This window comes from Ensifer sp. Root558, from assembly GCF_001427045.1.
Taxonomy (GTDB): domain Bacteria; phylum Pseudomonadota; class Alphaproteobacteria; order Rhizobiales; family Rhizobiaceae; genus Ensifer; species Ensifer adhaerens.
In genome coordinates, this window is sequence record NZ_LMGC01000006.1 from 1 (window position 1) to 56927 (window position 56927).

Below are 56927 nucleotides of genomic sequence, written 5' to 3' on the forward strand. Positions count from 1 at the left end.
CCATCCGCATGTCGAGATCGAACTCTCGCCCGAACGCGCCGCTGCCGGCGACCACAGCCGCATCGCCTTCCGACCGACAAAGTGGAAGATCTTCAGGGAGGAGCAGGCGAATGCGGCCCCAACGCCGGAGCCGCCGGCCGAAGTGGAGACCGCCGAACCGTTTGAACTGGCACGCACCGGCAGCTGACCGGTCGCGCTCCTAGCCCAGTTTCGCCCGTCTCGTCATGCCTAGCGTGCAAGCGCGCCGACAACGACGGGCTGAGAGTCGCCGTGCGGATATCGGTTTGCTTCGCGAAGCGCTAAGCAGGGACGCCCGCTGCCGACAATGGCTGCGGAACCAGGAGAAGCGCATGACGATCGTCGACGACCTGAAACAAGCCCTCGGCGACATCGTGCTCACCGGCACGCAAATCGGCGAACGCCACCGGAGCGACGCCAGCCTGACCGGCCGGGAGCTGCCCAGAGCCGTGATCCGCCCGACAAGCAGTGGCGAGATCGCCACGGCCCTCCGGCTCTGCAACGAGAACGGCCAAACGGTCGTCGTCCAGGGCGGCCTCACCGGACTTGCCGGCGGCGCCAATGCCGGCAACGACGCGGTGGTGATCTCGCTCGAGCGTTACACCGGCATCGAAGAAATCGACCCACAGGCAGGCACCATGACCGTGCGGGCCGGAACGCCGCTCGAAGTGGCGCAACGCGCCGCCGAAGACGCCGGTTTCCTGCTGCCAATCGATCTCGGCGCCCGCGGTTCCTGCCAGATCGGCGGCAACCTCGCCACCAATGCCGGCGGCATCCGGGTGCTTCGCTACGGCGTGACGCGCGACAACGTGCTCGGTCTCGAAGCGGTGCTCGCCGACGGCACGATCATCTCGTCGCTCAACAAGATGATCAAGAACAACACCGGCTACGACCTCCGGCAATTCTTCATCGGCTCCGAAGGAACGCTCGGCGTGATCACCCGCGCGGTCCTGCGCCTGCGGCCCTTGCCCGCCGGCCGGCTGACGGCGCTCTGCGCTCTCGAAAGCTACGACGACGTGGTCGCCTTCCTCACGCGCTGCCAACGCCGCCTGCCCGGCCTCTCGGCCTTCGAGGCGATGTGGGAAAACTACTTCCGCTTCAACGCCGAGGCGGAGAAGCTGAAGTTCTTTGACGAAATCCCGCCCTTCGCGGTGATCGTCGAGCAGGATCTGCTCGGTGATGCCAGCGAGCGTGACGGCTTCGAGGCCTTTCTCGGTGAGGCGCTTGAAGATGGGATCATTGCCGATGCGCTGATCGCCCAGTCGGAGAAAGAAAGCCGTTCGTTCTGGAGCGTGCGCGAAGGCCACGCGATGGACAGCCAGCTGCCGGCGCTCGTCAACCTCGACGTCAGCCTGCCGATCGGCGATATCGGCCGCTTCGCCACGGAATGTGGAGCGGCTCTATTTCAACGGTTCCCGGCCGCCCATGTCTCCTTCTTCGGCCACGTCGCCGACAGCAACCTGCATATCGCCTTTTCGGAGCCTGACAGCGACGCGGACACGCCGCATATCGTCGACGGCATCGTCTACGAAATCGTGCGGCGCTACAAAGGCTCGATCTCGGCCGAACATGGCATCGGCACGCTGAAGCGGGATTTCCTCGACCATTCGCGCAGCCCGGCCGAACTCGAACTCATGCACCGGATCAAACGGGCGCTCGACCCGAACGGCATCCTCAATCCGGGCAAGGTGATCTGAGGCAGCCTCATCGCCACGCAAACGGCTCAAATTCAGAGCCAGGACGCCGGCGTTTTCGGCAGGCGCCCTTCGGGATCGATAACCTTCAGTTCGGAACCCTCGCCCGCGTTCCAGTGCCACAGCGCGACGCAGGTGCCGCCGGGCGACATGAAGGACGGATAGATCAGGCCATCGAAGCCTCGGTCGCTCAACGCCAGTTGCAGGCGGTGCGTCTCCGGCACCAGACCACGATCGAGCGCATCGCGCCATTCGCATCGGTGGATTTCTTCGGTGAGACCAAGGTCGGAAAGGATCTCCGGCGCCGTCAGATCGGCAAGACGGGCAAAGCGGAGTTCAAGCTGGGCGATCAGCGCCGGGTGTTGGACGAAACCCTGATTGTATTCGGCCCAGGCGGTCGAGAGCTCGCGGGCGGCATAGATCGTCGGCGTTCCCACGGGATTCCACCTCCCACCGTACCGCCCTGCCCCTTCGCCCGAGAGCGGCGCATGCGCCCAGCGCGGCACATAGGCGCGCCAGAGGCGCACCGGCGCACCAACCGCCATCAGGCGTAGACACCGGAACGCACGGCTTCGAGATAGGCGAGCACCTTGTCGGCCTTGCCCTCGCCGACGAGATCATAGGCGGTCTTGCCGGCCCAGCCGGGGATCGGCTGGTGCTTGAACCAGATGACGGCGCGGCTGTCGTCGCCCGCCATTTCGCCGGCCATGGCAAGGATACGGACGACGCTGCTCAACGCCGCATCGACCTTTCGGGCACTGGACTTCGCCGTCAGCGTGTTGCGCGCGACACCGATCAGCTTCGCGAGTTCGGCAAGCGTCACGCCAAGGCGATCGGCAACCAGCCGAGCGGACAGGAAAGACGAATGGCTCTCGCCGTAGTGGGCGGTGGAGATGTTGAGACCGACAGCAGCCATGACAGGATCCGCACTTGTTTTGATCATCGTGTTATCAAAGTAAGATCAAAACATGCCCAAATCAAGGACGCCTATCGCCGCCAGGCGGGCTCGCGCTTGTCGAAGAACGCGCCGACACCCTCACGCGCCTCATCGGATTCCCAGCAATCGGCAAGCTGTTCGATGGTCGCGGCAATGGTCTCTTCGGTGATTGGAGCCCCAAGCGAGCGAGCCAGTCGCTTGGCCCGGCCGGTGGCCTCCGGCGCGACCGCCAGATAGGGCTCGATCTCCGTTTCGATCGCCGCATCCAGCGCGTCGGCGGCGACAACGGTGGTGGCGAGCCCCAAGGCGCGCGCCTCCTCCGCACCAAACAGACGGGCGGACATGAACAGCGGCCGCGCCTTACCCTCGCCGATGCGGGCGACGACATAGGGGCTGATGGTCGCCGGGATCAGGCCGAGACGTGTTTCGGTCAGGCCGAACTTGGCGTCGGTCGAGGCAACCGCCGCGTCACAGATGCTCATGAGGCCAACGCCGCCGCCAAAGGCATTGCCATGCAGGCGGCCGATCATGGGCTTCGAGATCTCGTTCAGCCCCTTGAACATCATCGCCAATCGCGTCGCCTCAGCAATGCGAGTCGCCCTGTCTGCATCGAACTGCTCGCGCATCCAGCCGAGGTCGCCGCCGGCGCAGAAGCTGCGGCCCTCGCCCTCAAGGATAACGACGCGGACAGAACGGTCGGCCGAAAGCTGCTCTGCCGCCTCGGTCAGTTCGCCCATCATCCGCGCCGAAAGCGCGTTGTGCTTCTGCGGCAGTGCCAAGGTCAGCCGCGCGACACCGCGTGCATCGGTTTCGATCCGGATCGTTTCGAAGGTCATGATCCCGTCCTTAAGGTCCGCGCGAAAGCGGCGGCCTGTTCGAGCTTCGCTAGGTCGAGCCCCGTCGAAAAACCCTTGGCCATTACGAAGGCGTTGACGGCGAGCGTGTCGACATTGCCGGCAGCACCCGGCGCATAGGGGCAGCCACCGAGACCGCCGGCCGAAGCGTCGAAGACCCTGATGCCGCGGTCGAGCGAAGCGGCAATGTTGTCGAGCGCGCGGCCGGAGGTGTCGTGGAAATGCCCGGCGAGCCTGTTGGCCGGAATGCGCTCCAGCACCGCGGCCAGCATCGCGTCCACCGCCTCTGGCGTGCCGCGGCCGATCGTGTCGCCGAGACTGATCTCGTAGCAGCCGAGATCATCGAGCAGGCCGGCGACGCGGGCAGGGCTCGCTGCGGCGATCGCACCCTCATAAGGGCATTCGACAACGCAACTCACATAGCCGCGCAGCAGAATTCCTTTTTCCCGGCACAGTTCGGCAACCGGTAGGAACCGCTCGATGCTTTCGGCGATCGAACAATTGATGTTCTTTTGCGAGAAGGTTTCGGAAGCCGAGGCGAAGATCGCCACCTCGTCGGCGCCGGCTTCGAGCGCGGCTTCAAGACCGCGCATGTTGGGCGTCAGCACCGCGTAGCGCGTCCCGGGCCGCCTCCGGATGCCGGCCATCACTTCGGCGGCGTCGGCCATCTGCGGCACCCATTTCGGGCTGACGAAGCTCGTCACCTCGATCCGCTCGTAGCCGCAATCCGAGAGCATATCGACGAGACGTATCTTCTCAGTCGTTGGGACGAGCCCGCTTTCATTCTGCAGCCCGTCGCGCGGCGCCATCTCGACGATCGTCACATGCCCAGGCGCCGCTCCGCTCATTCCGCGCTCTCCGGCTGGAGCATCACCAGCACGGCGCCGGCTGTCACCTGCTCGCCTTCGCTGACCTGCACGCTCTCGACCACGCCGGCGCGCGAGGCCGACAAGGTGAGTTCCATCTTCATCGCTTCCATGACGGCAAGCGCCTGGCCCTTCTCGACGGCATCACCGGGGCGGACCCGGATGAGCTTGACGATGCCGGGCATCGGCGCCGAGACCGCGTCGTCGGCGACCTCGCTTGAGTGACCGGCACCAAGCGCGTCCGGCAAGCGAAGTCCGTAGGTCTCACCATTCAGGAACAGCGTGATCTGCTCGCCTTCGCGCAGGAAACGGAACTCCTGCTGCGCGCCGGCGATTTCCGCCCGGGCGCCATCGGCAGAGCGATTGAGGATAACGACCGGCAGCGCCGCCGTCCCGGTGTGGACCGCAAACTGATCCCGGCCACGAGCCGCCAGCGCCACGGTCGTCCGTCCGCCCAGGTGTTCGATCGCGATGTTGCGGTTTGCGTCACCCCAAATCTGCCAATGGCCGAGCGAAGACCAGGGATCGGCCGATCCGTCCGGCTGCAAGGCTCCGGTCGAAATGATGGCCGCAAGCGCGAGGGCCGCATCGTTCGGCACCGGCGACGCCGATAGCCGATCGATCGAACGATCGATCAGGCCGGTATCGGGGTGCCCGGCGCGAAAATCCGGTTCGGCCGCAAGGCGGGCCAGAAAATCGAGATTGGTAACCGTGCCGCCGATGCGGCAGGCCCTGAGCGCAATCTCAAGCCTGGCCAGCGCCGTCGACCGGTTGGACCCGTGCACGATCAGCTTTGCAATCAGCGGGTCATAGAACGGCGTGATCCTGTCTCCCTGCCGGACACCGGCATCGACACGGACGCCCTCCTCCGGAAAGCTCAAGGTCGTGAGTTGCCCGGTCGCCGGCAGGAAGCCGCGCGACGGGTCTTCCGCGTAGATGCGGGCCTCGAAGGCCCAGCCGTCGATGGAGATCTCGCTCTGGCGTTTCGGCAGCGCTTCACCGGCTGCAGCCCGCAGCTGCCACTCGACGAGATCGATGCCGGTGATCGCCTCGGTGACCGGATGCTCGACCTGCAGCCGGGTGTTCATTTCCATGAAATAGAACTGATCCGGCCAGAGCCCGTCGGTCACGTCGGCGATGAACTCGACAGTGCCCGCGCCGACATAGCCGATCGCCTGCGCCGCGCGAACGGCGGCTTCGCCCATGGCGCGCCGCACTTCCGCGGTCATGCCCGGCGCCGGCGCTTCCTCGATCACCTTCTGGTGGCGTCGTTGCAGCGAGCAGTCGCGCTCGTAAAGATGCAGGATGTTGCCGTGCCGGTCACCGAAGACCTGCACCTCGATATGCCGCGGCTTCGTCAGATATTTCTCGATCAGGACCGCGCCGTCGCCGAAGGCCGCTTCCGCCTCGCGGCGCGCCGCCTCCAGCGCAGCCGGAAAGTCGGCGGCGCTGTCGACCCGCCGCATGCCCTTGCCGCCGCCGCCGGCGCGCGCCTTGATCAGCACGGGATAGCCGATGTTCACCGCTTCCCCGGCAAGGAAGTCCGGCTCCTGTGTCTCGCCGTGATAGCCCGGAACCACCGGCACGCCGGATTGCTCCATCAGCGCCTTGGCGGCATCCTTCAGCCCCATGGCGCGAATGGCCGACGCCGACGGTCCGACGAAGGTGATGCCGGCCGCCTCGACGGCTTCGGCAAAGTCGGCATTCTCCGACAGGAAGCCGTAGCCGGGATGAATGGCGTCTGCGCCGACGGAGTGCGCCGCCGCGATGATGCGTTCGGCCACAAGGTAACTGTCGAGCGCCGGCGCCGGGCCGATGCGGATCGCCTCGTCGGCCAGCGCCACATGCAGCGCGCCGACATCGGCATCGGAGTAGACGGCGACCGTGCGGATGCCGAGGCGCTTGGCTGTGCGGATCACCCGGCAGGCGATCTCACCGCGATTGGCAATCAGGAGTTTGGAAAACATCGGCATCTCCTGGCCCTATTGCGCTGCGATCACATCGATTTCGAGCAACCATCCGGCATCGAAGATGCCGGCGATCGCGACCGTCATGGCGGGTGCTAGCGCACCGAGATATTCGGCGCGGGCCGCGCGGTTGGCCATGGCGTGTTGCCGATCGGCAAGCAGCACCGTCACCTTGACGATATCGGCCTTGGTCATGCCCGCCGCGGTCAATTGCGCGTCGATGTTGGCCCAGACCTGGCGCGCCTGCGCCTCGAAACCCTCCGGCAGCGCGTCTTCAGGCGTCAGCGGCACCTGCCCGCTGACGAAGAGCAGACGCTCGAAGTTCTCCAGGCGAACGGCCTGCGAGTAGCCTCCACGCGGCTGCGGTGCGTTCGGGGCATTGATGTTTTCGCGTTTCATGGCGGTGTCCCTACATCCTGAAGAGGCCGAAGCGCGTGTCTTCGATCGGCGCATTGAGCGCCGCCGACAGCGACAGGCCGAGCACGTCGCGCGTCTTGCGCGGATCGACGACGCCGTCGTCCCAAAGTCTGGCCGAGGCATAGAGCGGATGGCTCTGGCGTTCGAAGAGATCAAGGATGGGCTGGCGGAAACGCGCCTCCTCCTCCTCGCTCCAGGGCGTTCCCGCCCGCTTCAGGGCCTCGCTGCGCACGGTCGTCAGGACGCCGGCCGCCTGCTCACCACCCATGACGGAGATGCGGCTGTTCGGCCAGGTCCACAGGAACCGCGGCGAAAACGCCCGACCGCACATGCCGTAGTTGCCAGCGCCGAAGGAACCGCCGACCAGCATCGTCACCTTCGGCACACGTGCCGTCGCCACCGCCGTCACCAGTTTGGCGCCGTGCTTGGCGATGCCTTCCGTCTCATATTTCCGCCCGACCATGAAGCCGGTGATGTTCTGCAGGAAGACGAGCGGGATCTTGCGCTGGGCGCAGAGCTCGACGAAATGCGCGCCCTTCAGGGCGGATTCCGAAAACAGCACGCCGTTGTTGGCGATGATGCCGACCGGGATGCCGTGCACATGGGCAAAGCCGCAGACGAGCGTGGTGCCGTAGCGCGCCTTGAATTCGTCGAAACGGGAACCGTCCACGGTGCGGGCGATGACCTCGCGGATGTCGTAGGGCGTGCGCAGATCCGAGGGCACGATGCCGGCGATCTCGTGCGGGTCGTAGAGCGGCGGCTCAGGCGTCACCAGCTCGACCGTCAACGGCTTCAGCCGATTGAGTGCCGAAACGGCCCGGCGGGCGAGCGCCAGTGCATGAGCGTCATCGCGCGCCAGATGGTCGGCCACGCCGGAGAGCCGCGTGTGCACATCGGCGCCGCCGAGATCCTCCGCCGAGACGACCTCGCCGGTCGCGGCGCGCACGAGCGGGGGGCCGGCGAGAAAGATCGTGCCCTGGCCTTCGACGATGATCGTCTCGTCGGACATGGCCGGCACATAGGCGCCACCCGCGGTGCAGGAACCCATCACCACGGCGATCTGCGGGATGCCGGCGGCCGACATATTGGCCTGGTTATAGAAGATCCGACCGAAGTGATCGCGGTCCGGAAAAACCTCGTCCTGGTTCGGCAGGTTGGCGCCGCCGGAATCGACCAGATAGATGCAGGGCAGATTGTTTTCCGCGGCGATCTCCTGCGCGCGCAGGTGCTTCTTGACCGTCAGCGGATAGTAGGTGCCGCCTTTGACCGTCGGGTCGTTGCAAACGATCATGCACTCACGGCCAGACACCCGGCCGATGCCGGTGATCAGCCCGGCCGCCGGCGCATCGCCGTTGTACATGCCGTGCGCCGCCGTCATGCCGACTTCGAGGAAGGGTGTTGCCGGATCGATGAGGTTGGCCACCCGGTCGCGCGGCAAGAGTTTGCCGCGGCTGACATGGCGTTCGCGCGCGGTATCACCGCCGCCGGCGGCCGCCACCTTCACCGCGTCTTCGACAGTCGCGATCGCCTCCGCCATGGCCGCCTGGTTTGCCTTGAACGTATCGGAGGACGGAGAAATGTGAGATTTCAGAACGGTCATCAAGTCCTCTTTCGATCGAGTTCGGCCGTTTCAGTTGCCGGCGGCTACCGCGTCTCGGTAAACAGCTCCCGCCCGATCAACATGCGGCGGATCTCGCTGGTGCCGGCGCCGATCTCGTAAAGCTTGGCGTCGCGCAGCAGGCGACCCGCCGGGTAGTCGTTGGTGTAGCCGTTGCCGCCGAGCGCCTGGATCGCCTCGAGCGCCAGCGCCGTCGCCTTCTCAGCCGCATAGAGGATGCAACCGGCCGCATCCTTGCGCGTGGTCTCGCCGCGATCGCAGGCCGCCGCCACGGCATAGACATAGGCGCGCGCCGCATTCGCCGTCACATACATGTCGGCGAGCTTGCCCTGCATCAGCTGGAACTCGCCGATCGCCTGGCCGAACTGCTTGCGCTCATGCAGATAGGGGACGACCACATCGAGGCAAGCGGCCATGATGCCGAGCGGCCCGGCCGAAAGCACGACACGCTCATAGTCGAGCCCCGACATCAGCACGCGCACGCCACCGCCGATGGTGCCGAGCACGTTTTCTTCCGGCACTTCGCAGTCCTTGAAGATCAGCTCGCAGGTGTTGGAGCCGCGCATGCCGAGCTTGTCGAGCTTCTGGCCGGTCGAAAAGCCGGCATAGCCCTTCTCGACGAGGAAGGCGGTGATGCCGCGCGGGCCGGCGGTCGGATCGGTCTTGGCATAGACGACGAGCACGTCGGCGTCCGGACCGTTGGTGATCCACATCTTGTTGCCGTTGAGCACATAACGGTCGCCGCGCTTGTCGGCTCTGAGCGTCATCGAAACGACGTCGGAACCGGCGCCGGGCTCCGACATCGCCAGCGCACCGACATTCTCGCCGGAAATCAGCTTCGGCAGGTAACGCGCCTTCTGGTCGTCGTTGCCGTTGCGGTTGATCTGGTTGACGCAGAGATTGGAATGGGCGCCGTAGCTAAGGCCGATCGAGGCCGATGCGCGGCTGATCTCCTCCATCGCCACGCAATGGGCGAGATAGCCCATAGCGGCCCCGCCATGCTCCTCGCCGGCGGTAATCCCGAGCAAACCAAGCTCGCCCATCTCGCGCCAGAGCGGCATCGGAAATGCGTTGCTGCGATCGGTCTCGTCTGCCAAAGGCGCGATACGGTCCGTTGCGAAGCGCCGCACACTCTCGCGCAACGCGTCGATGTCCTCGCCAAGCGCGAAGCTCAATCCGCCCTGAAACATGTCTATCCTCCCATCGTGCCGGCCAGTGCGGTCTCCTCCCACAGCGGCCGGACGATAACGCTCCATCCTCTACGCGGATCGCAGCGAATGCAATGAGATCAACGCCGCGACATGGCCGGACGATAGCACCGCGTTTCGCTAATTTCCTTCCAAAGAGGGGCAAAGCCAAGCACGATATGCAAATCCGGAACCGCCTGCCGATTGCATCCTGTGCGCGAACGAGTTGGCGGGCCCTCGCGCCGAGTCCGGCGGCAAGCGTTCCACTCCTGGTACGGCAACAGGTGTCGCCGTGACATCGCGGGATCGACGATCAGTTCTTGTTCGGCCAGATTTCCTGGCTGGCCTCGACGGCCGCAAGGCCCTGCATCGCGTCTCTATTGCCGGTGGCGGCAAGCGCCTCGAAGATGCGTCGCGCTTCCGCGTGGTACTTGAGGTTCATGTAGGCGTAGCCGCGCAGCACCATCAGGTCCTGGCGGCGGGTCGAGATCTGCCCGAGCTGATCGAGAAAAAGGATGGCCTCGCGGTAGCGATTGGCATTGAAGGCGGCAATGGCACGGTCTGCGAGGATCGCCGTCTGCAGCTCGTCGACCCGCCCCCGGCTCTGCGTCGACTTGGTCGCCGACACCGCCGCCTTGTTGGTGAGGCCGGCGCGCAGGTAGGCCAGGCTCTGGCCATAGGCCGCGTCTTCGCGCATCTGCGACGCAGGCGCCTGCAAGGCCACCTCGAATGCTTCGGCGGCCTCCAGCGGCCGGTTGAGGTCCATCAGGCACCAGCCGCGCGCGAGCGCCGCCTGCGGCGCCATGCCGGCGGGATTGATGGTGGTTCGGCAGCCGGCCCCGCTGCGCACCGATTTCTGCACGACGCCGCCCGTGCGCGGCCTCTGAGCGGCAGGTTGCTCGACCACCTCTGTGACGACGGTGGTACGGGCCGTCGGCTGCGGTTGCGTCCGTTGCACCTCGGCCGTCGGAAGCGGCGCGCGGCTGACTTCGTCGAGCTTCTCCTTGACTTCGCCAAGCCGGGCGATGCGTTCGGAACGGCCCGACCACAAACGCTGGACTTCGACGACGCCATCCTTGTCGTTCAGCTGGTCACGGCTGAGCGCGAGGCCATAGGCCGACGGCTCGTCGTCCGGCTTCCAGCGCAGCGCCGTTGCAAACCATTGTGCGGCGGTTGCCGGCTGGTTGAGGGCGCGCGCATACCAGCCGAACTGCTGGGCCGTGGCCGGTTCGCGGGCCTTGGTCGTTTCCTGAGCGATCCGCGCCAGCACGGCGGCATCGAGGGCGACCGGCGGATCGATTGCCAGCAGATTGGCAGTCGCCGCGAAATAGGTCGCAAGGGCATCGGGCGAGCTATCGCGCCACGGGTAGAGTACGGCCTCGGCCTCGAGCGGTGCCTTGCGCGCGATCAGCGTCAGCGCCAGCCCCTGCGCGGCGGAGGCGCTGTCTTCCTTGTCATGGGCACGGCGGAACCATTGCTCGGCGGCGCTCATGTTGTCGCGGCGCAGCTGATACCAGCCGAGCAGCAGAGCGTCGCTTGCCGTGCCACCGGTCTCGGCCAGTTTTTCGACGCGCTGGACGTACTTGGGATCAACCGCAAGCGCTTTGTCTCCGTCACCTTCGGCAACGAAGCGCCGGGCGAGATCATCACGGATGCTTTCGAACTCCGGCACGCCCTCCGGCGTGGTGCGCTCGAGCGCGAGCAGATCCTGCAGCGTCGCGTAGGACAGCACAGCGGCAGCCTTCTGCACGGTGGCGAGCCGTTCCGGCGCGTTGTCGCAGCTCTTCAGCACATAGAGATAGGCATCGCGGGCCCGGTCCGGCCGCTTGGTCTCGGCAAAGGCCTGCGCCACATGCCAGAGCACATCCACTTCCGAGCAGGTCAGAAGGCTCGGCGTGCTCGCAGCAATCGAAATCACGGTTTCATACTGCTTGAGCTCGGAGGCGTTCACCAGCCGGGCGCGAGCCTCGGCGACGTTGAGGCGCTCGAGCAGGTCCGATGGCGGCTGCCAGGCGGCTTCCTTCGCCTGACGCTCGGCGATCGCCTTGCGCACTTCGGCGTAGCGGCCTTCAGAGTAGAGCCGCCACATGGTTTCGAGCGCGACGTCGTTGTTGCGCGGCACAGCCAGCGGATCGGCGGGCGGGACCCAGTCGGGATAAAGCGAGCGCAGGCGCGAGATTTCCGCCTGCAGCCGTGCGGTATCGCCCTTGGCGGCAAAGTAGCGAAGCGCCGATTCGTCGACCACCGACTGCGGCTTGCTTGTGCTTTGTGCTTCCTCCGACGGCCTGTCGGCCTGGGCCACCTCGGTGAATTGCGGCGGCGCGCCGCGCGCGCCCTGGCCGGCGCTGCCGCCGACGGCCGGCGCCTCCTGGCTCTCGCCAGTCAAGCTGCCGAGTTTCTTGTTGTCCTGGCGCAAGAAGCCGCCATCGGTCAGTCCGGCAACCCCGATCGCCGTAGTCATCACAGCGGCAATGGCAACGATTGAGGACTTCATAGACACTCCGGACGCTTCTCCCTCACGTAAGACAGCCCCAACAGGTGCAGCGTGGAAGGGTAATATTGCGTCGGGCTGAACACCTTGACGCTGTCGGGTATCGGAACCCTGTCCAAGACACAGGCCAGAATATGGTTAACAAATCGATAACCGGGGTCCGTGAGGCTGGTTTGAACGGCCCCCGTAGAGGCGTCGCTGAGGACCAATGCGTCGTTGTCGCCGGCCATTCCCGCCCGCAGCCGCGCCATCAGATCGCGGCCACCCATGTCCGCCCGGGCGAGGTAGAGCGGGATCCGCAAAGCGTTGTAGCCGAACTCGGCGGGAAAGCCCTGGGCTGGCTTCGGCATCGCACGCAGGCTGACCCAGTCGGCCGGCAGTTTTCTCGGGCCTGATTGCAGGGCATTGAGCAAGGCCAGGCCGTCATCCGAGAGCGCCTTCCAGCGCGGCGACGGCGCTACCCGATCAAGTGCGGGAAAAGCCTCGAAGATCCAGTAGGACGGATTGACCACCGGGCCATCCGGGCGATCGGTCGTGCCGAAGCCCGTAACGCCGGGCAACAGCAGCGTTCGCCCGCCATGATCGAGCAGGGTGTTGTCGAGGATGGCCTTGGCGATCCGCGAGGCGGCCTGCAGGTAATCCTGCCGCTTCCAGCGTTCACCGGCGAGCACCAGCGCATAGGCGATCAGGATGTCGCCGTCGGTGGCATTGTTGATGTCGATAATGTGCGGCGTTTCGGTGGCACTCCACTTCCACGCCGCCAGCCCATCGTCGCGCAGCAGCAGCTCACGGCGCGTGAACGACCAGATCAGCGCGAAGTCGGCCGGGTTGTCGGCCAGCACGGCGAGAAGCAGGCCATAACCCTGTCCCTCGCTATGGCTGACATTGCCATTGGCGTCGTCGATGATCCGGCCACCGGCATCGAGGAACCGCGCCTTGTACTGGTCCCATTCCCCAGCCTTCACCGAGCCCGCCTGTTCGTCGGCCCCGGCCGCCATCGGCAAAAGGAGCGCAAGCAATCCGGCGAGAAGCGCGGTCCGCCACTTCATTGGCGCCGCCCCAGGCGGGTCAGCATCGAGGATGTTGCCAGCCCCAGAAGCACCGACAGCACGATCAGCAGCAGGGCATAGACCATGATGTTGCTGGACAGCCAGTTGGCAAAGATCAGGCGATAGTTGGTGAGCGACGGCGGCTGCGTCTGGACGAAATCGAATCCGGCGACCGGCGTCGCCTCGATCTTGTCCGTCGCCGGCTCATAGGCCGATACCCGCCCGGCAAGCTGTTGCCAGCGCGTGACGTCGGCGATCGCCGCCGTGCCCTCACGCAGACGCTTTCCGGTTGGCGCCGTCAGCAGCGTCCAGGTCGCGTCGTCGCTCGGATTGGCGCCTTGCGCAATCACCAGCCCGGCACTTTCCGGCGGAATATAGGCGGCTTGCGCTTCGGGCAGGATACGCAGCGAGCTCAGCGAAATGTCGAACTCCTGCTTCACCCATGTCTGAAACCCCGTGACCTGGTTGCGCCAGGCGCCGCCGCTCAGGCGCGTGCGCCACTCGTCGATGGCCTTCTGGGTGTCGTCAGGACGGCCGGTGTCCTCCGCATTGCCCCAGGACATCTGCCTGGCGGGGTCGATACCGACCTGTGTCAGCACCGTCTTCGGCAACTGCGGCATGGCGCCGATGAAGATCGCGTTGCGGCTGCCGGCTGCAAGCGGCGATGTGATCACCTCCACCAGCATCGGCCTGCCGCCGGCAACCGCCAGGCGGGCAAGGAAGGTCGCGGCCGCCGACAGCGTGTCCTCGTCTGCACGGTCGAGGAAAAGGGGAACGGCGGCGCTATCACTGCGATAGGGGGCGGCGGCACCGGAAATCGCAGAGATATTCGGCCGGCGACCGATGCGCGCGAAGTCCGGCATTCGCAGTTCGGACGTATCGAAGAGCGCGAAGCGGGGATCGTTAGAGGCCGGCGTTCCCGGCGCGCAGGCCTTGTCCGGCTCGGCGGAGAGCACCGCCTCGATCTCGATCAGGTTCGGACCGGGCTTGAAATGGCGCATCGTTACTTTGATCGGCAGGTGGCGCAGGATGTCGCCTGTGGCCGAGTTCAAAGGGATCGTCGATGCGATGTTGCCGTTGATATAGATGTCGATGTGGCTGCCTGGAAGCACGGCATCCGTATAGGCAGCGTCGAGCAAAAGCGTCGCGTCGCCATAGGCGTCGGCATAGAAATCCGACGGCACGGCTACGGAGAAACGCGTACGAAAGCGCCGGCCGGTAAATTCGCTGGTTTCCACCCCGAGTTCGGAGAAGCGCAGGCGCGCATTCGTCACGACCAGCGGCGTCTCCGGCAACTGCCAACGCCCGGTGGCGATGACGTCGCGCGGCACGTTGCTCGGGCGGTCCATCGGCTGCGTGATCCCCTCGATCGCCTCCTGAACGGCGGACCAGTCTGGACCGCTGATCACCAGCACCGACGACTTCGTCTTGCCGTCGCGCACGTACATGGCGACAGGGCCGCTCGACGCACCTTCCGGCAGTCGCTCGAGGAACGGCGCCACTTCCTCCGCGGTGCCGACGAGCGCAGTCATCTGCCCGGGTTTCGCGAGTTCAGGCATGGTCTCGCTGAGGGCGAATTCCTGGGCGGGCATCTGGCCGCGCAACGCCATGCCTTGCGCAAGCCGCATCAGAGCCGCCGTTCGGCTCGGCTGCTGGAGGCCGGGAACGACCAGGTTGAACTGCGTCCGGCCGCGCGCATCGAGCCCGACTGCGCGTACGTCGTCGAGACTGGAAAGCGTCGCGCTGTCGCCGGAGGAAAACCGGATGAAGGCCGATTCCGGTGCGATCTCAGTCCACAGTTCATAGGTCGATTCGACCGTGCAGTCCGTGCGGTGGCGTTGGCGAACCTTGACGCGAATATCGTTGGATCCGGCGCGCAGCAACCCGGGCTTCAGGTCGTAGCTCAGCGGCGTGGCGGCCTCCGCCGAGCCGATCGGCTTCTCGCCGGCCAGTTCGCCATTGACGAAGATCGAAAGCGTCGACGCTTCCGGCGCAACGACGATCGCGTTCTGATAGGCGAAATTAAGCGAGGCGGCAGATTGCGCCTGCGCCGGCGTCAGATAGACGGACCAGGTGCGTTCATCGACCTCTCCGGTCAGCGACAGTGCGCTGAACGGGATGATGAAGCGCTTGAAGTCGTCCGGCGGCTTGAGCGTGACGATGGGTTCTGCCGGCCCGGCGTTGCTTCCGGTGTCTGCCGGCGGCTGCAGGATCGGAGCATCCGCAGGGCGCTCGCCGGACATGTCGAAAGGCGACGGCTGCGCCGACACGCCGGTTGCAAGGCTCGCAAGCAAGAGGGCTGGGAGAACGAGGCGCCTGAGCATCAAGCGCCCTCCTTCTGCGCCTCGGAGCCACGCAGGCTGCGAAGGAAGTAGATCATGCCGCGGCTCGTCTGATAGAGCGCCAGCCAGAGGAACCAGAACGTTCCGCGCACCAGTCCCGGATTACCGCGCCGGGCGCTTTGAAACTCGCTCCATTGCCGCGAATTGGCAAAGATCAGGTCGGCGACCAGGCTGTGATGGCGGGCGACCTGCGGCAGGTAGCGGCAGCCCATGATGGTGATATCGCCGGCAACCTCCTTGTTGCGGATCGCGACAGGCAGCGTCTCGGCCACGCCGCTGCCGCTGTAGGGCTCGAAGCGGATCCCGCCCTCGGTGTCGGTCGGCAGCGTCGATGCGTCGATGCCGTAGACCTGGACGCGCGCGCCGTGCGCCGAGACATCCTCGATCGTTGCCGGATACCATTTGTCGGCGACCCCGAATTCGCAGCGGCGGCTGACCTTGACGCGCCGGGAGGCTGCCCGCTCGCCGCGCTCCGACACGACGCCGAGCACGCAGCCGGCCATGATCAGGTTCAAGAGGTTCCAGCCGCCGACGACGAGCGTCACGTCTGCCTTGTACGGCTCGGTGTAGACCCGGTAGACCGTCATGAGCAGGGCGACGAAAAGCACCGCGAAGATGACGAAGAACGGCCGGGCAATCTCGGAGAGCCGGCTTTCCAGGATCGATTCATCCTTTGCCGTCACCTTGAAGGTCGGCCGGCTCGGCCGCAGCAGCACCGAGATGACCGCCGGCAGCAGATGCACCGTCTGGGCGAACTCGTAGAGTTCAGAGATCCAGGGCCAGCGGAACGAGCCGTAGAGATAGTTCTGCATCATCAGGTTCACGACCATGTAGGCCAGCGTATAGGCGAGGAACTCGCCGCCAGACGCCGTGAAGATCTCAAGGTCGAAGAACAGATAGAAGAGCGGCGCAAAAAGGAAAATCGTCCGCGGGATCGGAAACAGCCAGAACAGCGTCGACGACATGTAGCAAAGCCGTTGCGGGATCGACAGTCCGCCCTTGAACAGCGGAAAGCGGAATATGAGGATCTGCATCATCCCTTGCGCCCAGCGGCTGCGCTGGCCGATGAAGCTGGCGAAGGTCGCCGGTTGCAGGCCGGCGATCAGCGGGCGGTCGACATAGATGCTGTTCCAGCCGCGTCCGTGCAGCGCCAATGCCGTTTCGCAATCCTCGGTGATGCTCATGCCGCTGAAGCCCTCGGTATCCTCCAGCGCCTTGCGGCGAAGAACGGCGGCCGAGCCGCAGAAGAAGGCGGCATTCCACTTGTCGAGACCGCGCTGGATGATGCCGTAGAACATCTCGTTCTCGCTCGGCATTTTCTCGAAAGTGCGCAGGTTGCGCTCAAGCGGATCCGGGTTGAGGAAGAAGTGCGGCGTCTGCACCAGGAACAGCTTCGGGTCCTGCTCGAAATAGCCGACGGTCTCTAAAAGGAAGTCGCGCGCCGGCGCGTGGTCGGCATCGAAGACCGCAATCAACTCGCCGTCGGAGTGCAGCATGCCGTTGTTGAGGTTGCCGGCCTTGGCGTGCTCGTTGCGCTCGCGCGTGAGGTAGCGCACGCCGAGATCGTCGCAAAGCGCCTGCAGTTCGGCATTGCGGGCGGATGCGCGCTGCGCTTCGACAAGGTTTGCCGAGTTGCGCTTCTGCAGGGTGCCGCCGTCGTCGAGCAGCCACACGGTCAGCTTGTCGGCCGGATAATCCATCGCCTTGGCGGCGGCAAGCGTATTGGCGAGCAGGCCTGCGTCCTCGTTGTAGGACGGCACGAAGACGTCGACCTTCGGAAACTTGCCGGGAGAGATCGAACTCGCCTTTCGCGGCGGCAACGGCATCGCCACTACGAACAGGCTGAGCGACAACATCATCACGCTGTACATTTCAGCAAGGTAGAGCAGGAAGCCCGGGATGAAGTTTTCAAGCTGGTTGAGCGGCGGCAGCGTGCTTGTCGTGCGCCAATAGACATAACGCAGCACGATCGCCGTACCGAAGGCGAGCGCGATCAGCCGCCAGCGGCCGCCGGCATTGGCAAGCTTGAGCACGGCCATGAAGGTAACGATGAGAACGCTGACGATGAGCTGCGTCTGGAGGTTCACCGGCAGCGTGATGACCGCCATCACACAAAGCGAGAAAAACGCCCAAGCGGCAACCGATCCGATCCTGCTCATACATTTGCCTTCCAGCGTTCGGCATCATGCCACTGGTATTGCCCGACCCATATTCGACCGAGTCTCCCCTACCGACACCAGCCCATAACAAAGGATGGTTAGCGGTCGATTAAGGGCAGGCTCCTCCGGTCTGCTGCCCTGCGCACGCGGGAGCCGGCACGATCACGTTCGGCAAGGTTTTCGCCGTGGTTTCCGCCTGCGCCTGCGGCATTGAGACGGTCCCGTCCGGCTGCGGAACCGGGATCGACGTCACCGCGGCGGGCGCAACGACCTGCTGTTCGACGCGTGCCGGAACGCTGCTGACTTCACGCCGTGCCACGGGCTGCACCTGGCGCCGCGGAACCGCCACCGGAGCGCTCGTGGTCACCGCCTCTTCCTGGCGGTAGATCGGGCTGCCGGTTCGGCCGAGACCCGCCTCCAGCGGCGGCGGCGCGCCATAGGGGTTCCAGGCAGGATCGCCGAAGGTGCCGGTGATCGTGTAGCCGTAGACCGGGGCCAAAAGCTCGGTCTCGCTGGCGCCTGCCGCGCAATAGCGCAGCCGCACCTGGATCGTGCCGTAGCCCTTGAGCGGCGAGCGATGGTTCTCCGCCTGGCGGATCTGCTGCCAGGCAAAGATGCAGGCGTCGTTCGCCCGGCCCTGACCGAAGGCATAGCCGAACGGCCCGTAATTGTTCTGCAGGAAGTAAGGGTTGAGCGACAGCGAAACGCCGGGCAGCGCCCGGCGCGCCTCAGCCATCATTTTGTTGTCGCGCACAGCGGCATAGTTCGAGCGGGACTGTTGGTCGAACTTGGCGTTCATCGGGCCGAAGAACTTGGCCCGCAGCAGGTTCTGACCTGGGGTCGCCGCCGAGGTGTAAAGATAGATATCCTGCTCGATCGCGTTGGTGCTGCGCCGTTCGACGACGTTCAGAACCGCAGGCCCGCCGGGCGGCGGCAGGATCAACGCGTTTTCCGAGGGAACCATGATGCTGCCGGTCGGCGTGCCGACGTCCTGGCGCGTGTTGCAGCCCGACAGCACGGTCGCGGCCACCAGCGACACCGCAGCCACGCGCCAGCCGTTCGCAGGGCGCAGCCGTCTCTCCGACGTGCCGAATCTCCGACTCAGATATCGTTGCATCATGGCTGAGCATTAGTTGATTCACCCCATTTCGCAAACCCGCGAAGAATGGGGGCAGAGATGCGACCGGGCGACGACGCACGGCTTTGTCCCCTCAAAATCGATTGTTTCAGGGCGGGCCGGCGCGCTTCGGCGGCGCCGCGACCAGTCGCCTCAAACCGCTTCTCTGGGACGGGCAAGATCGTTGACACCCTCATCATCCGGGGCCTGCCCGTAGCTCATGCGGCGCATCTGCGCGATGACGCGCTCCATCTCGTCGTCGGGCAGAACCGGCGGCTCGCCAAGCGTCAGCGCCTGAACATACATGCGCGACAGGGTCTCGATCTCGATCGCCAGCCACAAGGCGGACTCGAGCGTCCTGCCGAGCGAGATCTGGCCGTGCTGGCCAAGCAGGCAGGCCGTACGGTCCTTGAGCGCCACAAGCGCATTGTCGGACAATGCCTGCGTGCCGAAGGTCGCATATTCTGCACAGCGGATCGTCGTGCCGCCGGCAATGCCGGTCATGTAGTGAAAACTCGGGATGGTCTTGTGGTGGCAGGCAAGCGTGGTCGCATAGACCGAATGGCAGTGCAGTACGACGTTGATATCCGTGCGTTCCCTCAGGATATCGCGGTGGAAACGCCATTCCGACGACGGACGAAGACCGACATAGGTACCGTCGAAATCCATCTCGACCAGATCCTCAGGCTGCATCGTCTCATAGGGCAGCGACGACGGCGTGATCAGGAAACCGGTCTCGGTACGAACAGAAATGTTGCCCGCAGTCCCCTGGTTGATACCGTTCGAATTCATGCGGCGGCAGATGTCCACCATCTCGCGGCGGAGCGACAGAATGTCGGCCTTGCTCATCGATATGTCCTTTCGAAGTCGCGACTGAAACCATTGTTGTGCCCAGCCCGGGCGCGGGCTCGCCATTGCGACGCATAGACGGCGACAGCAGGCGAGAGGTGAGACACGTCGCCGGGATCGGCGAGCGAAAGCGGCGCCGGGCGCCGGCGCCGGCCCTCGCTTGCAAGCAGTGCGGCGCCGGAGGCCACGCCATAGGCATCGAGATTGAAACGCACACGCCGGTTCGGCATCAGTGCGGCGACGAGGCGGGCATAGAGCGGGTCGCGCAGGAAGCTTCCGTCGAGTACGACCAGCGGCCCCGGCCCCAGCGCCTCCACGCACTCCGCCGTTAGAAGCGCGCAATAGAGCAACGCCAGCGCCTTGCGTTCGATCGGCGTTTCCGGCGGTGGCCCGCTGATGCGACCGCGACCGGCACTTCCCGGAAAGAGGCCGTCATCGTCGCCGAACGACGGCAGCGCCATGCTGCGTCTGGCGATCAAGCCGAGAACGACGTCGTCAGGCACCGCGGCGTCCGGCGGTTCGCGGCCCGCCACATGGGAGAACTCGCGGCCGCCCATCGTGAGCACGCCGCCGAGCGGGCGCCCGAAGACGTCGCTGTTCAGCGTCATGCCGCGGCGTTCGTCGAGCCGGTCGAGCGCCGTGCGGCCGGAAAAGCCGACGATCCACGTTCCGGTCGAAACGACGATGAAATCGTTGAGCCCGCCGGCGTGATAACGATAGTGGTTGAGGCTGCTGTCGTGGCCGCCCGTAAGCACGCGCAAGCCTTCCGGCAACCCGTGGCGCCGGACAAGCTCGGGACGAGCGGAGCCGAGGACCTGCCAGGCATCGGCAAAATCCGGCATCAGGCTCCGCCAGCCGCGTGTCCCGACAATGGGCGCGAAGCGGCGTTCGGCGACATTCCAGAGATGCGATTGCGCGCCGAGCAGGCTCGCCTCGGATGCAGCAACGCCCGACAGCCGCCACGCCCAATATTGCGGCAGACCGAGATACCAGCACGCGGCGGCGACGGCATCGGGCGCATGCTCCTGCATCCAGTAGAGCTGGCGCGCCTGATGGGTGGCGCTGTGCATCGTCGCGCTGCCGCGGTCGAAAAACGAACCGGAGAGCGGCGCGTAGCCGAACTGGATTTTCTCCGGCACCGGCTGCTCGTAATCGATCATCGGTAGAGCCGCGCCAGCGGCCATATCCGGGTCATCGCCGACGAGTACGCCGCCGGACCCGTGACCGGCGGCGACGAAGGTTTGCAGCGGATGGCGGCGACCAAGATCTGCGAGACTGGCGAAGATCCATTCGCCAAGGCTTTCGAGGTCGTGATGCCGCCAGGGCGGGCCCGGCAGCACTGGGTTGGCAACGCTCAGCGTTTCCAGGACGAAACCGTCTGATGTGACCGCGTTCAGCTTCACATTGGTCTTGCCGACGTCAAGGACGGCGACCGTCCCCGTGTCCGCATCCGCTGAAACTGCCATACCGAGACCCTCCGTCCTGATAGAGGCGGCGCTTAAAGCGCGCGCACCTAGATCAATCCGTATTGCCGGGCCTTGTTCCTAAGGAACGGCAGGCCGTTGCCCATCACTTCCTCTTCGTCCCTGGCGACCGGCCGCCAGACCGCAAGGCCATAGGCCACTTCTGGCGGCATGTTGATGAAGCTTTCCATCGCCAGTCCACCCTTGAAACCGATCGCGGCCAGCGTCGCGAAGATCTCGTCCCAGGCGCAGTTGCCATAGCCGGGCGTGCCGCGGTCGCTTTCGGACAGGTGGATGTATTTGATGAAGTCGCGTGCATCGAGGATGCCGGTGCCGATGCCCTTTTCCTCGATGTTCATGTGGTAGGTATCGAGATGCACGAAGACATTGTCGGCGCCCACCCTCTTGATCATGTCGACCGCCTGCCAGCCGGTGTTGATCAGGTGGTTCTCGTAGCGGTTGACCGCCTCGACGCCCAGTTCGATGCCACGGGTTTTGGCGTGCTTGGCGGCGGCCTGCAGCACACGGGCGATGTTGTCGTACTCGGCTTCAGTCGGCGGCACGCCGGTGCGCTCGCCGATGCCGCCGTAGATGACGCCGGAGAGCGCCTCGCCGCCGAGATCGGCCGTCTTGTCGATCGCCACCTTCAGATGCTCGATCGCGGCATCGGGTCGGACGGATGCCCAGGCGCGCTCCGGCAGGCCGAGCGAGCAGACCGCGCGCAGCTTGTTTTTCTCCAGCAGCGCCTTGGTATGGGCAGTATCAACCGCCGGCGGATTTAGCATCGGGATCTCGATGAAGTCGACGGCGTATTTCACCGCCGCCGCAACGGCGCGCTCCGCACCGGGGCGATCCCAATTCATGGTCCACATGCTTGTATGGACGCCAAAACCCTGCATGGTCATGTTTCCTTTCTGACAAATGAAATCTTGAATTTCGTCGCGACGAAGCGCAGCACCATGACGCCGGCGAGCAGCAAACCCCAGACGGCGGTCGCCAGATGCTGGTTGGCGCCGACGAGGTTGAGACCCGAAGAGAGAAGCTGCAGCACCACCAGCGCGACAAAGACAGGGATTACCCGACCGAAGCCGCCGAACGGATTGACGCCACCCAAGAAGCAGGCGAGCACCGTGATCAGCAGGTAGCTTTCACCGTGGCCGATGCGCACGGAATTGAAGCGCGCCAGCATGATGATGCCGGCAATCGCGCACATGGCGCCGGAGAGCGCATAGACGAGCACGATCACCTTGCGGGTGTTGATGCCGGAATAGCGGGTCGCCTCGAGGTTGGAGCCGATCATGTACGTGTTGAAGCCGAGCTTCGTGCGGGTCAGCAGCACGTTCCAAGCGAGCACGCAGACGATAAAGACGATCAGCGGGATCGGCACGCCGAGAAACGAGCCGTGACCGAGCGGACCGAGGAAGGCCGGAAAGCCGGATACGTCGCCGCCGCGCGTCAGGAACTCGCCGAGGCCGCGCAGGAAGATCATCATCGACAACGAAACGAGGATCGGATGCGCGCGGGTAAAGGCGATCACCAGTCCCATGATCACGCCGCTCGCCGCCCCAACGAGAATGGCGAGCACCGAACCGAGCAGGAAAGCGCCGGGGCCGGCCTCCACCCCGCCATTGGCCTGCAACACCCAGGCGAGCGTCAGCCCGGCGATGTTGGCCGAGAAGGTGATCGCGAGATTGAGCCCGCCCGTCAGGATCGGCAGCAACATCGCGAGCGTCAGAAGGCCGAGCTCCGGCAGCTGGAAGGCGACCGAACCGAAGGTGGCCGCGCTGAGGAACTGCGGCGAGGCGATGCCGAACACCAACACCACGGCGAGAAACGCCAGCCCCGGCCCGGCTATTTCCGGACCGATGAGGGTCTTCACGCGTTCGACGATCGCACTCATCGTCCGGCTCCTTTCTGGCTGACGAAGGGCAGAAGCCTTTCGATGCGGGTATTGGAGAGCGTGATCGCCACGAGGATGATGGCGCCGATGATCATCTTGAAAGCGAAGGGCGAGACGCCCATCAGGTTGAGGCCGTTCTGGGTGATCGAGATCAGGAGCACGCCGAGCACGCAGCCGAGCACCGAGCCCTTGCCGCCGCCAAGCCGCGCGCCGCCAAGGACGACCGCCGCAAGCACGTCGAGTTCGCGACCATAGAGCGCGTTCGGCACCACCTCCTGCGCATAGTGCGCCTGGATGAGCCCACCGATGCCGGCCATCAGACCGAGCCAGCCGAAGGCGATGAACTGCATGGCGCCGATGTTGATGCCGAAGCGGCGCGCGCCTTCCGGATTGTCGCCGAACGCATAGAGCTGGCGGCCGGTCGTGGTGCGGGTGATCAGCACCCAGGTGGCGATGACGCAGAGCACCATCACCAGCACGGGAAGCGTGATCTCGATCCAGGTTCCGTCCGGCATCTCGTGTTCGAACAGGATGACGCGGTCCGTCAGCCAATCCGGCAGGTCGTAGATCGACACGCCCTTGGTGAAAAACATCAGGAGGCCGAAGTAGATGTTGAAGGTCGAGATCGTCGCGACGATCGAGATGACGCGGAAGCGGTGGATCAGGAAGGCGTTGATGGCGCCGAGCAGGATGCCGAGCGAGCCGGCAATCAAAAGGCCTGAGATCCAACCTCCGCCGCCAATCCAACCAAGAGCAATGGCCGTACCGTATTGCACGACCGAGGCGGCAACAGCGAAGGAGATATCGATGCCACCGGCGATCAGCACGACGAGCAGCCCGACGGCGAAGATGATGTTGACCGAGCTGATGTTCAGCAGGTCAAAGGCGTTGCCGAGCGAGAAGAAGTTGGCGGTCGAGACCGACAGCACGGCGCTGATCGCGATGATGACGGCAAGCAGCGACACTTCCGTCGCGTGGGTGCGGACGAAGCTACGCATAGACCGCTCCTTCGATCTCGGCGAGCAAAGCGCTGCGCGGATCATAGCTGCCGACGATGCGGCCTTGCGCCATGTGCAGCACACGGTCGGCGTTGAAATAGACCTCCGGCACCTCATCGGAGATCAGAATGATCGCAAGGCCGGTCTCGGCAAGCCGCGCGACGATGTCGAAGATGCCAACACGCGCACCAACGTCGACGCCGACAGTCGGGGCGTCGAGGATCAGGAGCTTCGGATCGGTCGCCAGCCACTTGGCGATCGCCACGCGCTGCTGGTTGCCGCCGGAAAGCGTGGAGATCGCATCCTGCTGCAGCCCGATCTTGACGCCGAGATCGGCGATCCAGCGCGCGACAAGGCTGCGCTTGCGATCCTCGGAAAGCAGTCCGCCTGAAAGGATCTTGTCGAGCGAACTGATGACAAGATTGTCGGCGATCGACTGCGGTTGGATGAGGCCAAGCGACAGCCGGTCCTCGGAGAGATAGGCGACGCCCGCCGCAATCGCATCGCGGTTGGACGAAAAGCGGACCGGCTTGCCTTCAAGCGCAATGGTACCGGATGCCGGCTTCAGCATGCCGAAAAGCGTCAGCGCCAGTTCGGTGCGCCCAGCGCCGAGCAGGCCGGTAATCCCAAGTGTTTCGCCGCGCCTGACCGAGAGCGAGATATCCTCGAATTGGCCCGGGCGGGACAGGCCCTTCACATCGAGCACGACGGGCTGACCGTCGCGGAATTTCGCGCGCACCTGCTGGTCGAAGGTCTTGCCGGTCATCAGTTCGGTGATGCGCGACTGGGTCATGCCGGCGGCGGGGTAGACGCCCACCAGCGCACCATCGCGCAAGACCGTGATGCGGCTCGAAATCTCCAACACCTCGGCGAGCCGATGGCTGACGAAAACGACGGCGACGCCGGAGCCGGAGAGCCCGCGAACGATATCGAGCAGATGGTCGGTTTCCGATTGCGTCAGCGACGCGGTCGGCTCGTCCATGAAGACGAGCCTCGCTTCACCCACAAGCGCCCGGGCGATCGCCACGATCTGGCGCTGGGCAATCGCATATTCCTTGAGCGGCAGGTCGACGTCGAGCGCCACGCCAAGACGGGCGAGCGCATCGGTCGCGATCTGGCGCATTCGGCCATAATCGACCAGTTTCGGCCAGCGGCCGAGCACCGTCTGGAAGGCGATGTTTTCGGCGACGCTCATTTCGGGAAACAGCGCCAGGTCCTGCCAGATCACCTGGATGCCGCGATCCTGCGCGGTCACCGGTGACATGTGGGAATAGGTTTCGCCATCGAACTCGATCGAGGCGCCATCGGCGGGGCGGTAAACGCCGGTGATGATCTTGATCAGCGTGCTCTTGCCGCAACCGTTTTCGCCGGCAAGGCAATGAACCTCGCCCGGTCGGACGTCGAAGCTCACATTCTTGAGCGCACGAACCCCACCAAACGTCATGTTGATATCGCGCAGGGCCAGAAGCGGCTTCTCGCCTCCTCCCGCGGTCGCAAGCTGGTGCATGGACTGCCCCTAAATCACGTTAAGTCCGAGCAAGATGCGGGCAGAAACCGCAAACACCTTTCCTCATCCGGCTCCGGTACGGTTGAGGGACTTGCCAGGCCGGCCGAAGCCGGCCCAGCAGCCGGGAGAACCCTTGAGGATCAGAGACCCATGGCCGCGAGATCCGCGACCGTGTCCTTGTTGATCGGCACGAGCTGATCGACGATGATGTTGCGGTTTTCGAAGTCCGGCTTGACCTTGCCGAGACCTTCGATCTCGTCACCGTCCTTGACCTCCTCGCCCTTCATCAGCTTGTCGGCAAGCGTGACGAAGACTTCGCCGGCCTGCTTCGGATTCCACATGAAGCCGCCGGAGATCGCGTCGGACTTCACCAGCTTCTGGCCTTGGCCGGGAGAGAAGGGACCGAGCACGAAGATCTCGCCGACCTTGCGGCGCTCTTCGACGGCGCGGCCGGCGCCGATCGGCCCCTGGCTGCCGAAGGCGAGGAAGCCTTTCAGGTTCGGATGGGCAGAGATCAGGTCGAGTGCAGTCGACCGGCTCTTGTCGACGTCTTCGGCAACACCGTAGCGATCGCCGACCAGCGTCATGTCCGGATGGTTCTTCTTGATGTAGGCGATTGCCGCATCGGCCCAGGCATTGTGCAGCGGCACGGTCAGCGAGCCGACGAAGACGGCATATTCGCCCTTGCCGCCCATCTTCTCGGCCAGCAGCTTGCCATGCGCCTCACCGAAACCGGTCGAGGATGCGAGCTCGAAGTCCCAGTCGGCACCCTTCTGGCCCGGGGATTCGTGGGTGATGACGATGATGCCCTTTTCCTTGGCCTTGGTCAGCACCGGCTCAAGCACCTTGGCGTCGTTCGGCACCACGCCGATGACCTTCACGCCTTGGGCGATGAGATCCTCGATGGCGCGCACCTGCAGCGCCGGGTCGGCGCTGGTCGGGCCGACCATGAAGGCGTCGATACCGAGCTTCTGGCCGCGTTCCTTGATGCCGGCTTCCATGGCGTTGAACCACGGAATGCCGCCGATCTTGACGACGACGCCGACCTTACCGGCATCCTGCGCAAAGGCGGTCGCCGAACTCGCAAGCGCCAGCGATGTCGCCAGGGCGGCGACGAGAATTTTCCTGATCATGTTCTCTCCTCCACTCGTTCCCATAGGGGGAACGCGCCCGGTCGCCTCAGCGCCGGCCTCCAGTTTCAAATCATCACTGGCGAAGTGTTCCTCGCCTCCCTGAAACGCCGCCTCCTCAGACGACACCATCAAATGTGCACAATCGATATTTCTTGTTTGCACAATCGATGGTGCAAGAACTATTGTGCAGACTTAATCTTTCGTCAAGGGGAAATCGGCACTAAAACCACCAGGGGAGAAACCGATGGCCAGCAGCAGCAAGAAGAAAGCGACGATCTACGACCTGTCGGTGTTGTCAGGAAGCTCGCCTTCAACCGTAAGTGCGGTCCTGAACGGCACCTGGCAGAAGCGCCGGATCAAGGAGAGCACGGCAGAACTGATCCGCAACCTCGCCGAGACGCACCAATATACGGCCAACCGCCAGGCGCGCGGACTGCGCAGTTCGCGCTCCGGCCTGATCGGGCTGCTCCTGCCGATCCATGACAACCGCTACTTCTCGTCGATGGCGCAGACCTTCGAGGCGCATGTCCGAAGCAAGGGGCAATGCCCGATCGTCGTCAGTGCCAGCCGCGATCCGGAGGAAGAGCGCAAGACCGCCGAAACGCTGATCTCCTATTCGATCGACGAGCTGTTCATCTGCGGCGCGACCGACCCCGACGGCGTGCACGAGGTCTGCGAGGCGGCCGGCCTCAAACACATCAACATCGACCTGCCCGGCACCAAGGTGCCCTCCGTCATCAGCGACAACTACGAGGGCGGGCGAATGCTGACCGAGGCGATCATCCGCCACTTCCAGGCATCAGGTCCGCTTGCGCCGCACGATCTCTACCTTTTCGGCGGCCGCAACGACCATGCCAGCCGCGAGCGCATCCGCGGCTTCCGTGCCGTCAAAAGCGAACTGCTCGGCGCCGATCCGGACGAATGCATCCAGCCGACGGGCTATGCGCCGAACAATGCCCGCCTCGCCTTCGAGGCCTTCTACGAAAAGCACGGCAAGCTGCCGCGTGGTCTCTTCGTCAACTCGTCGATCAACTTCGAGGGGCTGCTGCGTTTCATGGCAGGGCATCCGCACGAAAACTTCGCCGACCTCGTGGTCGGCTGCTACGATTACGATCCCTTCGCGTCCTTCCTGCCCTTCCCCGTCATCATGATCCGCCAGGACGTCGAGGGCATGATCACCAAGGCCTTCGACGTCATCGAGGAAGCCCGGCCGAAGCCGCGCATTCACCTGATCCAGCCCGAACTGGTGCAGCCGCGCACGGCACTGACCGGCCCGCTCGACGCCTTGAAAGACATCGAATAGCCCCGGCGACCAACGTTTCCGCGGAAACTGCAGCTTCATACAAAAAAATCATCTGTACATTCTATTAGAAGCAGCGTATTCATTGGAAATGGATGACGTTGACAGAAAAATCGTCGAAATTCTCGTTGACGATGCGAGGCGATCGCTGACCGATATCGGTGCTGCGGTGGAGTTGTCGCCGTCGGCCGTCAACGAACGCATTCGCCGGCTCGTCGCCAATGGCGTGATCCGAAATTTCACCGTCGAGGTCGATCATCGCGCGCTCGGCCTCGACGTACTCGCCTTCGTCTGGGTCGGCCTTGCGCCGGACGCGGACGAGGAAGCGTTCCGCAGCTTCATGGCCGGTCACCCTGCCGTAGCGGAATGCCACCATGTCACCGGCGCCTGGTCCTATTGCGTCAAGGTCCGGATGCCATCGCTCGGCGACCTCGAGCCGTTCCTTGCCGAAATGAAGCAACGGCGGTTCCTGGCGCGAAGCGAAACGCTGATCGCGCTGTCGACCGTACGGGAAAGCCTGGCAACGACCGCGCCGCGCGCCTGACCGGACGCGAAAACTGCTGCAACACTTTTTGTTTGCCGGGCATGCACCGTCCTCGAAGCGAACGGCGCAACCATGCCCCGGCCGGAGCCCTATGCCATGTCCACATTGTTGTTTGGAAAAAGCCTCCTCGTCGGCCTCGCGGTCGCAGCCCCTCTAGGCCCGATCGGGGCGCTCTGCATCAACCGCACGCTGGAGCGCGGCTTCTGGGCGGGCGTGGCCGGCGGCCTCGGGACAGCCGCCGCCGATGCCACGTATGCAGCACTGGCTGCGATCGGCTTCGCGGCCTTCGCAGCGGTCCTTGCCATCATCGCCACGCCGCTTAGCTTGGCCGGCGGACTGTTCATGATCTGGCTCGGGTGGAGCGGATTACGGCCAAGGTCGGTGACGGCAGCCGCCGATGTCGGCGGACGCGATCTCATTCGCACGACCATCGCCACCTTTTTCCTGACGATGACGAGCCCGGCGACGATCCTCTCCTTTGCCGCGATCTTCGCCGGCCTCGGCCTTGCCGAAGCGGGCGACGCGCTCAGCGCTGCCGTCGTGGTCATGGGCGTCTTCCTGGGATCGCTCGGCTGGTGGTTCTTCCTAAGCGGCGGTGTTGCGATCGCCCGGACGCGACTGCCCGACAGCTTCGTCGTCTGGGTATCGCGCATTTCGGGGCTGGTTCTGATCGCTTTCGGCATCATTGCCATCGGAGCCGCCGTGAAGGGGCTGCTCTAGCCCCTGTCGACGCAGCCTCTACCGGCTGCGTCAATCACCTTCGACCCCTGCTCGTCAGGTCGTGGGCTTCACCGCCTCCACGTGCCACCACTTGGGTCGGGCAGTGCGATAGCTGTGGCTCTTCGGGATCAGATCGATGGCACTAGTCTTGTCGAAGACGCCGAGCAGAAGGGCAACCACCGGCGCATCGTCGATCGCACCGAGACTGCTGCCGCAGGCCGGGCAGAAGGCGCGGCTGGAATAGTCCGAGGAGTGATAGACCGATGGCGCGCCGCCCGGTCCGGTCCAGGTTACGGCTTCGCTCGGGAATTCGACCCACGCCAGGGTCAAGGCGCCCGAATGGCGCTGGCACATCTTGCACGAACACGTATGCGGCTTTCCGGCCGTCCCCTGCGCCTCAAACCGGATTGCTCCGCAGAGGCATCCGCCCGTGTGCGGCTTAAGCCTCTTGGCAACGGCCCGCGTCATACTTACCTCCAGTTGTGGTTTCGAATCGGCGCCAGTATAAAGAACCGCGACAAAATTGGAGGCATCCATGCGTGCAATTCGGGTGATATCTGCCCTTGTGGTTGTCGGCGGCATCGCAGGCGAGGCGATGGCTGAGGATGGTGTGCGCCCGTCTGCAGCCGGGCCAACGCCGAAGGGCCGGATCGTCTCCGGCGCCTTCGAGATGGACTTCACGAAGATCCCGTAATCGCGGCAGCTTACATGCCGGTACCGGCTCAGTAGAACCACGCGCCGATGTCGCGAAACGCGCGTTTGCTCTGATCGCGCCTGTTGCCATCCCGCGCCGCCGGGTCGTCGCCGATCGGCAGACTGAAGCCGAAAGGCTCGGCCGGCACGCCGCCGCGATCGCACCAATAGGCATCGAGGTCGGCCCTCATCATGCGGCGCCGCTTCAAGCGGCGGCGGTTGATGACGTGCTTGTCGTTCGAGACCGCAAAGACGTGGCCCGCGTGGCCTTCCGTCACCAGGCCATTGAGGACGAGCAGCGCCGCATCCTTCGGCCGGAGCCCGCCGAGATCGCGAGTTGCCGTGATCAGGGATCGCTTGGCCTCTTCGCCCTTCGGCCCCTGCATCCCGCCGATGGCGAGACTATAGGTGTCGCCTGCGCAACGCACGAAGATGAAGCCGACAGTGCAGAGCGCATAGCCATCGCTCTGCCGGCGCAGCCGGATCGCGAATGCCCCCTCATGGCGGGCGCCGCCATGGTCGGCCAGTTGCAGCTGGATGCGATAGTTCTCGCTGCGGCCGGAAACCGTGCCCATTTCCAGCGTGCTGCCGCGCCAAAGGGCCATCAGTGAACGGCGCGACAGGACCTCGCTTGCGACATCGAAGTGATTGAGCAGCAGGTCGAGCCTTGCTGTCGACGACGCGCCGTGCAGGAAGAATGTCGGGATCGACTTGCGCACGAGATCATCGTGCGGCAGACCCAGCCGGTAGCGTTCGGCGAATTCGCCTAGAAAGCCGATCCAGCGCGATGTCAGGAACGGATGGCGCGCAAACCGCATGGAAAATACGACGGCGCGCTTCAAGCTCACCCTCAGGCCGAGCTTTAGCACATGGCTGGTGATCGACGTCTCTCGCGAGCCTTCACCGACGACGGGCGCAGAAACCGGCCGGCCCGAAGGCGTCAGCTGTTCGCCGACGAATGCCTTGCCATCGACCGGCAACCGCAGATCCGCGCTGTATTCCTGACTGAATTCCAGGGACATGGTGCTATCCTTGAGAGCAAACGCTGTTGGCCGAAGGACTCGGCCGAGCTCAGGTTTGCCCGGGCACTGTCAAGGATTTGCGGAGAACCGGTGGGCAATTGCACGCCGATTCTAAGCGGGCGCGAGGGCGGCGAAGCCGCCGATGTTCCGATCGGGAAAAGCGGAAAATTGCTTAGCGCAACGGCTGTTGCGCCAATCGCTCAGAGGGCGATTTCCCGCGGCAGGACGAGCGTGATCACGGCGCCGCCGCCGGCACGCGCGGAAAATTCCAGCCGTCCGCCATGCGCCTTGGCGATCGCCTGGACGACGGAAAGCCCAAGGCCCGTGCCGCCCGTCGCACGCGACCGCGAGGCGTCGCCGCGCCAGAACAGGTCGATCGAATGGATCGAAACGTCGTCCGGAAGACCGGGACCACGGTCCAGCATCCGGATAAAAGCCTCGTCGGCACCCCGCCGCCCGGTCTCGCAGCGCAGGACACGGCCGTCTGCGGCGTAGCGTGTAGCGTTTTCGATCAGCGCCAGCAGCGCCTGGCGCAGACGCTGCGAATCGCCGGAGACCCGCACCGGCTCAAGCGCGACCTCCACCGACATGCCAACAGAGCCAAGCAGGGTGTTTGACGCACCAAGCACCTGGGTCGCCTCCACGGCGAGGTCCACCGTCTGACGCTGGGTGACCAGCTTCTGGCCGGCGGCGAGCGAAAGCGTACGCAGATCTTCAACCAGGGCGGAAAGCCCCTCCACCTGCAGCAGCAACTGCCGCACCCTTTCCGGCTCGAGAGGAAAAACACCGTCGGCCATTCCCTGAAGGTTGCCCTGCAGGATCGTCAGCGGCGTACGCAGTTCGTGCGCCACCGCCATCGTATTGAAGCGCAGCCGGTTCTCCATGTTTTCCAGTTCGGCTGCCAACTCATCGAAGGTCTTCACGAGCGTCGCCACCTCCTTGGCACCCTTGCGAAACGATCCGACGCGCACCGCGAAGTCACCCGTCCTGAGGTCCTGCGTCGCCTGCGCCAGCACTTCCAGTGGCCGGCTGATCTTGCGCGCCAGCCAGTAGCCCACGAGCCCGCAGAAAGTGACTGCCGTCGCTCCGAAACCGAGGATGATCTTGTCCACCTCCCAGTTCGCCCAGTCTTCGAGTTCCGGCATCGTCGAAAGTAGCTTTTGCAGCGACTCCTGGCGCGGCAGCTTGCCGGCATTGATGTCCTTGTAAGCCTGAGCCGCCTCCGCAGGCATCCGCTCCAGCAGTCTCGCCTCCAGCCGCGGCTCCATAAATTCGACGCCGGCATAGATGATGAACACGCTGATGATGAGCAGCGCGATCGTCACGAGCGCGGTGAGAATGCCGAGCGGCAGGCGCGAGAGACCGATCTTCATCTGGGCTCCACGAAACGGTAGCCGACGCCGCGCACGGCACTGAAGAAGCCGCAGGCACCGAGATCTTCCAGCTTGCGCCTGAGATTGGCGATATGGGTATCGACCGTGCGGGCGAGCGCATCGCTGTCCGGCAGGCAGGCGTCGAGGATATCGGCGCGATCAAAGGCATGCGTCGGGCGGCGGATCATGTGGGCAAGGATGCGGAATTCGCTGAGCGTCAGCGGCACCGACTGGCGATTGCCGGCCTTTTCGACGAAGGCGACATGGGCATCGAGATCGACCTCGACACTCTCGAAGCGAAGCACGGTGGCGCCGGCGCCGTTGCGGGTACGGCGCAGCACCGCGTTGACGCGCGCCACCACCTCCTGCGGGTTGAACGGCTTGATGACGTAGTCATCCGCGCCGAGCCTCAGCCCGGTCAGCCGGTCGAGATCTTCTGCCAGTGCCGTGACCATGATAACCGGCGTATTCCCCTCGCGGCGAAGGCGGGCGAGAACCTCGAACCCATCGAGCTTCGGCATGCGAACGTCCAGCAGCACCAGGTCCGGCGACAGCACCGCATGGTGGGTCAGCGCCGTCTCGCCGTCGGCGGCACGCACCGTCCGGAAACCTTCGCGCACGAGATAGGCATCTAGGATCTGCGCAATCTCCGGCTCGTCCTCCGCCAGAAGGATGAGACCCTTATCGACCATGAACTAACTCCCTGGGTCTGATGTTGTGATCAGCAGCTTATGTGACGAATAGGCCCGCGTTGCAATTCGTCCGCGCGGCCCAATGGTCGCTTGATCGGCCCTCCGGATAGAGCTCCGTACAAATCTTCGCCGTTTCTTGACAATTGGCGACGGACGCGCCGCACAACCGACAAACCGGGCCTCTCTCCGCGGCGGAAATGCGGGGCAGAGTGCCGGAGACCTCCGTCCCGCATGTCGGTCGCGCTCGACCAGAAGCTGTATCGGCCAACCATTCGGTCTTGCGCATCAAGCGCTCCCAGTTCCTCGACGCAGCCTTGACAGAGCGGCGCAAGTGTCCGGCCCACACACAGACAACTTGCGAGCGACCGCATGCCCAGCCTTTATTCATCCACGGCGACCTCTTCAGACAGCGGCCGATGGTCGCGCGCCAATCCTCGTCTCTGGCCGGGGCAGGCGCGCGCGCGCCTGGAACACCAGCCAATCGCGGCCGCCGGCGCACTGACCATTTGCGCTGCCTTCGTCTTCATGGCCTTTCCCGGCATCGATCTTGCCGTCTCGCGCTGGGCCGCCTTCGCCACCGGCGACTTTCCGCTCTCGCGGGAGCCGGAGCTGCGGGCCCTTCGCGACTTCAACCGTATCTTGCCGGTTTTCATTCTGCCTTGCGTTCTGGCGCTTCTGGTTGCGCAGGCCATCGCACCCCGCCCATGGCTGCCCCGCCCGCACAAGGCACTGTTCTTCCTGACCTTCTTTGCGCTCGGACCTGGGCTCCTTATTCAGGCGCTGAAGCGGCTGATCGGACGGGCGCGCCCCCATGAGATCACCGATTTCGGCGGCAGCCTGCCGTTTACGCCGGCCTGGCAAGTGTCCGGCGCCTGCTCGCGCAGTTGCTCTTTTGCGTCGGGCGAATCCGCCACCGCGATCGCGCTCGTGGCGCTCGCACTGCTGTTACCGGTTCAATGGCGACGGGCGACAATCATCGCCCTCGTCCCCCTTGTCCTCGCCTTCTCGCTGAACCGGATCGTGTTCGGCGCGCATTATCTGTCCGATGTCGTTCTGGCGTGGTGCCTGATGCTGTGGCTGATGGCGTGGCTGTGGGCCGTATTTGCCGACAACGGCGAACGGATCGATGCCGCCGTTATGCGCCTTTCGCGCCGAAGCGCGCCATAGAGCGCCCGAGAAACCGGTATCGCTTCAGCGCGGAAAGACAAGTTCCACCGTCGTTCCGCGCCCAGGCTGCGAGAGAATGCGGGCATCGCCGCCGCTTTGCCGAACGAAGCCGTAGACGACGGCGAGGCCAAGTCCGGCACCGCCCTCCTGGTCACGGGTGGTGAAGTAGGGCTCGAACGCCTTGTCCACCGCCCCCGGCGACATGCCGATCCCCGCATCGGTCACCGAGACGACGACATCACTCTCGACGCAGCCGGCGCGGACGAGGATCGTGCCGCCGAGCGGCATCGCCGCGGCGGCATTGAGGCAAAGGTTGAGGATCGCCTGCTCGAAGAGCGCTGCATCGAGATTCACGTTGGGCAAGCCGTCCGCAATCTCGAAGGCGAGCCGGCATTTTTCGCCGACGGCGATTTCAAGCACGTCGGCCATGCCGCGCAGCACCGCGCCGATTTCGAGCGCGCCCGGCTGGAGTGGATGCTGGCTGCCGACAGACAGCATGCTCGAGGCCAGCGAACGCCCTCGGTCGGCCGCCTTGCGAATGCGGGCGATATGGCGTTTCTGCCGGTCGCTGAAGCCTGTCTCGCGCTCCAGCAGCCCCAGGCTGCCGGTGATGATACCGATCATGTTGCCGACCTCATGGCTCACCTGGTGGGTCATCCTCATGATCCCGTCCAGCCGCTGCGCCTTCGCCGCCTCGGCCTCCTGCCGGTCGATCTCCGTCACGTCCCGCGCCAGCAGCACGATGCCCCGGTCCGGCTGCCGCGACAGGGAGACTTCGGTCACCCGGCCCATGTCGGAGCGATGGCGCAGCACCAACCGGTCGTCGAGCGATCCCGCGTCGCGATCGGCGGGCAAGAGGGTTGGATCGATCTCCGGCATTGGGCTCACGAACCGGCGCAGCGGCAGCTTCCGCGCCGAGCCTGGCCAGCCGACGAGCTCCATGACGCGACGATTCATCGTGATCGGTTTGCCGCCGGGATCGAAAAGCGCGATCCCTTCGTTCATGTTGCGGAAGGTCGAGCGAATGGTGCGCGCCGCCGCCTCGGCCGTCCGACGAAGCCGCGACACGCGCTCGACGCTTTCGCGGAAGGCGCTGAAGGCTTCAAGCAGCCGCAGGAACTCGGTCTCAGTCCCCTTGTAGCTCGGTGTATCGACGTCACGCCGCCCCTGGGCAAGCGCGTTCATGCCCTTGGAGAGCGACACGATCCCGCGCGACACCCGCATGACGGAGCGGATCGAGAAGATCGCCATGACGAGCACCAGCAGGGCGGAGACCGCGACGATGACGAGCAGTCGGCTCAGCGCATCAGAGGTCGAGGCGAGATCCTCGTTGAGCCCCCGGGCAACGGCCTCGCTTTGTGTTTCCGTGGCGTGCGAAAGATCGCGCGAGACCGTGTGCAGCCGCGCCACCGCGGCGCGGATGGCGAACATTTCCAGAAGATAGTGGGTCTGCGCCTCGAACACCCGTTCATAGGGCGTCAGCTCGGCTGCCGAAATCCGGCTATCCGGCCCGGCGGGCGCCAGCCGGGGCGTCGTTACGGCAACGTAGCGGCGGCGCAGTTCGCCAAGCTGGAACAGGCTGTCGGAATTGGATGCCGATTGCACGATCGCGTTGAGGCTCTGGCGAACCTCTGCGTCGGCTATGCCGTTGCCGGTGGCGATCTCTCCGAGCGCTGCTGCCGCATCGGCCTTGTACTGCTGGGCCGAATCCGCGTCGGCGGCGAGTGTCACCGTCTGTGTGCGGATCGCATCCAGCAACTCGACGATGTGGGCGCTGGCAAAGCCGTCGACCACTGTCTTGCCGGTCTCCGGCGCCATGGTCTGAAGCAGGACGTCGACCTGCGCGACGACCGAGCGGCTTTCGCTCGACACCCGATAGGGCGAGGTTGCGTTCATCAGGAACGGCGCGCTGGACACGAGATCGGAAACCTGGCGCGAAACCAGCGAGGCCTTGGCAAGGCTCGAAAAGGCCTGCAGCCCGTAGGCCGCCATCTCGTCACGCGCCCGTTGCAGGCCGAACACGGCGACCGTTGCCAGGCTGAAAACGAGCACGCAGATGAAGACGATCGCAAACGGCAGGCGGAAGGCGATCGACGAAAGGAACGGGCGGCTGATCACGGCCGGGCCTCGTCGTCGTCGGTATCCAGCACATAACCCTTGCCGCGCCGCGTCTTGATGTGGCGCGGAAGGTCCGGATTGCGCTCGATCTTGCGCCGGAGCCGAAGCACGAGCACATCGACGTTGCGGTCGATATAGCGATCGCTTTCGGCGCCCAGCCGATCGAGGATATGGGCGCGGGTGACCGGCGTGTTCGGCGTTTCCGCGAGAATTTCCAGCAGAGCGAACTCGGCGCTGGTGAGCGAGCGGGTCGCATCGGAAAGGCATACCGCGCGCCGGCTCTTGAGGTCGATCGACCAGTCGCCGAGTTTCAGCGCCGCGGGCTCGTGCTCGCGCTCGGTCTCCCGCTCCGGCTTCAGCGATGGGTAAGTCCGTCGAAGCACGGCCTTGATCCGGGCCGTCAGTTCGATCGGCTCGAACGGCTTGACGACATAATCGTCGGCGGCCGTCTCCAGTCCCAGCACCCGATCCGCGGCGCTGCCTGCCGCCGTTACCATGACGATGCCGATATTGGTGCGCGCCCGCAGCCGCTGGGCAAAGGTCCGGCCCGAGGCTCCAGGCAGGTTGTGGTCGACGAGCACCAGGTGCACCGTTTCCCGCTCGAGGACGACAGCGGCGGCCTCCGCCGATGGCGCCGTCAGCGGCATCCAGCCTTCGGCCTCCACCAGATCGGAAACAAGCTCCGCCATGTCCGGATCGTCTTCGACGATCAGAATCCGTATTCTCTCACTCAGCATGCACGTCCTCCCGCCGCCATCATAGGCGGGGCTGCCCCAATGATCAAAGCGGCTCGCGTTATCCGCATTGTCACATTTGTAATCTTTGTAATCTTGAAACGGCAAAGCCGCATCCGTGTTGTAAGAACGGTAACCATTCTGCGGGTTGCGACCCGCAGGGAATACCGACATCCTGATTGCGGAGATTGGGGCGGCAACGCTCCAAATGGGAGGACATCGTGAAAGGCATTACCGCTATCGGCGCGGGCGTGGCCCTATGGCTGTGCGCCGCCACGTCAGGCATGACGGCACCGGCGCTCACCGTGCTTTGCGGTGTCGACGAAGCGTGGTGCGCGACGATGAAGGCCGCTTTCGAGGCGAAGTCGGGCATCGAGGTCGCTATGACCCGAAAGAGCAACGGCGACATCCTCACCCAGATCCGGGCCGAAAAGGACACCCCTACCGTCGATGTGTGGTGGGGCGGGACAGGCGACACCCATCTGCAGGCGGGATCGGAGAACTTGCTCGAACCCTATCGGCCGGCGCATGAGCGCGACATGCTGCCCTGGGCGCAGAATTTCTTCGCCATCTCCGGCGGACGTTCGGCGGGCATTTATGCCGGAGCGCTTGGCTTTGCCTACAATGCCGACCTGCTGCATACGCTGAAATTGCCGGCCCCGACCTGCTGGAAGGATCTCGCCGACAACGCCTATCGCGGCCGTATCCGCAGCGGCAATCCGAACTCGTCGGGCACCGCCTTCACCACGCTTGCAACGCTGGTGCAGCTCTTCGGCGAGGATGAGGCCTTCCGGTTCATGGGCGCACTCAACCGCAACATAGACCAGTACACCACGGCCGGCTCGGCACCGGTCAAGGCGGCAGCACGCGGGGAAACCCTGATCGGCATCTCCTTCATGCATGACGCGGTCACGCAGAAGCAGGCGGGCTTCCCACTCGTCATCGTCGCGCCGTGCGAAGGGACCGGCTACGAAATCGGCGCCGTCAGCATCGTCAAGGGCGCGCGCCATCTCGAAAACGCGAAAAGCTTCGTCGATTTCGCGCTCACCCCGGAAGGCCAGGGTACGGGTGCAGCTGCCGGCCAGAACCAGGTCCCATCCAACGCCCGCGCGGAGTTGCCGCCTGGCGCACCGGACATATCGCTGATCAAGATGGTCGATTTCGACTTCGCCACCTTCGGCTCGCCGGAGGAACGAAGTCGATTGCTCAAACGGTTCGACGCGGAGATCGCCGCGACGAACTGAGCGCTTCGCAGAAGCGTAGCAAAATCCACAGCACCGAAATCGTGAACGTGCCGCCCGGCGGGCAGGCCGATGGCCGCGCCATGCCCGTTCGCGCCCAAGTTTCAAACAGGCAACAGGAGGATGCCCCAATGAAAACAACGACGCTTTCCCTCATGCTCTTTGCAGGCACGGCGCTTGCCGCCCTGCCCGCCCAGGCTGCCGGCAGCCTCAACCTCATCTGCTCCGCAGACGTGGTCATCTGCGAACAGATGACCGGCGACTTCCAGAAGGAAACCGGCATCAAGGTCAACATGGTTCGCCTGTCTTCGGGCGAAACCTACGCCAAGATCCGCGCCGAGGCGCGCAATCCGAAGACCGACATCTGGTGGGCAGGCACCGGCGACCCGCACCTGCAGGCAGCCTCTGACGGCCTGACGCTCGAATACAAGTCGCCGATGCTGGACCAGCTCCAGGACTGGGCGAAGAAGCAGGCTGAAGGCTCCGGCTATCGCACCGTCGGCGTTTATGCCGGCGCGCTCGGCTGGGGCTACAACACCGAGATCTTCCAGAAGAAGGGCCTGAAGGAGCCGAAGTGCTGGGCCGACCTGCTCGACGCCTCGCTGAAGGGCGAGATCCAGATGGCCAACCCGAACTCTTCCGGTACGGCCTATACCGCGCTTGCCTCACTGGTGCAGATCATGGGCGAGGACCAGGCATTCGACTATTTGAAGAAGCTCAACGGCAACATCGCGCAGTACACCAAGTCCGGCTCGGCACCGGTGAAGGCAGCCGCACGGGGCGAAGCCGGCCTCGGCATCGTTTTCATGCACGATGCGGTGGCACAGACTGCCGAAGGCTTCCCGATCAAGTCGATCGCGCCTTGCGAGGGCACCGGCTACGAGATCGGCTCGATGTCGATCATCCGCGGCGCCAAGAACCTGGACAATGCCAAGGCCTGGTACGACTGGGCGTTGAAGCCCGAGGTCCAGTCGCGCATGAAAGACGCCAAGTCCTTCCAGCTGCCGTCCAACAAATCGGCCGAAGTGCCGAAGGAAGCACCGAAGTTCGAGGACATCAAGCTGATCGACTACGATTTCGCCACCTTCGGCGATGCCGAGAAGCGCAAAGCCCTGCTCGAGCGCTGGGACCGCGAGGTCGGCGCGAGCGCCAACTGATCGCGGCCTGAACGGTTCGGCCGGGTGATTGATCCGGCCGGCACCGCCCAACGGTCCCAACCGTCGTTCATCGCTTCCGGCAGGCGTCGCGGTGATGCGATGTCACATCATCTTTCATTCCAAATTGCGCGAGGACCGTCATGGAACATCGCAACCGCAGGCTCGACCTCACGCTCGGGCTCGGACTGGCCGCCTTCTTGGCTGTCCCCTGGTATCGCATCGAAGGCGGCTTCTTCGGGCTCGGCTGGCTTGCCGATTTCCCCGGGGATCCAGCCATTGCCCCCGGCCTGATGCAGATTTTCGCCCATGGTAAGCCGTGGCTGATCGTGGCGCTGGCGCTGCTCGGCATCTGCGTGGCAGCGCGGTTCGTCCGCGATCCCGCGCGTCGAGGGCTTCTGCTTGCCGTCGCCGGCGCAGCGGGCGTTCTCTATCTCGCTCTCCAGGGGCTGGCGATCGGCTTTTCCGGCTGGACCTGGACGATCAGCGAGACCCTGTTCGGCACGCTTTCCGACGGTCAGCCGTCAATGGGCGCCGGCGCCGTGCTTATGGCACTCACCTTCGTTCTTCTGTTCGCCTTCGGGCTGGCCGAGCGCGGCGTGCTCAAGGGCGACGCCTTCATCGTCGCGGCGATTTCCCTGCTCGTGACCCTCGTCATCGTCTTCGTCTTCTATCCGGTCGGCAGCATGTTCGCGGCGTCGGTTCAGGATTTCGACGGCTCGTTCAAACCGGATGGTTTCATCCGCAATATCCAGGACGCCTCGATCTGGAGCCTGAGCTGTGCCGTCGGCGAAGGCCGCTGCGGCGTCGCCTGGCGCACCCTATGGCTGGCGCTGATGACGGCGTCCGGCTCGACGCTGCTTGGCCTTGCCTTCGCGCTTGTCGCCACCCGCACCCGCTTCCCCTTCAAGAAGGGCATGCGGCTCTTGACGGTGTTGCCGATCATCACGCCGCCCTTCGTCATCGGCCTGGCGTTGACGCTGCTCTTCGGCCGCGCCGGGGTCGTTACCGAATTTCTCTCGGATGCCTTCGGCGTCGAACCGGGGCGCTGGCTCTATGGCCTCACCGGCATCTGGATCGCGCAGGTCCTCTCCTTCACCCCGATTTCGTTCCTCGTGCTGATCGGCGTCGTCGAAGGGGTCAGCCCTTCGATGGAAGAGGCGTCGCAGACGTTGCGCGCCGATCGCTGGCGCACCTTCTGGACCGTCTCTCTGCCGCTGATGAAGCCGGGCCTGGCGAACGCCTTCCTCATTGGCTTCATCGAAAGCATGGCCGACTTCGGCAATCCGCTGGTGCTCGGCGGCAGCCATGGCGTCCTCTCGACCGAAATCTTCTTCGCCGTCGTCGGCGCGCAGAACGATCCGTCCCGTGCGGCCGTACTCGCCATCATCCTTCTCTGCTTCACGCTCACGGCCTTCGTGGCGCAACGCTACTGGCTCGCCGGCAAGAACTATTCGACCGTGACCGGCAAGGGCGATTCCGGTGCCCACAGTGCACTGCCACGCTCGATCTCGATCGGCGTTCACGCCATCGTCATTCCCTGGATGATCTTCACCGTCGTCGTTTACAGCATGATCCTCTTCGGCGGCTTCGTGAAGACCTGGGGTCTCGACAACTCGCTGACGCTCGACCACTACGCCAAGGCCTTCTCAATCTCGTTCGCCGACGGCGCAATCGCCTGGACGGGTGTTGCCTGGAACTCCTTCTGGACGACCATGGAGATCTCGCTGATCGCAGCACCACTGACGGCTATGGTCGGGTTGCTGACGGCCTATCTGATCGTGCGCCAGCGTTTCGCCGGCCGTGATGTCTTCGAGTTCGCGCTGATGCTGAGCTTTGCCATTCCCGGCACCGTCATCGGCATCAGCTACATCATCGCCTTCAACCTGCCGCCGCTCGAAATGACCGGCACGGCGCTGATCCTCGTCGCCTGCTTCGTCTTCCGCAACATGCCGGTCGGCGTGCGCGGCGGCATTGCGGCGATGAGCCAGCTCGACAAGAGCCTCGACGAAGCGTCGCTGACGCTTCGGGCAACGAGCTTCCGCACGTTGCGCAAGGTCATCCTGCCCTTGCTGCGTCCGGCGATCGTCGCGGCACTCGTCTACTCCTTCGTCCGGGCGATCACCTCGATCAGCGCCGTCGTCTTCCTCGTCAGCGCCGAGTACAACATGGCCACCGCCTACATCGTCGGCCTTGTCGAAAACGGCGAGTTCGGCGTGGCGATCGCCTACTCCTCGGCCCTCATCCTGGTGATGATCACCGTCATCACCGGCCTGCAACTCCTCGTCGGCGAACGCAAGCTGAGGCGCGAGAACCGCGTCCTCGGCGCCGCTCCGGTCCGTTCGTCCAACACCATCTCCCAGGAGAAAACCGCATGAGCACCTCCATGAGCACCCCGCGCACCGGCTCGGTCGTCTTCCAGAACGTGCGCAAGCAGTTCGGCAGCTTCACCGCCATCCACGACCTGTCGCTCACCATCGAGCCGGGCACGCTGGTGACCCTGCTTGGCCCCTCCGGCTGCGGCAAGACGACGACGCTGCGTATGCTGGCCGGCCTCGAACACCCTTCCGCCGGCCGGATCCTGATCGGCGGCAAGGACGTGACCATGCTGCCGGCCAACGAGCGCGACGTGTCGATGGTCTTCCAGTCCTATGCACTCTTCCCGCACATGTCGGCGCTCGACAATGTCGCCTACGGCCTCGAATCCTCGGGAATCAAGAAGAAGGAAGCGCGTGAGCGCGCCGAAGAAGGCCTGCAGCTCGTCGGCCTCGGCGGCCTCGGCCAGCGGCTTCCGGCCGAACTTTCGGGCGGCCAGCAGCAACGCGTCGCCGTTGCCCGCGCGCTCGTGCTCGAACCGCAGGTGTTGCTGCTCGACGAACCGCTGTCCAACCTCGACGCGCGACTGCGCCGCAAGGTGCGCACAGAAATCCGCGAGTTGCAGCAGCGCCTCGGGTTCACCGCCGTCTACGTCACCCACGACCAGGACGAGGCGCTTGCCGTTTCCGACCGCATTATCGTCATGAAAGATGGCGCGATCGCGCAGCAAGGTGCGCCGCGCGACCTCTATGAAGCGCCGGCCTCTACCTTCATCGCCGACTTCATGGGCGAGGCCAATGTGCTGCCCTGCGAGGTGACCGCGACCGACGCCGGCCTGGCGACGATCCGCATCGGCGGATTTGAGCACCGCCTGCCCTCCAAGGGCGCCCGGACGGGTCCGTCGAAACTCGCCGTAAGGCCCAACGCGGTGACGCTGACGCCGGCCAAGGGTGCGGCCCTTTCAGGCACGATCAGCAGCGCCGCCTATCTCGGCGGCCACGTCGAATACGAGGTCGAAACGCCGGCGGGTCTCCTCTTTGTTGTCGATCAGGCGGTGGAGGAAATGCTATCTCCGGCAACGGAGGTCGCGATCGGTTTCCGCAGCCGCGGCCTCGCTTTGATTGACGCATGACTTTTCACAACTGGATACGAGAAGGACACTTGCATGACTGCTGAAATTGCCGGCCTCGATGCCCGGTTCGCGCTTGCCAAATCCATGGCCGAGGAGGCCGGCCGGCTCGCCTACGATTACTTCCTGAAGCGGGAAACGCTCGTCATCGAAACCAAGCGTGACGCCCACGACGTCGTGTCGATCGCCGACCGCAACGTCGAGACGTTGATCCGCGACAAGATCGCGGCCGCGTATCCGGACGATGGCGTGCTCGGAGAGGAGCATGGACTTCTCGACGGCACATCCGGCTTCACCTGGGTGCTCGATCCGATCGACGGCACCACGCCCTTCGTCAACGGCATGCCAAACTGGTGCGTCTCGATTGCGGTGGTCTATGCGGAGAAACCCGTTATCGGCGTGATCCACTCGCCCTGCCACCAGGAAATCTATGCCGCTGCAACCGGCCGGGGCGCGACGCTGAACGGCAAGCCGCTTCGTCTCGACGGCACGCGCACGATCCGCAACGCCGTCACCGGGCTTGGCGCCAACGATCAGGTGAAACCTGGCGAGATGGGTGCCATCGTCGAGCGCCTGCTCTCGAATGGCGGCAACTTCATGCGCAACGGTTCCGGCGCACTGATGATCGCCTATGTGGCGGCAGGTCGCCTCGTCGGTTATTACGAACCCTACATGCATGCCTGGGACTGCCTTGGCGGCTATTGCCTGGTGACCGAAGCCGGCGGCTGGACGCTGCCTTTCCCCGCGCGGGGCGAGGCGCTGACGCATTGGGCGCCGGTGTTGGCCGCAGCCCCCAGCGCCGTCGATGACCTGCTGAAGGTCGCCCAGCTTGACCGGGCAGCAGCTTGATCACTCTTGCGCCGAGCCGGTGGGTTTGTCGGGCTTGAATCCCAGCAGACCACCGAGTTCCATCGGGAACGGGAAGATCACGGTCGAGTTCTTCTCGCCGGCAATGACGTTCAAGGTGCTCAGATAGCGCAACTGCATGGCCTGAGGCTGCCGGGCGAGGATCTCGGCGGCCTCGAGCAACTTGGCCGCGGCCTGCTGCTCACCCTCGGCATTGATCACCTTGGCGCGCCGCTCGCGTTCGGCCTCCGCCTGACGGGCAATCGCCCGAACCATGCTCTCGTTGATGTCGACATGCTTGATCTCGACGGTCGCCACCTTGATGCCCCAGGCATCCGTCTGGCTGTCGAGGATCTTCTGGATATCGTCGTTCAGCCGATCACGCTCGGCCAGCATCTCGTCGAGATCATGTTTGCCAAGCACGGACCGCAGGGTCGTCTGCGCCAGCTGGCTCGTCGCCATCATGAAGTCCTCGACCTGGATCGTCGATTTCTCGGCGTCGATCACCCGGAAATAGATCACGGCGCTGACCCGAACGGAAACGTTGTCATGAGAGATGACGTCCTGGCTCGGCACGTCCAGCACCCGGGTTCTGAGATCGACCCGCACCATCTGCTGCACATAGGGCACAAGCAGGATCAGCCCCGGCCCCTTGACGCCGGTGAACCGGCCGAGGGTGAAGATCACGCCCCGTTCATATTCACGCAGGATCCGGATCGAATAGGCGATGACGAGAATGACGAGCACCAGCAACGCAGCAAAAGGAGCAAGGCTCCCGAACATGTCCATGACCATTCCTCCATTCCGGGCGCCTTCACCGCGCCCTCACCCGATCCGCGGGCGCTATGTCTTTGGTCCGTCGCGGATCACTTCGAGCGTCAGTCCGTTCCGCCCGATGACCTTCACGTTCTCGCCCCTCGACAGCGTCTCCGTGCTGACGGCCTGCCAGCGCTCGCCATGGGCGATGACGTAACCGGCCGCGCCGGTCCAATTTTCGACCGTGCCGGCAAGGCCGATCATCTGTTCGCTGCCGGTCACCACCGCGTGGCGGCTCGAACTGAAGGCGAGCCGAGCGACCAGAAGGCTAAAACCGAGGCTTGCAACCGCAAGCGCCGCCAGCACGGACCAGGAAACCCCAAAACCCGGCGTATCCGTATCGAAGAGAATGGCCGCGCCCAGAACCAGTGCAAAACTGCCGCCGGCGCCGAGCACGCCGAAGGATGGCGAATGCGCCTCGGCGACCATCAATCCGATCCCGAGCATGATCAGCCCTATGCCGGCATAACTGACGGGCAGCACCGAAAGCGCATAGAGCCCGAGCAACAGGCAGACGCCGCCGATCGTTCCCGGCGCCACCGACCCCGGCGACAGGAACTCGAAGATCAAGCCGTAGATGCCGATCATCATCAGGATGACCGCGATATTGGGATCAGTGACCACTGAAAGCAGCCGGGTGCGCCAGTCGGGCACGAAGTCCTCGGTCGTAAGACCTGCGGTATCGAGCACGATCTCTCGCTGCCCCACGCGCACCGTCCGCCCGTTCGCCTGCTTCAGGAGATCGGCAACGTCGGTCGCGGTGAAATCGACGGCCTTTTCCCGGACGGCGGCCTCGGCCGAGAGGCTTGCAGCCTCTCGCACCGCCTTTTCGCCCCAGTCGGCATTGCGCCCGCGCAACTCCGCCAGCCCGCGGATATAGGCCACGGCATCGTTGACCATTTTTGCCTCGCCCGGGCTCTGCGCCGCCGGCTGTTTGTCGCCGTCCTTACCCTCACCGAACATGTCGCCACCGATCGCAATCGGCGTCGCGGCGCCGAGGTTCGTTCCCGGCGCCATCGCCGCTATGTGGCTGGCATAAAGGATGTAAGTGCCGGCGCTCGCCGCCCGCGCGCCGCTCGGCGCAACGTAGGTTGCGACGGGTATGGGCGAGCCAAGGATCGCGCGGATAATCTCGCGCATCGAGGTGTCGAGGCCGCCGGGCGTATCCACCTGCAGGACCACCAGCGGCAGGCGGCGCTCTTCCGCCTTCGTCAGGCCACGCCTGACATATTCGGCGGTCGCCGGACCGATGGCGCCGTTGACATGCAGCACCAAGGCGACCCGATCGTTTTCGGCCCGCGACGAAGCTGGAAACGCGAAGGACAAGATCAACAAAAACAACAGCGTGAGGGTTCGCAACATCCGTCGTCAGAACCTCGCATGCTCGACACCTGCGAAGAGGGCCACGCGCCGCATGATAGCACAACACAAGGTTAGCACGAAGCGAAGGCCTCTACTGAGCCAGCGGGTCCGCACGTCAGAGCACAGGACGCCGGCGGCCTCTCGGCTGCGACGGGATGACAACGGCGGCGATCGGCGGTATCTGCTAGATGTTCATTTGAGCGGCAACGCTTCGCCGCCAATTCGAGGCTGCCTTCGTGGCGCCTTCCGGTTTCAGCAGAACAGGATTTTTGGGTTTGGAGACGACCCTCTACCAACCGATCAAGAGCTTCCTCGAAACCCGCGGCTACAGCGTCAAGGGCGAGATCGGCGGCTGCGATATCGTCGCGCTCAGCGACGACGAACCGCCGCTGGTGGTCGTGTGCGAACTGAAGCTGAGCTTCAACCTCGAATTGATCCTGCAGGCGGTCGATCGCGCCACCGCGGGCGACGAGGTGTGGGTCGCCGCCCGTGTTTCGGCCAAGGGCAAGGGGCGGGAGAGTGACCGGCGTTTCCGCGATCTCTGCCGCCGGCTCGGCTTCGGGATGCTGGCGGTCGCCGACAATGGCATGGTCGATGTTATTCTCGCGGCTTCCGCGGTGATGCCGCGCAAGAACAACAGGAAAAGAGCGCGCCTGATCAGCGAGCATCGCCGCCGCAAGGGCGATCCGACCGCGGGTGGCGCCACGCGCACACCGATCATGACCGCGTATCGGCAGCAGGCGCTCGCCTGCGCTGCCGCCCTGCAAGTCGGCCAGCAGCGCCCGCGCGATCTGCGCCCGGTAGCACCCGATGCCGCCAAAATCCTGCTCAGCAACGTCTATGGCTGGTTCGAGCGGGTCGACCGCGGCATCTACGCGCTGTCGGAACAGGGCGCCGAAGCACTTCGCCGCTGGCCTCCGCTCGAGACCGCAACGGTCGTGATCGCCGAGGCATCCGAAGCATGACACAGCCTGGAGCCCTCCGGTGAACCCCGCGCTTCGCCTTCTCTATCTTTGCCTCGCATGGCTGATGGTCGGCCTCGGCGTCATCGGCGCCTTTCTTCCGATCCTGCCGACGACGCCGTTCCTGTTGCTGGCAGCCGGGCTCTTTGCCCGCGCCTCGCCCCGGCTGGAGCAATGGCTGCTCAACCACCGGGTCTTCGGGGCCCCACTTCGGCTGTGGCGCGAAAAGGGGGCGATATCCCGGCGGGCCAAGACCGGTGCGGTCAGCCTGATGGCCGCCAGCTTCGGCCTCTTCCTTTTCTTCGGCAATCCGAGCCTCTCGCTCGCCGCTATCGTCGCAGCCGCAATGGCGCTTCCCGCGCTTTTCATCCTGACGCGTCCAGCGGAGTAGCCGGTCGGCACGGCCAACGAACCAGGCCGGTGCAAACGGGAAACGATACTTTTCCTCTCAAGAAATACTTGATTGCGCGCGAAAAGGTCGAAATATTCTCCGGGCGCACACGCTATAAGCGTATACATCCATACTTAGTGTTTTTGTAAATCAAAATATACTTCGAACAACTCAAGAACAAAGTTGTACAAATGTGCAATTTCCGCGGCCGCGCACCGGCTCGCTCTCTTGCTCGACCGTTGTTCCGCATCCACGCAATGCACGATCGCGTGAATTTATGCATCGCGAACGGCCGTGGAAACGTTTCATCGGCTCACATAGGCACCTGCTGAACGCAGATAGACCCCCAAAACTGACGATTGGCGATTGACAAGCCGGTCCGGTTGGCTCCATCTATTGCATTACAAAGGCAGCAATTCCTTAATAAAGGAATATGTGGAGGAGCATATGCCTGACATGCTGGTGAGCTTGTATTCGCCGATCGGTGAACTCAAGCGCAGAACAAAAACTGACAAGGTGACGATCCGTCCCGCCTTGCCGCCGGAAATGGGCCTGGTCGTCGGCTGGGTTCGGGAGAATTTCAGCGAGAACTGGGCAAGCGAGGTGACTGTCGCCTTCACGCGCAGGCCCGTCGCCTGTCTTATCGCGGTTGACGACGGCAAGCTCGTCGGCTTCGCCTGCTACGACACGACCGCTCCCGGCTTCTTCGGCCCGACTGGCGTCGATCCCGTCGCCCGCGGCAAGGGCATCGGCGTCGCCCTGCTTTCCGACTGCCTCGACACCATGAAGACGCTTGGCCACGCCTATGCCTTCATTGGCGACGCCGGCCCGGTCGATTTCTACGCAAAGACCGTGGGCGCCGTGCCGATCCCCGCCCCCGACAAGGGGATCTACCAGGGCATGCTGCGCCGCCCCTCCAAATAATTCCAATCTCGGAGCCTCTGAATGTCCTCGACACCCCTCGCCCTTTTTGTCGGTCTTCCGAACCCTACGCTTTCGGACGACGAGTTCGCCCTGTTTCGCGAAACCAACCCGCTCGGTCTCTTCGTTGGCCGCCGTAACCTGCGTGATCCGCAGCAGGCAAAGGCTCTGATCGAACGCTTCCGCGAAGCCGTCGGCCGCGAAGACGCTCCCGTCTTCACCGACCAGGAAGGCGGACGCGTTCAGCATCTCGACGCCGGCCCCTGGCCGCTGTTCCGCTCCTTCGGCGAATTCGCCGAACTCGCCCGCCGTGACTTTGCCCTCGGCAAGAAGGCCCTGCGCCTGTCAAGCCAGGCCATGGGCACGATGATGACCGATCTTGGCCTGACGAGCGGCTGCTCGCCGGTGCTCGACCTCGTCTTCTCGACGACGAGCTCCGTCATTGGCGCCCGCGCCTTCGGCGCCGACCCGGACTTCATCGCCGCACTCGGCCGCGAAGTGGTCGACGGCCTGCTCGAGACCGGCAACATGCCGATCATGAAGCACATTCCCGGCCATGGCCGCGCGACGCTCGATTCGCACAAGGAGCGCCCGGTCGTCGACGCCTCGCGTGAATTGCTGACGTCCACCGATTTCAAGCCCTTCGTCGCCCTGCGCGACACGCCCTGGGCCATGGTCGCCCACGTCGTTTACTCGGCCTTCGACAAGGAACTGCCGGCGTCCATCTCGCCGATCATGCACGACGTCATCCGCAAAAACATGGGCTATGACGGCGTCCTCATCTCCGACTGCATCTTCATGGAATCGCTGCGCGGCACCCTGCCGGAGCGTGTTCGCCAGGTGCTCGATGCCGGCTTCGACATCGCGCTCCACAGCCATGGTGATCTCGCCGAAAGCGAAGCGGCAGCCAAGGCGGCAAGCCCGCTGACCGCCGCCGCGCAGAAACGCATCGACGCCGCCAACGCCCGGCTCGGCACGCTCAAGGTCGATGTGCGCGCCGTGCATGCGGAAGTCGAGGACATGTTCAACAGCGCCCTCGTGGCCTGACCGAAACAAGAAATCCTAGCGATCTAAAAGGGGAACTACCGTGAAAAAATCGCTTCTCGGCGCAGCGACCGCGCTCGCCCTCATCGCCGGCCCGGCGGCGGCACAGACCGTGCTGACGGCTAATATCGAGCCGGCGACCACCTGGGTTCGCAACTTCAACCCGTTCAACCAGACCTCGGCGCGCCAGAGCACGCTCGACTTCATCTACGAGCCGCTGGTCGTCTTCAACCGCTTCGACGGCAACAAGCCGGTCTTCCGGCTGGCCGAAAGCTTCAAGCTCTCGGACGACCTGAAGTCGATCGAGTTCAAGCTTCGTCCAAACCTCAAGTGGTCCGACGGCAAGCCGCTGACGGCGGCCGACGTCAAGTTCACCTACGACTACCTGAAGAAGTTCCCGGCGCTCGACTTCGTCAGCATCTGGACCTTCATCACCGGTGTCGAGGCCGTGGACGCTGAGACCGTGCGCTTCACGCTCGCCAATCCGAGCTCGCTTGCAGCCGAACAGCTGGCGCAGCTGCCGATCGTGCCCGAGCACGTCTGGAAGGACATTGCCGAGCCGGTCACCTACGCCAACGAGGCGCCCGTCGGCAGCGGTCCGCTGACCGAAATCCCGCGCTTCACCGGCCAGACCTACGACCAGTGCCGCAACCCGCACTACTGGGACGCAGCAACGCTCAAGGTCGACTGCGTGCGCTTCCCGCAGCTTGCCGACAATAACCAGATCCTGACGGCGACCGCGTCGGGCACGCTCGACTGGGGCGTCTCCTTCATCCCGGATATCGAGAACGTCTATGTCGCCAAGGATCCGGAACACTTCCACTTCTGGTATTCGCCAAGCAGCATGGTCGCCTTCCTGTTCAACCAGGAAACGGCGAACGAAAACAACCGCAAGGCCTTCAACGACGTGAAGTTCCGCCGTGCCGCCTCGATGGCGCTTGACCGCGGCACCATGGTCGACGTCGCCGGCTACGGCTACCCGACGCTCAACGAAGACCCGGCAGGAATGGGCGAGCTCTACAAGAGCTGGGCCGATCCGTCAGTCGCGGCCGATTTCGGCAAGTACGGCAAGTACGATGCGGATGCCGCCAAGGCGCTGCTCGACGAGGCCGGCTACGCCGACAAGGACGGCGACGGCTTCCGCGACAACCCGGATGGCAGCAAGATCTCGTTCTCGATCATCGTTCCGAGCTCCTGGACCGACTGGATCGACACGGTGACGATGGCCGTCGAGGGCCTGCAGGCCGTCGGCCTCGACGCCAAGATCGAGACGCCCGAGGAAGCGGTCTGGACCGGCAACCTCATCAACGGCACCTTCGATGCGGCGATCAACAGCCTGCCGGCATCGGCCTCGCCCTACTACCCCTACAAGCGCGCCTTCAGCGCGTCGGACAAGGGCAAGACCCGCTTTACCTCGCAACGCTGGTTCAATCCGGATGTCGAAGCGCTTCTGACCGAGTTCACCCAGACCGCCGACCCGGCCAAGCAGAAGGAAGCGATGAACAAGGCACAGCGCATCGTCGCCGAAAACATGCCGATGATCCCGGTGTTCAACAACCCGAACTGGTACCAGTACAACACCAAGCGCTTCAAGGGCTGGGCGACGGCGGAAAACCCCTTCGTCAACCCGTCGATCACCCGCAACAACCCGGCGCGTCTTCTGCACCTGCTGGCGCTTGAACCGGTGAAGTGATCCCTGATCGAAGGCGCGGCGCCCTTTCGGACGACGATCCGGGAGGGCGCCGCATCTCGATCGGCAACGGTGGCGGGCGCTTTTCGTCCGCCACGCAATCGTCCTTGGGGTCAGTCTCCACGGGCGGTTCGACAAGAAGACAGCCCTGCCGCCTGACGCGCTCTTGCGGCAGCCGCAGTCGATGGAGTTCCCGATGGCCTTTTTGCTTCGCCGCCTCTGCTTCTATCTGGCGGCCTTCGTCGCAGCGGCGACGATCAACTTTTTCCTGCCGCGGCTGATGCCCGGTGATCCGGTGCAGATCATGTTTTCGAGCGCCGGCGCTGAACTGCCGCCCGAAAGCCTGCAGGCCCTGAAACTCACCTTCGGCTTCGTCGATGGCCCCCTTTGGCAGCAGTACCTCACCTATCTCGGCAGCATCTTCAGCGGCGACCTCGGCCGTTCCATCAAGTATTTCCCGCTGCCGGTGACCACCGTGCTCGGCAACGCACTCGTCTGGACCGTCGGTCTGATGGGAACTGCCACCATCGTCAGTTTCGCGCTCGGCACCTTCCTCGGCATTCTCGCGGCCTGGCGCCGTGGCAGCCTGTTCGACGTCATCGTTTCCGTCGGCGCGATCTTCGCGACCTCGGTTCCCGCCGTCGTCACCTCGCTGATCGTCGTCTTCACCTTCGGCTTCACGCTTGGCTGGTTCCCGACCGGCTATGCCGCCGATCCGGCGCTCGATCCCGCCTTCACGTTCGAATATATCGGCAGCATCCTCTACCACGGCATCCTGCCGATGCTGACGCTTTGCGCGGTTCTGACCGGCGGCTTCGCCGTGACCATGCGCAACAACATGATCAACCTGCTCGGCGAAGACTACATCGTCATGGCCCGCGCGAAGGGGCTCTCCGACACCCGCGTGATGATCTGGTATGCGGCGCGCAACGCCCTGCTGCCGACCGTCTCGAGCCTTGCCATCGCCATCGGCACTGTGCTCGGCGGCTCGCTGGTGACCGAGGTGGTGTTCAACTATCCGGGCCTCGGCAACATTCTCTACCAGGCGATCCTCGCCCGCGATTACCCCGTCATCCAGGGACAGCTCTTGATCATGACCGCCACCATGCTCATTGCCAATTTCATCGTCGACGTCAGCTACGTGCTGCTCGACCCGCGACTGAAGAGGGCGTGATATGAAAACCTCCTCCTTTCCGCTCATCCACAACCGCAAGGCCATGGTCGGCGCGCTGATCGTCGCCTTCATCCTGGCTGTCGCGATCGCAGCCCCCTTGCTGACCTCCTATGACCCGGGCGCGCGCGTCGGACGGCCGCATCAGTCACCGTCGCTCGAGCACTGGCTCGGTACCACCCGTATCGGCCAGGACGTCTTCGCCCGCCTCATCTACGGCGCACGCACGTCGCTCGCCGTCGGCTTCGGCGCCGGGCTTCTGATCACCATTGTTGGCACAGCACTCGGCATCATCGCCGGCTATCGCGGCGGCAAGATCGACGAGGTCATCAGCTTCTTCACCAACATGGTGCTGGTCGTGCCGAACCTGCCGCTGCTGCTCGTGCTCGCCGCCTTCATCGGCCAGGCAAGTCCGTGGGTCATCGCGCTCATTCTCGGCTGCACGTCCTGGGCCTGGGGTGCCCGTGTCACCCGCGCAGAGACGCTGTCGGTCAAACAGAAGGACTATGTGAAATCCGCCGAGATGATGGGCGAGCCACGCTGGCGCATCATGACCTTCGAAATCTTCCCCAACCTCATCTCGATCGTCGGCATCAACTTCATCGGCAGTGTGATTTTCGCGATCATCACCCAGGCGACGCTCGAGTTCCTGGGCCTCGGCGATCCCAAGGTCGTTTCCTGGGGCACGATGCTCTATGCGGCGCAGAAGGCCTCCGCCCTTTCGGTCGGCGCCTGGTGGGACATCCTGACGCCCTGCTTCGCGCTCGCCTTCCTCGGCATTGGCCTGTCGCTGCTCAACTTCGCCGTCGACGAAATCGCCAATCCGCGGCTTCGCACCGGCAACCGGCTCGGCCGCTGGTCCGCGCTCATCCGTTCCGGGGAGGGCCGCCTGTGACCGCACCTTTGCTTTCGGTCAAGAACCTGACCATCGATTACATTGGCGAGACCAACGATTTCCGCGCCGTCGACAATGTCAGCTTCGACGTTGCCCCCGGTGAGGTCTTCGGCCTTGCCGGCGAATCCGGCTGCGGCAAGAGCACGATCGCCTTTGCCATCAGCCGGCTGCACAAGCCGCCGGCGCTGATCCGCAAGGAAAGCGCCATCCTGCTCGACGGCCGCGACGTGCTCGACCTCGACCAGAAGGATCTCGCCGACTTCCGCTGGCGCGAAGTGGCGATGGTGTTCCAGAGCGCAATGAACTCACTGAACCCGGTGCTGCGCATCGAACAGCAGTTCTACGACGTCTTGAAGACGCACAAGCGCATCACCCGCGCACAGGCGCGTGATCGCACCGCCGAGATGCTCAAGCTCGTCGATATCTCGCCGGACCGGATGCGCGATTATCCGCACCAGTTTTCCGGCGGCATGCGCCAGCGCATCGTCATCGCCATCTGCCTTGCGCTCGATCCGCGGCTGATCGTCATGGACGAGCCGACGACGGCGCTCGACGTGGTGGTGCAGCGCGAAATCCTGCAGCGGATCAACGAACTCCGGCGCAAGCTCGGTTTTGCCGTGCTCTTCATTACCCACGACCTCGGGCTGATGGTGCAGTTCTGCGACCGCATCGGCATCATGCTCGGCGGCAAGCTGGTCGAACAGGGCACCGCCGACGCCATCTACCGGACACCGGAGCACGACTATACCAAGAAGCTCTGGGCCTCCTTCCCCTCGCTGCACGGAGGCGTTCTTCGATGACCGGCATGTCCGCACCCATTCTTACCCTGGACAAGGTCAGCAAGACCTTCGGCAATGGCCCCGCCGCCGTGCGCGCGGCGAGGGCTATCTCGTTCTCATTGCATGCGGGCCGGGCGCTTGCCGTCGTTGGCGAATCCGGCAGCGGCAAGACCACCTGCGCCCGCATCGCCATGCGCGAATACGAGCCGAGCGAAGGACGGCTGCTCTATAAGGGCAAGCCCGTCGACGCGGCCGGATCCAAGGAAATCGCCGACTATCGCCGCTCGGTGCAGATGATCTTCCAGGATCCCTTCGCTTCGCTCAATCCGGCCCACACCATCGCCTACCACCTGAAGCGGCCGCTGATGCTGCATCGTGCTGACATCAGGGGTGCGGCGGTCGACGAAGAGATCAAGGCCCTGCTTCGGCAGGTGAAGCTCGATCCTGAGATCGTCGCGCCGAAGTACCCCCACGAACTTTCCGGTGGCCAGCGCCAGCGCGTCAACATCGCCCGGGCGCTCGCGGCCAAGCCCGAAGTCATCGTCGCCGACGAGCCGACCTCGATGCTCGACGTTTCCGTGCGGCTCGGCGTGCTCAATCTCTTGAGCGAAATGAAGCGCGAGATGAATCTCGGCCTGCTTTACATCACCCACGACATCGCGACGGCCCGCTACGTCGCCGAGGATATCGCGGTGATGTATGCAGGCCAGATCGTCGAATGGGGCAACACCGGCAAGGTCATCGACAACCCGGCCCATCCCTATACCAAGCTGCTGCTCTCGGCTGTGCCGGATCCGGACATCCGCTTCGACGATCCGAACGCGCAGGTGAGCTCAGCCGAAGCCGATGAAACGCGCCGGCGTTCGGCGGCGACCCAGGAGACAATCCGCGAGGTCGAGCCCGATCATTTCGTGCGCGCGGCCTGAGCCGCCCACCGACTGGCTAAAACAAAAACGCCCCGCTTACCGCGGGGCGTTTTTGTTTGGTCGCGAAAAGCGCAACCCCGTCGATTTTTGGCCCGGCGCCCTCGTGCGCCGGGCCATAAAATCAGGCGGCTTCGCGCTTTTCGACGTCGGTCGGAACGGTGGAGATCGTCTTCAGGATCTGCGAAGCGATCTGGTAGGGGTCGCCCTTGGAGTTCGGGCGGCGATCTTCGAGATAGCCCTTGTAGTCGTTGTTGACGAAGCTGTGCGGAACGCGGATCGACGCACCACGGTCAGCAACACCGTAGCTGAACTGGTGGATCGAAGCGGTTTCGTGCTTGCCGGTCAGGCGCATGTGGTTGTCCGGGCCGTAGACGGCGATGTGGTCGGCACGAGCTTCGGCGAAAGCAGCCATCAGCTCTTCGAAGTATTCCTTGCCACCGACTTCGCGCATGTAGGCGGTCGAGAAGTTGGCGTGCATGCCCGAGCCGTTCCAGTCGGTGTCGCCGAGCGGCTTGCAGTGGTATTCGACGTCGATGCCGTACTTTTCGGTCAGGCGCTGCAGCAGGTAGCGGGCAAGCCAGATTTCGTCGGCAGCCTTGCGCGAGCCCTTGCCGAACACCTGGAATTCCCACTGGCCCTTGGCGACTTCCGCATTGATGCCTTCATGGTTGATACCGGCAGCCAGGCAGATGTCGAGATGCTCTTCGACGATCTTGCGGGCCACGTCACCAACGTTGCTGAAGCCGACGCCGCAGTAGTAGGGGCCCTGCGGCGCGGGGTAACCGGCATCCGGGAAGCCGAGCGGGCGGCCGTTCTGATAGAAGAAGTATTCCTGCTCGAAACCGAACCAGGCGCCGTCGTCATCCAGAACCGTAGCGCGGGTGTTGGACGGATGCGGCGTCTTGGCATCCGGCATCATGACTTCGCAAAGGACGAGAACGCCGTTCTTGCGCTCCGGATCCGGATAGACGGCGACCGGCTTCAGCACGCAGTCCGAGCTGCTGCCTTCGGCCTGCATCGTCGACGAACCGTCGAAGCCCCAGAAGGGCAGCTGTTCCAGCGTCGGGAAAGCATCGAATTCCTTGATCAGGGTCTTGCCGCGCAGGTTCGGGGTGGGCTTGTAACCGTCGAGCCAGATGTATTCGAGCTTAAACTTTGTCATTTCGTTCTCTCACATGACGCCAGGAATGGCTTGGTTCCGAAGCGGTTGGGCAATCCAGACTGGCTGCCCGACGACCGATGAGCGTTAAGAAGCATTAATCGTGCCAACTCGAATTAAGCGTCGAGAATCCAGAAAAAAGGGTCACTAGGGGCAGGTGCGAGCGCGGCCGAACCGATGGCACAGCGCAAGGAAGCAGCGATTCGCACAAAAAATAGGCAAAACCTGCCCGACTCCGCGGCAAAGCAGGGCGGCAAGTCTGCGGTCAAAGATCCAGCGTCAGTAGATGCCGGCGATTGCCTGCAAAACGTGCAGTGGCGCAATGAACCGGACAGGTCAACTTCAGCGCCCGACGACGCATTGGCGCATGATCGCGGGCAGGACCTTGAACAGCCGCGCGTCCTCGCACTGGGAAACATTGAAGCGCATGAAGCCGTTGGCGGTTCCGGCGTGAGAAAAGACGTTGCCGGGCGCCAGCACGATTTCCTGCTGCAGTGATTTCTGCGCCACCTCGGCCGCGTCGATGCCATCGGGCAAACGGCACCAGAGAAACATGCCGGCCTGCGGCTCGATCCATGGCGTGATGCCGATCTCCCCGAGCCGCGCCGCCGTCTCGTTCATCGACCGTGCCAGGCGCTCGCGCAGTGCCTCCATGTGCTTGCGGTAGCTGCCGTCCTTGAGCATCGCAAAAACCAGCTCCGCCGCAAGGCTCGGCCCACCGAACGTGGTGGCGATCTTCAGGTCGACCAGCCCCTCGATCCACCCCCGCGGCGCGGCGATGAAGCCGCAGCGGATGGAGGCCGAGAGAGTCTTGGAGAAGCTGCCGATCTGCACGACACGCTCGAGCCCGTCGAAGGCGGCAAGCCGCGGCGCCGGCGTATGCTCGAAATCGGCGAAGATATCGTCCTCGACGATCGTCAGCCCGGCCTGTTCGGCGAGCTTCAGCAGACGATGGGCAACGACCGGCGAGAGCGTGGCGCTTGTCGGATTGTGAAGCCCGGAATTGGTGATGTAGAGCCGCGGCCGGTGGGTTGCGAGAACCTCAGCGAATTTCTCGAGATCGGGCCCCGAAGGCGTATAGGGCACGCTTACGACCTCTGCCCGATGGGCGCGCAGCAGAGCATGGAAATTGAAATAGCAGGGGTCGTCGACCACGACCGTATCGCCTGGCTCAATCAGGAAGCGGCAGAGCAGAT

At 64.3% G+C, this 56927-nt stretch carries 50 protein-coding genes and 1 pseudogene (1 of these 51 running past the window's edge); 21 read left to right on the forward strand and 30 right to left on the reverse strand.

Features of this window, described 5'->3' with window-relative positions:
* Both ASD63_RS09440 and ASD63_RS09445 read left to right on the forward strand, forming a co-directional pair.
* Window positions 1-187: pseudogene (locus tag ASD63_RS09440) on the forward strand (sulfate ABC transporter ATP-binding protein); the annotation flags it as partial.
* A gap of 163 nt (window positions 188-350) precedes the next feature.
* Complete coding sequence (locus ASD63_RS09445; RefSeq protein ID WP_060529102.1) at window positions 351-1715, forward strand: FAD-binding oxidoreductase; 1365 nt, start codon at window positions 351-353, stop codon at window positions 1713-1715.
* A 32-nt stretch (window positions 1716-1747) separates the two neighbouring features.
* Here the strand turns inward: ASD63_RS09445 and ASD63_RS09450 are convergent, their stop codons facing one another.
* The 20 genes from ASD63_RS09450 to ASD63_RS09545 form a co-directional block, all read right to left on the reverse strand.
* Complete coding sequence (locus tag ASD63_RS09450) at window positions 1748-2257, reverse strand: RES domain-containing protein (protein WP_060529103.1); 510 nt, start codon at window positions 2255-2257, stop codon at window positions 1748-1750.
* Window positions 2257-2628 (reverse strand): antitoxin Xre/MbcA/ParS toxin-binding domain-containing protein, encoded by a 372-nt coding sequence (locus ASD63_RS09455; RefSeq protein ID WP_060529162.1) that lies wholly within the window; start codon window positions 2626-2628, stop codon window positions 2257-2259. The genes ASD63_RS09450 and ASD63_RS09455 overlap by 1 nt, the downstream gene beginning before the upstream one ends.
* 71 nt (window positions 2629-2699) lie before the next feature.
* Window positions 2700-3485, reverse strand: coding sequence for a crotonase/enoyl-CoA hydratase family protein (locus tag ASD63_RS09460; protein WP_060529104.1), 786 nt, complete (start codon window positions 3483-3485; stop codon window positions 2700-2702).
* Window positions 3482-4351 (reverse strand): hydroxymethylglutaryl-CoA lyase, encoded by an 870-nt coding sequence (locus tag ASD63_RS09465; protein ID WP_060529105.1) that lies wholly within the window; start codon window positions 4349-4351, stop codon window positions 3482-3484. Before ASD63_RS09465 ends, ASD63_RS09460 begins: the two co-directional genes overlap by 4 nt.
* Window positions 4348-6336, reverse strand: coding sequence for an acetyl/propionyl/methylcrotonyl-CoA carboxylase subunit alpha (locus tag ASD63_RS09470; RefSeq protein ID WP_060529106.1), 1989 nt, complete (start codon window positions 6334-6336; stop codon window positions 4348-4350). The genes ASD63_RS09465 and ASD63_RS09470 overlap by 4 nt, the downstream gene beginning before the upstream one ends.
* 15 nt (window positions 6337-6351) lie before the next feature.
* The gene (locus tag ASD63_RS09475) at window positions 6352-6735 is read right to left on the reverse strand and encodes a RidA family protein (protein WP_060529107.1); all 384 of its coding nucleotides are present in this window, start codon (window positions 6733-6735) and stop codon (window positions 6352-6354) included.
* Window positions 6736-6745: 10 nt separating this feature from the next.
* Entirely contained in the window at window positions 6746-8353 is a 1608-nt protein-coding gene (locus ASD63_RS09480; RefSeq protein ID WP_060529108.1) for a carboxyl transferase domain-containing protein, read from the reverse strand.
* Window positions 8354-8397: 44 nt separating this feature from the next.
* Window positions 8398-9561: an isovaleryl-CoA dehydrogenase gene (locus tag ASD63_RS09485; RefSeq protein ID WP_060529109.1), complete on the reverse strand. Its 1164-nt coding sequence runs from the start codon at window positions 9559-9561 to the stop codon at window positions 8398-8400.
* A gap of 310 nt (window positions 9562-9871) precedes the next feature.
* The gene (locus tag ASD63_RS09490) at window positions 9872-12052 is read right to left on the reverse strand and encodes a cellulose synthase (protein WP_060529110.1); all 2181 of its coding nucleotides are present in this window, start codon (window positions 12050-12052) and stop codon (window positions 9872-9874) included.
* Entirely contained in the window at window positions 12049-13047 is a 999-nt protein-coding gene (locus ASD63_RS09495) for a glycosyl hydrolase family 8 (protein WP_244497224.1), read from the reverse strand. Before ASD63_RS09495 ends, ASD63_RS09490 begins: the two co-directional genes overlap by 4 nt.
* 47 nt (window positions 13048-13094) lie before the next feature.
* Window positions 13095-15422, reverse strand: a complete 2328-nt coding sequence (locus ASD63_RS09500; RefSeq protein WP_060529112.1) for a cellulose biosynthesis cyclic di-GMP-binding regulatory protein BcsB — start codon at window positions 15420-15422, stop codon at window positions 13095-13097.
* Window positions 15422-17599, reverse strand: a complete 2178-nt coding sequence (gene bcsA, locus ASD63_RS09505) for a UDP-forming cellulose synthase catalytic subunit (RefSeq protein WP_034789955.1) — start codon at window positions 17597-17599, stop codon at window positions 15422-15424. The genes ASD63_RS09500 and bcsA overlap by 1 nt, the downstream gene beginning before the upstream one ends.
* Window positions 17600-17708: 109 nt before the next feature.
* Window positions 17709-18647 (reverse strand): cellulose biosynthesis protein BcsN, encoded by a 939-nt coding sequence (gene bcsN, locus ASD63_RS09510; protein WP_063894939.1) that lies wholly within the window; start codon window positions 18645-18647, stop codon window positions 17709-17711.
* A gap of 222 nt (window positions 18648-18869) precedes the next feature.
* Entirely contained in the window at window positions 18870-19565 is a 696-nt protein-coding gene (locus tag ASD63_RS09515) for a class II aldolase/adducin family protein (RefSeq protein ID WP_060529113.1), read from the reverse strand.
* Entirely contained in the window at window positions 19562-21031 is a 1470-nt protein-coding gene (locus ASD63_RS09520) for an FGGY family carbohydrate kinase (protein WP_060529114.1), read from the reverse strand. Before ASD63_RS09520 ends, ASD63_RS09515 begins: the two co-directional genes overlap by 4 nt.
* A 47-nt stretch (window positions 21032-21078) precedes the next feature.
* The gene (locus ASD63_RS09525) at window positions 21079-21927 is read right to left on the reverse strand and encodes a sugar phosphate isomerase/epimerase (protein WP_034789974.1); all 849 of its coding nucleotides are present in this window, start codon (window positions 21925-21927) and stop codon (window positions 21079-21081) included.
* Between the two features lie 2 nt (window positions 21928-21929).
* Window positions 21930-22928 (reverse strand): ABC transporter permease, encoded by a 999-nt coding sequence (locus ASD63_RS09530; RefSeq protein ID WP_060529115.1) that lies wholly within the window; start codon window positions 22926-22928, stop codon window positions 21930-21932.
* Window positions 22925-23926 carry an ABC transporter permease gene (locus tag ASD63_RS09535; protein WP_060529116.1) on the reverse strand — a complete coding sequence of 334 codons (1002 nt, stop codon included), beginning with the start codon at window positions 23924-23926 and terminating at the stop codon, window positions 22925-22927. The genes ASD63_RS09530 and ASD63_RS09535 overlap by 4 nt, the downstream gene beginning before the upstream one ends.
* Window positions 23919-25433: a sugar ABC transporter ATP-binding protein gene (locus ASD63_RS09540; protein ID WP_060529117.1), complete on the reverse strand. Its 1515-nt coding sequence runs from the start codon at window positions 25431-25433 to the stop codon at window positions 23919-23921. The genes ASD63_RS09535 and ASD63_RS09540 overlap by 8 nt, the downstream gene beginning before the upstream one ends.
* A 140-nt stretch (window positions 25434-25573) precedes the next feature.
* Entirely contained in the window at window positions 25574-26566 is a 993-nt protein-coding gene (locus ASD63_RS09545; RefSeq protein WP_090299213.1) for an autoinducer 2 ABC transporter substrate-binding protein, read from the reverse strand.
* Window positions 26567-26810: 244 nt separating this feature from the next.
* On the opposite strand from ASD63_RS09545, the gene ASD63_RS09550 reads away from it, so the two are divergent.
* The 3 genes from ASD63_RS09550 (at window position 26811) to ASD63_RS09560 (ending at window position 29130) form a co-directional block, all read left to right on the forward strand.
* Entirely contained in the window at window positions 26811-27869 is a 1059-nt protein-coding gene (locus ASD63_RS09550) for a LacI family DNA-binding transcriptional regulator (protein ID WP_060529118.1), read from the forward strand.
* A gap of 88 nt (window positions 27870-27957) precedes the next feature.
* The gene (locus ASD63_RS09555; RefSeq protein WP_060529119.1) at window positions 27958-28410 is read left to right on the forward strand and encodes an Lrp/AsnC family transcriptional regulator; all 453 of its coding nucleotides are present in this window, start codon (window positions 27958-27960) and stop codon (window positions 28408-28410) included.
* 96 nt (window positions 28411-28506) lie between these two features.
* On the forward strand, window positions 28507-29130 hold the full coding sequence (locus ASD63_RS09560; protein ID WP_060529120.1) for a LysE family transporter: 624 nt from the start codon (window positions 28507-28509) through the stop codon (window positions 29128-29130).
* Window positions 29131-29184: 54 nt separating this feature from the next.
* Here ASD63_RS09560 and ASD63_RS09565 read toward each other — a convergent pair whose 3' ends face one another.
* Window positions 29185-29598 (reverse strand): GFA family protein, encoded by a 414-nt coding sequence (locus ASD63_RS09565; protein ID WP_060529165.1) that lies wholly within the window; start codon window positions 29596-29598, stop codon window positions 29185-29187.
* A 67-nt stretch (window positions 29599-29665) separates the two neighbouring features.
* Here ASD63_RS09565 and ASD63_RS34960 point away from each other — a divergent pair, with 67 nt between their 5' ends.
* On the forward strand, window positions 29666-29824 hold the full coding sequence (locus ASD63_RS34960; protein ID WP_156624128.1) for a hypothetical protein: 159 nt from the start codon (window positions 29666-29668) through the stop codon (window positions 29822-29824).
* Between the two features lie 28 nt (window positions 29825-29852).
* Here ASD63_RS34960 and ASD63_RS09570 read toward each other — a convergent pair whose 3' ends face one another.
* From ASD63_RS09570 to ASD63_RS09580, 3 genes are all read right to left on the reverse strand, one after another.
* The gene (locus tag ASD63_RS09570) at window positions 29853-30845 is read right to left on the reverse strand and encodes a DUF535 family protein (protein WP_060529121.1); all 993 of its coding nucleotides are present in this window, start codon (window positions 30843-30845) and stop codon (window positions 29853-29855) included.
* Between the two features lie 200 nt (window positions 30846-31045).
* Window positions 31046-32218 carry an ATP-binding protein gene (locus ASD63_RS09575; protein WP_034790027.1) on the reverse strand — a complete coding sequence of 391 codons (1173 nt, stop codon included), beginning with the start codon at window positions 32216-32218 and terminating at the stop codon, window positions 31046-31048.
* Window positions 32215-32910: a response regulator gene (locus tag ASD63_RS09580; protein ID WP_060529122.1), complete on the reverse strand. Its 696-nt coding sequence runs from the start codon at window positions 32908-32910 to the stop codon at window positions 32215-32217. The genes ASD63_RS09575 and ASD63_RS09580 overlap by 4 nt, the downstream gene beginning before the upstream one ends.
* Window positions 32911-33279: 369 nt before the next feature.
* Between ASD63_RS09580 and ASD63_RS09585 the strand changes: the two genes are divergently transcribed.
* Window positions 33280-34077, forward strand: coding sequence for a phosphatase PAP2 family protein (locus tag ASD63_RS09585; RefSeq protein WP_060529123.1), 798 nt, complete (start codon window positions 33280-33282; stop codon window positions 34075-34077).
* Between the two features lie 24 nt (window positions 34078-34101).
* On the opposite strand, the gene ASD63_RS09590 is transcribed toward ASD63_RS09585, so the two are convergent.
* Both ASD63_RS09590 and ASD63_RS09595 read right to left on the reverse strand, forming a co-directional pair.
* Window positions 34102-36195 (reverse strand): PAS domain-containing sensor histidine kinase, encoded by a 2094-nt coding sequence (locus ASD63_RS09590; protein WP_060529124.1) that lies wholly within the window; start codon window positions 36193-36195, stop codon window positions 34102-34104.
* Window positions 36192-36932, reverse strand: coding sequence for a response regulator transcription factor (locus ASD63_RS09595; protein ID WP_034790032.1), 741 nt, complete (start codon window positions 36930-36932; stop codon window positions 36192-36194). The genes ASD63_RS09590 and ASD63_RS09595 overlap by 4 nt, the downstream gene beginning before the upstream one ends.
* Window positions 36933-37150: 218 nt before the next feature.
* Between ASD63_RS09595 and ASD63_RS09600 the strand changes: the two genes are divergently transcribed.
* The 5 genes from ASD63_RS09600 to ASD63_RS09620 all read left to right on the forward strand — a co-directional run bounded on the left by ASD63_RS09600 (window position 37151) and on the right by ASD63_RS09620 (window position 43618).
* Window positions 37151-38173, forward strand: a complete 1023-nt coding sequence (locus ASD63_RS09600; protein WP_234798799.1) for an ABC transporter substrate-binding protein — start codon at window positions 37151-37153, stop codon at window positions 38171-38173.
* 128 nt (window positions 38174-38301) lie between these two features.
* Window positions 38302-39327 carry an ABC transporter substrate-binding protein gene (locus tag ASD63_RS09605; RefSeq protein ID WP_034790034.1) on the forward strand — a complete coding sequence of 342 codons (1026 nt, stop codon included), beginning with the start codon at window positions 38302-38304 and terminating at the stop codon, window positions 39325-39327.
* A 140-nt stretch (window positions 39328-39467) separates the two neighbouring features.
* The gene (locus tag ASD63_RS09610) at window positions 39468-41702 is read left to right on the forward strand and encodes an iron ABC transporter permease (protein ID WP_060529125.1); all 2235 of its coding nucleotides are present in this window, start codon (window positions 39468-39470) and stop codon (window positions 41700-41702) included.
* Window positions 41703-41710: 8 nt separating this feature from the next.
* A complete protein-coding gene (locus tag ASD63_RS09615; RefSeq protein WP_060529166.1) occupies window positions 41711-42772 on the forward strand; it encodes an ABC transporter ATP-binding protein in 1062 nt (353 codons plus the stop codon).
* Between the two features lie 33 nt (window positions 42773-42805).
* On the forward strand, window positions 42806-43618 hold the full coding sequence (locus ASD63_RS09620; protein WP_060529126.1) for an inositol monophosphatase family protein: 813 nt from the start codon (window positions 42806-42808) through the stop codon (window positions 43616-43618).
* Here ASD63_RS09620 and ASD63_RS09625 read toward each other — a convergent pair whose 3' ends face one another.
* On the reverse strand, window positions 43619-44404 hold the full coding sequence (locus tag ASD63_RS09625; protein ID WP_060519915.1) for a slipin family protein: 786 nt from the start codon (window positions 44402-44404) through the stop codon (window positions 43619-43621).
* 54 nt (window positions 44405-44458) lie between these two features.
* Window positions 44459-45793, reverse strand: coding sequence for a nodulation protein NfeD (locus ASD63_RS09630; RefSeq protein ID WP_060529127.1), 1335 nt, complete (start codon window positions 45791-45793; stop codon window positions 44459-44461).
* Between the two features lie 275 nt (window positions 45794-46068).
* Between ASD63_RS09630 and ASD63_RS09635 the strand changes: the two genes are divergently transcribed.
* The 9 genes from ASD63_RS09635 to ASD63_RS09675 all read left to right on the forward strand — a co-directional run bounded on the left by ASD63_RS09635 (window position 46069) and on the right by ASD63_RS09675 (window position 54572).
* On the forward strand, window positions 46069-46758 hold the full coding sequence (locus ASD63_RS09635; RefSeq protein WP_060519920.1) for a DUF2161 family putative PD-(D/E)XK-type phosphodiesterase: 690 nt from the start codon (window positions 46069-46071) through the stop codon (window positions 46756-46758).
* A 19-nt stretch (window positions 46759-46777) separates the two neighbouring features.
* The gene (locus tag ASD63_RS09640; RefSeq protein WP_082572828.1) at window positions 46778-47146 is read left to right on the forward strand and encodes a YbaN family protein; all 369 of its coding nucleotides are present in this window, start codon (window positions 46778-46780) and stop codon (window positions 47144-47146) included.
* Between the two features lie 447 nt (window positions 47147-47593).
* Entirely contained in the window at window positions 47594-48070 is a 477-nt protein-coding gene (locus tag ASD63_RS09645; protein ID WP_060529128.1) for a GNAT family N-acetyltransferase, read from the forward strand.
* A 21-nt stretch (window positions 48071-48091) separates the two neighbouring features.
* Window positions 48092-49114, forward strand: coding sequence for a glycoside hydrolase family 3 N-terminal domain-containing protein (locus ASD63_RS09650; protein WP_060529129.1), 1023 nt, complete (start codon window positions 48092-48094; stop codon window positions 49112-49114).
* 40 nt (window positions 49115-49154) lie between these two features.
* Window positions 49155-50804 carry an ABC transporter substrate-binding protein gene (locus ASD63_RS09655; RefSeq protein ID WP_060529130.1) on the forward strand — a complete coding sequence of 550 codons (1650 nt, stop codon included), beginning with the start codon at window positions 49155-49157 and terminating at the stop codon, window positions 50802-50804.
* A gap of 193 nt (window positions 50805-50997) precedes the next feature.
* Complete coding sequence (locus ASD63_RS09660; protein WP_060529168.1) at window positions 50998-51975, forward strand: ABC transporter permease; 978 nt, start codon at window positions 50998-51000, stop codon at window positions 51973-51975.
* Between the two features lies 1 nt (window position 51976).
* Window positions 51977-52867, forward strand: a complete 891-nt coding sequence (locus tag ASD63_RS09665) for an ABC transporter permease (protein ID WP_034790082.1) — start codon at window positions 51977-51979, stop codon at window positions 52865-52867.
* Complete coding sequence (locus ASD63_RS09670; RefSeq protein WP_034790084.1) at window positions 52864-53667, forward strand: ABC transporter ATP-binding protein; 804 nt, start codon at window positions 52864-52866, stop codon at window positions 53665-53667. Before ASD63_RS09665 ends, ASD63_RS09670 begins: the two co-directional genes overlap by 4 nt.
* Before the next feature lie 5 nt (window positions 53668-53672).
* Window positions 53673-54572, forward strand: a complete 900-nt coding sequence (locus tag ASD63_RS09675; protein WP_034790305.1) for an ATP-binding cassette domain-containing protein — start codon at window positions 53673-53675, stop codon at window positions 54570-54572.
* Between the two features lie 121 nt (window positions 54573-54693).
* Here ASD63_RS09675 and ASD63_RS09680 read toward each other — a convergent pair whose 3' ends face one another.
* Together ASD63_RS09680 and ASD63_RS09685 are read right to left on the reverse strand one after the other, a co-directional pair.
* Complete coding sequence (locus ASD63_RS09680; RefSeq protein ID WP_034790086.1) at window positions 54694-55734, reverse strand: glutamine synthetase beta-grasp domain-containing protein; 1041 nt, start codon at window positions 55732-55734, stop codon at window positions 54694-54696.
* Window positions 55735-56073: 339 nt separating this feature from the next.
* A protein-coding gene (locus tag ASD63_RS09685) for a PLP-dependent aminotransferase family protein (RefSeq protein ID WP_060519928.1) crosses the window boundary here: on the reverse strand, window positions 56074-56927 show its 3' portion. The gene runs 562 nt beyond the window's last position; only the last 854 of its 1416 coding nucleotides appear in the window; its start codon lies beyond the right edge, outside the window — the gene reads right to left on this strand; its stop codon occupies window positions 56074-56076.

What these genes read in the sequence shown, in the direction of transcription:
- ASD63_RS09445 (WP_060529102.1), top strand. Translation starts at nt 351, where the DNA reads ATGACGATCGTCGACGACCTGAAACAAGCCCTCGGCGACATCGTGCTC.
- ASD63_RS09450 (WP_060529103.1), bottom strand. Translation starts at nt 2,257, where the DNA reads ATGGCGGTTGGTGCGCCGGTGCGCCTCTGGCGCGCCTATGTGCCGCGC.
- ASD63_RS09455 (WP_060529162.1), bottom strand. Translation starts at nt 2,628, where the DNA reads ATGGCTGCTGTCGGTCTCAACATCTCCACCGCCCACTACGGCGAGAGC.
- ASD63_RS09460 (WP_060529104.1), bottom strand. Translation starts at nt 3,485, where the DNA reads ATGACCTTCGAAACGATCCGGATCGAAACCGATGCACGCGGTGTCGCG.
- ASD63_RS09465 (WP_060529105.1), bottom strand. Translation starts at nt 4,351, where the DNA reads ATGAGCGGAGCGGCGCCTGGGCATGTGACGATCGTCGAGATGGCGCCG.
- ASD63_RS09470 (WP_060529106.1), bottom strand. Translation starts at nt 6,336, where the DNA reads ATGTTTTCCAAACTCCTGATTGCCAATCGCGGTGAGATCGCCTGCCGG.
- ASD63_RS09475 (WP_060529107.1), bottom strand. Translation starts at nt 6,735, where the DNA reads ATGAAACGCGAAAACATCAATGCCCCGAACGCACCGCAGCCGCGTGGA.
- ASD63_RS09480 (WP_060529108.1), bottom strand. Translation starts at nt 8,353, where the DNA reads ATGACCGTTCTGAAATCTCACATTTCTCCGTCCTCCGATACGTTCAAG.
- ASD63_RS09485 (WP_060529109.1), bottom strand. Translation starts at nt 9,561, where the DNA reads ATGTTTCAGGGCGGATTGAGCTTCGCGCTTGGCGAGGACATCGACGCG.
- ASD63_RS09490 (WP_060529110.1), bottom strand. Translation starts at nt 12,052, where the DNA reads ATGAAGTCCTCAATCGTTGCCATTGCCGCTGTGATGACTACGGCGATC.
- ASD63_RS09495 (WP_244497224.1), bottom strand. Translation starts at nt 13,047, where the DNA reads ATGGCGGCCGGGGCCGACGAACAGGCGGGCTCGGTGAAGGCTGGGGAA.
- ASD63_RS09500 (WP_060529112.1), bottom strand. Translation starts at nt 15,422, where the DNA reads ATGCTCAGGCGCCTCGTTCTCCCAGCCCTCTTGCTTGCGAGCCTTGCA.
- bcsA (WP_034789955.1), bottom strand. Translation starts at nt 17,599, where the DNA reads ATGAGCAGGATCGGATCGGTTGCCGCTTGGGCGTTTTTCTCGCTTTGT.
- ASD63_RS09515 (WP_060529113.1), bottom strand. Translation starts at nt 19,565, where the DNA reads ATGAGCAAGGCCGACATTCTGTCGCTCCGCCGCGAGATGGTGGACATC.
- ASD63_RS09520 (WP_060529114.1), bottom strand. Translation starts at nt 21,031, where the DNA reads ATGGCAGTTTCAGCGGATGCGGACACGGGGACGGTCGCCGTCCTTGAC.
- ASD63_RS09525 (WP_034789974.1), bottom strand. Translation starts at nt 21,927, where the DNA reads ATGCAGGGTTTTGGCGTCCATACAAGCATGTGGACCATGAATTGGGAT.
- ASD63_RS09530 (WP_060529115.1), bottom strand. Translation starts at nt 22,928, where the DNA reads ATGAGTGCGATCGTCGAACGCGTGAAGACCCTCATCGGTCCGGAAATA.
- ASD63_RS09535 (WP_060529116.1), bottom strand. Translation starts at nt 23,926, where the DNA reads ATGCGTAGCTTCGTCCGCACCCACGCGACGGAAGTGTCGCTGCTTGCC.
- ASD63_RS09540 (WP_060529117.1), bottom strand. Translation starts at nt 25,433, where the DNA reads ATGCACCAGCTTGCGACCGCGGGAGGAGGCGAGAAGCCGCTTCTGGCC.
- ASD63_RS09545 (WP_090299213.1), bottom strand. Translation starts at nt 26,566, where the DNA reads ATGATCAGGAAAATTCTCGTCGCCGCCCTGGCGACATCGCTGGCGCTT.
- ASD63_RS09550 (WP_060529118.1), top strand. Translation starts at nt 26,811, where the DNA reads ATGGCCAGCAGCAGCAAGAAGAAAGCGACGATCTACGACCTGTCGGTG.
- ASD63_RS09555 (WP_060529119.1), top strand. Translation starts at nt 27,958, where the DNA reads ATGGATGACGTTGACAGAAAAATCGTCGAAATTCTCGTTGACGATGCG.
- ASD63_RS09560 (WP_060529120.1), top strand. Translation starts at nt 28,507, where the DNA reads ATGTCCACATTGTTGTTTGGAAAAAGCCTCCTCGTCGGCCTCGCGGTC.
- ASD63_RS09565 (WP_060529165.1), bottom strand. Translation starts at nt 29,598, where the DNA reads ATGACGCGGGCCGTTGCCAAGAGGCTTAAGCCGCACACGGGCGGATGC.
- ASD63_RS34960 (WP_156624128.1), top strand. Translation starts at nt 29,666, where the DNA reads ATGCGTGCAATTCGGGTGATATCTGCCCTTGTGGTTGTCGGCGGCATC.
- ASD63_RS09570 (WP_060529121.1), bottom strand. Translation starts at nt 30,845, where the DNA reads ATGTCCCTGGAATTCAGTCAGGAATACAGCGCGGATCTGCGGTTGCCG.
- ASD63_RS09575 (WP_034790027.1), bottom strand. Translation starts at nt 32,218, where the DNA reads ATGAAGATCGGTCTCTCGCGCCTGCCGCTCGGCATTCTCACCGCGCTC.
- ASD63_RS09580 (WP_060529122.1), bottom strand. Translation starts at nt 32,910, where the DNA reads ATGGTCGATAAGGGTCTCATCCTTCTGGCGGAGGACGAGCCGGAGATT.
- ASD63_RS09585 (WP_060529123.1), top strand. Translation starts at nt 33,280, where the DNA reads ATGCCCAGCCTTTATTCATCCACGGCGACCTCTTCAGACAGCGGCCGA.
- ASD63_RS09595 (WP_034790032.1), bottom strand. Translation starts at nt 36,932, where the DNA reads ATGCTGAGTGAGAGAATACGGATTCTGATCGTCGAAGACGATCCGGAC.
- ASD63_RS09605 (WP_034790034.1), top strand. Translation starts at nt 38,302, where the DNA reads ATGAAAACAACGACGCTTTCCCTCATGCTCTTTGCAGGCACGGCGCTT.
- ASD63_RS09610 (WP_060529125.1), top strand. Translation starts at nt 39,468, where the DNA reads ATGGAACATCGCAACCGCAGGCTCGACCTCACGCTCGGGCTCGGACTG.
- ASD63_RS09615 (WP_060529166.1), top strand. Translation starts at nt 41,711, where the DNA reads ATGAGCACCCCGCGCACCGGCTCGGTCGTCTTCCAGAACGTGCGCAAG.
- ASD63_RS09620 (WP_060529126.1), top strand. Translation starts at nt 42,806, where the DNA reads ATGACTGCTGAAATTGCCGGCCTCGATGCCCGGTTCGCGCTTGCCAAA.
- ASD63_RS09625 (WP_060519915.1), bottom strand. Translation starts at nt 44,404, where the DNA reads ATGGACATGTTCGGGAGCCTTGCTCCTTTTGCTGCGTTGCTGGTGCTC.
- ASD63_RS09630 (WP_060529127.1), bottom strand. Translation starts at nt 45,793, where the DNA reads ATGTTGCGAACCCTCACGCTGTTGTTTTTGTTGATCTTGTCCTTCGCG.
- ASD63_RS09645 (WP_060529128.1), top strand. Translation starts at nt 47,594, where the DNA reads ATGCCTGACATGCTGGTGAGCTTGTATTCGCCGATCGGTGAACTCAAG.
- ASD63_RS09650 (WP_060529129.1), top strand. Translation starts at nt 48,092, where the DNA reads ATGTCCTCGACACCCCTCGCCCTTTTTGTCGGTCTTCCGAACCCTACG.
- ASD63_RS09660 (WP_060529168.1), top strand. Translation starts at nt 50,998, where the DNA reads ATGGCCTTTTTGCTTCGCCGCCTCTGCTTCTATCTGGCGGCCTTCGTC.
- ASD63_RS09665 (WP_034790082.1), top strand. Translation starts at nt 51,977, where the DNA reads ATGAAAACCTCCTCCTTTCCGCTCATCCACAACCGCAAGGCCATGGTC.
- ASD63_RS09675 (WP_034790305.1), top strand. Translation starts at nt 53,673, where the DNA reads ATGTCCGCACCCATTCTTACCCTGGACAAGGTCAGCAAGACCTTCGGC.
- ASD63_RS09680 (WP_034790086.1), bottom strand. Translation starts at nt 55,734, where the DNA reads ATGACAAAGTTTAAGCTCGAATACATCTGGCTCGACGGTTACAAGCCC.